The sequence below is a fragment of the Roseomonas sp. OT10 genome, from assembly GCF_020991085.1.
GTDB lineage: Bacteria > Pseudomonadota > Alphaproteobacteria > Acetobacterales > Acetobacteraceae > Roseomonas > Roseomonas cutis.
In genome coordinates this window covers 4,068,130-4,124,987 of record NZ_CP087719.1, presented here as the reverse complement: position 1 = coordinate 4,124,987, position 56,858 = coordinate 4,068,130, and the positions used below count along the sequence as shown (strand labels likewise).

Here is a 56,858-nt window from a genome sequence, read left to right as displayed (position 1 = left end):
GAAGCCGGCGGCGTGCTCGGCCGTTTCGAGCGCACGGCCATCCCCGGCTCGCCGCTCGATCCCCCGTCCCGGGAGCAGGTGGCTGCCAAGCTGGCGGACTGCTTCGACGGGTTCGAGGCGCGCTTCGGCCGCCTCTTCCCGATGCTCGATCGATTGGAAGCGATCCCGGAAGCGGCCTTCTGGCTGGCCGTTCCCGCGCCCAGCAGGGCCGAGCCGGCCATCGGCTGAGAATCGGGAGGCGGCGCCGGGAGGTGCTGCTGGCCGAGGAGGCCATTCCCGCCAGAGCCGCCGAACGGGCCGGCCCAACCCCGCATCGAACCAGCGACAGGACCCCTTCCTCATGTCACAGAAGATGATGGAGATCGCGCGTGCTTTTCAGAACAGCCTCCGGCTGAACGCGAAGGCGGGCGACAAGATCCTCGTGATCACGGACACGGGCATGGACCCGCTGCTGTGGCAGGGCCTCGCCACCGCCGCGACCTGCATGGACATGGAGCCGGTCGTCACCATCATGACGCCGCGGGCCCATCACTCCGCCAACCCGGCGACGCCCGTGGTGAAGGCCGCCCTGGACCCGGAGGTCGACCTGGTCTGCTATCTCACCAGCACGGCGATGGCCCATGCGCGCATCACGGACGACCTCGTGGAAGCGGGCAAGAAGTTCATCCTGATGGAGGAACTGACGGTCGACATGCTGAAGCAGGGCGGGCCGGCCTGGGCGGACTACCCGGCCATGGACAAGCTGGGGCGGAAGCTCGCCGCCCTCTACACGGCTGCCGACACCATCCGCGTCACCTGCCCGAACGGCACCGACCTGACGGCGAGCATCAAGGGCCGCGTGGGGCGTTCCATCACCGGCATTCCGCTCGCCCTGCACCCGGGCAAGGGCGGCGGCTGCGCCTTCCCGGATGGCGAGGCGCATGTCTGCCCGGTGGAGGGGACCGGCGAGGGCCGCGTGGTCTTCGACGTGACGGCGCATTCCGTTGGCGCGCTGAAGGATCACCTGATCCTGACGGTCGAGCAGGGAATGGTCACGCGGATCGAGGGCGGGCCACAGGCGGAGATCTGGCGCAGCATCCTGCAGAAGGCGAACGACCCGCCGAGCTACAACTGCCCCGCCGAAATCTCGGTCGGGCTGAATCGGAACGTCACGCCGACGGGCTGGATGCGGACCGACAAGAAGATGTACGCCACCGCGCATATCGGTGTCGGCGACACCATCGTGCTGGGCGGCACCTGCCACGCGAAGCTGCGGCTGGAGGGCGTGATCCGGCATCCCGAGATCTCGGTGGACGGCGAGGTCATCACCCGGGAGGGGAAGATCCTTGTTGATGGGTGAACGCACCCCCTGACGCTGGCCATGGCCTGCGGGGCGCGCCGCTGTCGCGGGGCGCCGCCATGGAGCGGGGGCCTGGCCGGATCTGGTGATCACGTGGCCAGCGGGAAGCGGCGTGCGAGCCGGCTCGAGACCCGCGCGGCCATGCATCCGGCGCCGGAGGGTCTCGGGCCGGCGCGTCCGCTCCTCGCGCGATCGTTGCGGAAGTCGAGCATCACGCGGCGCGGGCCGCATCGTCGCCCCGCAGGCGCGCGGCGAACCGGCGTCGCGCGGGGCCGGGTCCTGGTATGCGGTTTGCTAGAGTTTCCCCCAAGGGTGCGGGCCGTACGTTCTGTCGACGCCTCCCGCACGCGCTGGAACTGGAGGAGCCGCATGCCGACCCGTCGCGCCGTGATGTATGCCGCCGCAGGAAGCCTCGCCGCTCCGCTCATCCCCCGGCCCGCCGCCGCAGCCACCCGGGAGCTGCGCTACCGCCTGACGGAAGATCCCGAATCCCTCTACAGCGGCCAGAGCGTCTCCCTCACCGTCAGCACCTGCCTGAACTTCCTGCATGACCGCCTCGTCTACATCGACGAGGACGGAAAGGCTCAGCCCTGGCTGGCGGAATCCTGGTCCTTCAGCGACGACAACAAGCAGATCACCTTCAAGCTGCGTCCCGGAACGAAATTCCATGACGGCACCGACTTCGATGCCGCGGCGGTGAAGTTCCACTTCGACAACATTCTCGACCCCAAGCTGGCCTCCCCGGTGCGCGGGCAGATCGCGGCGCTCGACAGCTGCGACGTGCTGGACCCGCTGACCGTCCGCCTCAGCTTCAGCCGCCCCTTCGCCGCCGCCATGATCCTGCTGGCGAGCGCCAGCTACGGCTTCAACTCGCCGGCCGCGGTGCAGAAGGCCGGACGGCAGTACGGGCGCCGCCCGGTCGGCACCGGCCCCTTCATGTTCAAGTCGTGGTCGGCGGGGAGCGAGATCGTGCTGGTGCGCAACCCGCGCTACCGGCAGCTGCGCCCCGATGCGCTGAACAAGGGCCCCGCCTATGCCGAACAGGTGACGCTGAGCGTGCTGCCCGAGGAGGGGGTCGCCTTCTCAGCGCTGCAGACGGGCGAGCTGAGCGCCGCGGAGCTGCAGACGGACACGGTGGACCGGCTGCGCCAGGACCGCCGCTTCTCCGTCGTCATCGACGACAAGGCGAAGAACATCCTGTTCATGGAGTTCTCCTTCCGGCCGCCCTTCGACGACCGGGTGATGCGCGACGCGCTCAGCCATGCCATCGACCGCGAGGCGATCCTGCGCGCCTCCTACAGCGGCTATGGCGCCGTCAACCTCAGCCCGCTCTCCCGCGGCATCCCCGGCTACGACGCCGCCGTGGCCGAGGCCCATGGCACCCCGTACGATCCGGGGAAGGCCAGGGCCCTGCTCGATCAGGCCGGCTGGACGGTGGGGCCCGGGGGGCTGCGCGCGAAGGACGGCAAGGAGGCGAAGTTCGCCATCCGCTCCTACGCCAACCCGGTGACCGACCGGGCCCTGGCGGTGATCCAGAGCAACCTCGCCGCCCTGGGCATCCAGGTCAGCATCTCCACCGCGGACTGGGGCACCTTCTACCCCTCCCTGCTGCGCGACGGCTGGGACCTGGCGCTGAACCGCTGGACCTACAGCGACCCGCTGGTGCTGACCAACCTGTTCCGCCCGCCGGGCCATCGCCGCAACCTGCCGCCCGACGAGGCGCTGACGCGGCTCCTCACCGCCGTCGACTCCACCCTGGATCCGGCGGAGCGGCAGAAGGTGGTGTCCGAGGCGCAGAAGGCGATCCTGGACCGCCGCCTGATGATCCCGATCCTCACCAACCATCAGGTGACGATCACCCAGGCGGGGCTGCAGAACTACCGGTTCGACTACCTGAACCAGGTGCTGAACGGCGACGTGCGCATGAGCGACTGGTGAGCCGCTACGCCCTGCGCCGCCTGCTGATGGCGCTGCCGGTGGTGGCGGGCATCCTGCTGGTCACCTTCCTGATCCAGGCGGTGATCCCGACCGATGCCGTCACCGCCATGTATGAGGGGCAGGTCACGGAGGAGGAGGCCGCCGAGGCGATCGCCGCCATGCGGGAGCGCTACGGCCTCGACCAGCCCTGGTATGTCCAGTTCGTCCGCTACGGCGCCAACGTGCTGCAAGGCGACTTCGGCGAGTCCATCCGCCTGCGCAAGCCGGTGGTGGAGGAGATCGGCTACCGCTTCGCCAACACCCTGACCCTGACCGGCACGGCGCTGCTGATCGGCATCGCCATCGGCGTGCCCATGGGCATCCTCTCGGCGGCGAGGAAGGACACCTGGCTGGATGTCGGCGCCATGACGGTGGGGCTGCTCGGCATCTCCATGCCCGCCTTCTTCTTCGGCCTGCTGCTGATCCTGGTCTTCGCCGTCTGGCTGCAATGGATCCCCGTGGTGCCGCGCGGGGGCGCGGCGCTGCTGCTGCCCGCCCTGACGCTGGGGCTGATCGAGGCGGCGCCGCTGTCGCGCATCGCCCGCTCCGCCATGATCGAGATCCTGCGCCGCGACCATATCCGCGCCGCCCGTTCCCGCGGGATGGGCGAGCTGGCCGTCATCTGGCGCCACGCCCTGCCGGGCACGCTGCTGGCGGTGATGACGGTGATCGGCCTGCAGTTCGGCAACCTGCTGGGCGGTGCCTTCATCATCGAGGTGATCTTCGGCTGGCGCGGCATCGGCGAGCTGGGGGTGAAGGCGATCCAGTGGCGCGACTTCGCCCTGACCCAGGCCATCATCCTGATCAGCGCCGGGGCGCATATCGGGGCCAACCTGCTCGTCGACCTGCTCTATGCCTGGATCGACCCGCGCGTGGACTACGGCCAGTGAGCCTGACCGCGGAGGCGCCGACCGCCGCGGCCCCCCTGCCGGCACGGCGCCGCGGCGGGTGGCGCTGGGTGCTCGGCCGGCTGCTGCGCAACCCCTCGGCCCGGATCGGCGGCGGGGTGCTGCTCCTCATCCTGGTCTGCGCCGCCTTCGCGCCCTGGATCGCGCCCCACGATCCGCTGGCGGTGGACACGCTGGGCCGGCTGAAGCCGCCCAGCGCCGGGCACTGGCTGGGCACGGACGAGGTGGGGCGCGACCTGCTCAGCCGGCTGGTCTTCGGCACGCGCTACTTCCTGCTGATCTGCCTGATCGCGGCCTCCATCTCGGCGGGCTGCGGCATCCTGCTCGGCCTGCTGGCCGGGGCGGGCTCGCCGCTGGCGGATACGCTGATCATGCGCTTCACCGACATGCTGCTCGCCTTCCCCTACATCCTGCTGGTGCTCGCCATCGTCGCCATCCTGGGCCCCAGCCTTTGGACCGCGATGATGGCGGTGGGGATCGCGGGCATCCCCGGCTATGCCCGGCTGATCCGCTCCGTCGCCCTGACGGTGAAGCAGGAGGAGTACGTGGAAGCGGCCCGGGCGCTCGGCGCCAGCGAGGCGCAGATCATCTTCGGCACGGTGCTGCCCAACACCATCTCGCCCCTGATCGTCTACATGTCCTACGCCACGCCGATCGCGGCGCTCTCCGCGGCGGCGCTGTCCTTCCTCGGCCTGGGGGCGCAGCCGCCCGCGCCGGAATGGGGGGCGATGCTGGTGAACTCCCGCTCCTTCCTCTTCACCGCCTGGTGGGAGGTGGCCGCGCCGGGCCTGGCCATCTTCGTCGCCATCTTCGCGATGAACCTGCTCGGCAACGGGCTGCGCGACGTGCTGGACCCCCGCGATGTCTGAGGCGCCCCTGCTGGAGGTCCGCGGGCTGCGGACGCAGTTCGGCGAGGGACCCGCGGCGGTGCGCGCGGTGAACGGCGTGGATCTGGCCGTGCACCGCGGCGAGGTGCTCGGCCTGGTCGGTGAATCCGGCTGCGGCAAGACGGTGCTGGCGCTGTCCCTGCTGCGGCTGATCGAGCCGCCGGGGCGCATCGTGGAAGGGCAGGTGCTGTTCGACGGGCAGGACGTGCTGGCGATGCGCGCCCGCGCCCTGCGCGACCTGCGCGGCCGGGACATCGCCATGATCTTCCAGCAGCCCAAGGCCAGCCTGGACCCGCTGATGCGGATCGGGGCGCAGATCGCCGAGCCGCTACGTCTGCGCGGCGGCCGCAACCGCACCGATGCCTGGCGGGAGGCGGTGTCGCTGCTCGGCTCGGTCGGCATTCCCGCCCCCGAGCAGAAGGCGCGTGCCTATCCGCATGAGATCTCCGGCGGGCAGGCCCAGCGCGTGATGATCGCCGTGGCGCTCGCGCTGCGTCCGCGCCTGCTGCTCGCCGACGAGCCGACCACGGCCCTCGACGTCACGGTGCAGGCCCAGATCCTGGCCTTGCTGCGCGACCGCTGCCGCGCGCTCGGCACGGCGCTGATCCTGGTCACGCACGATATCGGGGTGATCGCGCAGATGGCCGACCGGGTGGCCGTAATGTACGCCGGCCGGGTGGTGGAGACCGCGCCGGTGGGCCCGCTGCTCCGCAGCCCCGCGCATCCCTACACGCGCGGGCTGCTCCGCTCCGCCCCGGTCATGGGCGCGGTGCAGCCGCGCCTGCGGGAGATTCCCGGCGGCATCCCCGACCTGTCGCGCCGCATCCCCGGCTGTGCCTTCGCCCCCCGCTGCGACGGGCGGGCACAGGCGGGGGCGGCCCGCTGCGACGGCATGGCCCCGCCCCGCTTCCTGGCGCAACCGGGGCACGAGGGGCGCTGCTGGCTGCAGGCCGGGGCGCCGGAGCTGGCCCCCGCCCCGGCGGGGTGGTCGTGATGCCGGACGCGCTGCCGGCGGCGGGGCTCGGCCGCGCCGCCACCCGCGTGCCGCTGCTGCGCGCCGCCGGGCTGGTCGTGCGCTTCCCGGTGCGGGCCGGGGTGATGGGCCGCCCGGTGGCCTGGGTGCATGCGGTGGACGGCGTGGACCTGACCCTGGCGGCGGGCGAGACGCTCGGCCTGGTGGGCGAGTCCGGCTGCGGCAAGTCCACTCTCGGCCGCACGCTCCTCGCGCTGCGCCGGCCCGACGAGGGGAGCGTGGAGATCGAGGGGAAGCGCATCCTCGACCTGCCGCCCGCCGGGCTGAAGGCGGTGCGCCGCCATGCGCAGCTGGTCTTCCAGGACCCGGTGGCCTCGCTGGACCCGCGCCGGACCGTGGGGGCCTCGGTGCGTCTCGGGCTCGACCTGCACGGCATCGGCACCCGGGCGGAGCGCGAGGCGGTGGTGGCGCGGATCCTCGGCCGGGTCGGGCTGCGGCCGGAATTCGCCGACCGCTTCCCGCACGAATTCTCCGGCGGGCAGCGCCAGCGCGTCGGCATCGCCCGCGCCCTGGTGCTGGAGCCGCGGCTGCTGGTCTGCGACGAGCCGGTCTCCGCGCTGGATGTCTCCGTGCAGGCGCAGATCCTCAACCTGCTGAAGGACGTCCAGGCGGAGCGCGGCCTGGGGATGGTCTTCATCTCCCACAACCTCGCCGTGGTCGAGCACATGGCCGACCGGGTGGCGGTGATGTACTACGGCCGCATCGTGGAGCTGGCGTCGCGCGCCGCCCTCTACGAGCGGCCGCAGCACCCCTATACCCGCGCGCTGCTCGACGCCGTGCCCTCGGCCGATCCGGCGCGCCGCGTGGCGCCGCCGCCGCTGGGCGAGCCGCCCGACCCCGCCGCCCTGCCCAGCGGCTGCCGCTTCCGCTCCCGCTGCCCCATCGCCATGCCGCGCTGCGCCGAGGCCGAGCCGACGCTGCTCGACCTCGGCGGGGGGCATGGTGCCGCCTGCTGGGCGGCGCAGGCCGCCTGAACCACCCGCACCGTCCTTTCGAAAGCCCTGGCCCCATGACCGGATTGGACCTGACCCTGATCGAGCGCCGCGTGGAGGCGCTGCTCGCCCCCTGGGCGACCCGGCCCGGTCCGGGCGCCACCCTGGGCATCGTGCTGGACGGGGAGCTGGCGGTGCGGCGGCATGCGGGGCTGGCCAGCGTCGAGCACGGCGTGCCGATCGGGCCGGGGACGTGCTTCCGCATCGCCTCCGTCTCCAAGCAGTTCACCTGCGCCGCCATCCTGATGCTAGCGGAGGAGGGGAAGCTCTCGCTGGAGGACGAGGCGCGGAGCCACCTGCCCGAGCTGCCGGAGCTGTCCGACCGGATCACCGTGGCGCAGCTGATGCACAACAGCTCCGGCATCCGCGACATGCTGGAGATCATGCGCCATGGCGGCGCCGATCTCGGCACGCCCGTCCGGCCCGAGGACCTGCTGGCCGGCATCTGCCGCCAGCGGACGCTGAACTTCACGCCCGGCACGCGCTTCCTCTACAGCAATTCGAACTTCCTGCTGCTCGGGCTGATCGTGGAGCGGGTGAGCGGCGAGAGCCTGCGCGGCTTCCTCGACCGGCGCATCTTCGCCCCGCTCGGCATGCGCGACACCCGCATGACGGAGAGCGTGCAGGAAGCCGTCCCCGGCCTCGCCACCGGCTATTTCGGCGAGGCCACGACCGGCTGGTCCCGCGCCCCCCACGCCTTCCCCCTGCATGGCGAGGGCGGGCTGGTCTCCTCCGTGCAGGATCTGGCGCTGTGGGACCGCAACTTCACCACCCGGCGCGTCGGCGGCACCTGGCTGGACGGGCTGGACCGGCAGACCCCCTTCGCCAACGGCACGGAGAACCGCTATGCCCGCGGCCTGGTGGTGCGGCCCTACCGGGGGCTGCGCACGGTCAGCCATGGCGGGCTCTGGCCGGGCTACCGCACCGAGTTCCTGCGCGTGCCGGAACAGGGGGTGACGGTGATCGCCATCGCCAACCTTGCCTCGATCGACCCGAACCTGCTGGCGCACCGCGCCCTGGATGCCGTGCTGGACGGACGGCCGGGCATCCACCCCGTGCCCGCCCTGCCGAAGCGCGCGGCGCTGGCGGGACTCGAGGGGCGCTACCGCGACCCGGAGACGGATACGACGCTGGAGATCGGCTTCACCGAGGCCGGGGCGCCGACGCTGACGCTGAACGGCATGATGGTGGTGGCGGAGGCGACGGAGGATGGCCGCCTCGCCTCGCCGCGCAGCAGCAGCGTCTTCACCCTGCGCGCCGCCGGCCCCGACGCGGTGGAGGTGGAACAGGATGCGGGGGTGAAGGGGCTCTGGCACCGCGTGCCGCCCGGCGCGGCGCTGCCCGAGGGGCTGGCCGGCACCTATCGCAGCGAGGAGACGGATGCCGTCTGGACGGTGCTGGAGAAGGACGGGAAAACCTGGGTGCAGTCCCGCGGGCCGGTCGCCGTCGGCCCGCTCTGGGAGGTGGAGGCGATCGAGGGCGACCTGATCCGCGTGCACACCCCCGGTACGCTCTGGCGCATCTGGCTCGACGTGCGGGTGCAGCGCGAGGGCGGCACCATCGCCGGACTGCTGGCCAGCGGCGGCCGCGTGAAGCGCATGCGCTACCGGCGGGAGTAGGGGGGACCGGCCTCCCCCGCCCCCGGCGGGCTCCGGTTCCGCAACTCGGCTGGAATGCCGGGCCGAGCCATGCGGACGACGGGATGACCTGACCCGTTGTGCTGTGGTGTTCGGGCGGGGGACCGGGAGGGGACGCCGGCCTGCGGCATCGACGCCGTGCGTCGATCCCCGTCCCAGACCCTCCCCTGCCGGGGCCACAAGCGGGCCCCGGTCCCCGCTGGGAGTTGGCTCTACGCGGCTGCCGTCAGCCTGCGGGCTGAACCCTGACGGACGCGGACAGGCGGGACGCTGAAAGAAACATCAACGGTGTCAGCGAGTGCGGAGGCCGGTCCCGCCGAGGAGCATGGCTCCTCGGCGCATCGACCCCGTCGCAGTCGTCTGCGCGGCAGCGCCCATCGGGTCCAGGGCCCACAGGGTCCTGGCGGAGTGGGGGTACGGGGGCGAGGCGGCGCCTTGCCCCCGGGGAACGGGTGCCACGCCCCCAATGGGGGATGCACCGCGCCGCCCGCATCATGCGGCCAGTCGACGCTCCAGGCTCTCCTGCGCCAGCGCGGCCGCGGCTTCGGCGAGGCGATCCGCGGCGTCCTCCGCGCCCATCTCCAGGCAGCAGCGCTCCAGATGCGCGATCATGCGCAGCAGCGCCTCCGGCTCCCGCCGTGCGTGATCGGCCCAGAGGAGGGGGGCGATGGGCGTATCCATGGGGGGGCTCCGGGGCTCGGCGGGATTCGGCGGGGCGGGGGATACACCGCCGGCGCGGCCGCCGTCACGCATTCCTTGCAGGGCGGCCCCGGCTTCCTGTCACGGGCGGCGCATGCGAAAGGCGGCGGGACCGGGGTCCCGCCGCCTCGCTGATCCTCGTGGAAGGGTTCAGTTCGCCTTGGTCATCGCCCCGCGCTCGGTGCAGGCCCAGGAATGCTCGTGGACCAGCCCGTCATCGTGGCTGTCGTCGCGGGCCGGCACGACGACCGGGGCGGGGCGGCCCAGCGTGCTGGTGGCGGAGATGACGGCGGGCGTCGGCTCCGAGGCCCAGGAGTGGCTGTGGACCAGGCCGTCGTCGTGATCGAGGTCGTTCATGGTGTCTGCTCCTTTCGTGGCTTCGGGGGGATTACTTGGCCAGCGCCGGCTCGGCCCGGGCGGCCGGGGCGTCGTCGTGGAACTGCGCGGCCTCGGTGGAATGGGCCAGCGCGGTGGTGGAGGAGTGGCCGCCGGCCGCCGCCGTGGCGACCGCGTCGAAGTAGCCCACGCCCACCTCGCGCTGGTGGCGGACGGCGGTGAAGCCCTCGGCCTCGGCGGCGAACTCGGCCTGCTGCAGCTCGCTGTAGGCGCCCATGCCGCGGTCCCTGTAGCCGCGGGCCAGCTTGAACATGGACAGGTTCAGGCTGTGGAAGCCGGCCAGGGTGACGAACTGGAACTTGTAGCCCATGGCCGCGATCTCGCGCTGGAAGGCGGTCGCCTGCTCGACGCCCATCTTCCGCTGCCAGTTGAAGCTGGGCGAGCAGTTATAGGCGAGCATCTTGCCCGGGAACTCCTTGTGGATCGCCTCCGCGAAGGCGCGGGCGTCGTCCAGGTCCGGGTCCGAGGTCTCCCACCACAGCAGGTCGGCATAGGGAGCGTAGGCGAGGGAACGCGCGATCGCGTAGTCCTTGCCGGCACCGGGCTTGATCCGGAAGAAGCCCTCGGCGGTGCGCTCGCCGGACAGGAAGGGCCGGTCGCGCTCGTCCACGTCGGAGGTGAGGAGCTGCGCGCTCTCCGCATCGGTGCGGCAGAGCAGCACGGTGGGCACGCCCTCCACATCGGCCGCGAGGCGGGCGGCGTTCAGGGTGCGGATGTGCTGGGAGATGGGCACCAGCACCTTGCCGCCCAGGTGGCCGCACTTCTTCTCGGAGGAGAGCTGGTCCTCGAAGTGCACGCCCGCCGCGCCCGCGTCGATCATGGCGCGCATCAGCTCGTAGGCGTTCAGCGCGCCGCCGAAGCCGGCCTCCGCATCCGCCACGATCGGCGCCATGTAGTGGGTCTGGTCGTCGGCCTTGCCGTCGAACTTCTCCATCGTCGCGATCTGGTCGGCGCGGCGCAGGCTGCTGTTGATGCGGCGCACCACGTTGGGCACGGAATCCACCGGATAGAGCGACTGGTCCGGGTACATCTGGCCGGAGGTGTTGGCATCCGCCGCCACCTGCCAGCCAGAGAGGTAGATCGCCTTCAGCCCCGCCTTCACCTGCTGCAACGCCTGCATGCCCGTCAGCGCGCCCAGCGTGTTCACATAGGGCTCCTCCTTGAGGAGCTTCCACAGCCGGCGCGCGCCCTGGTCGGCCAGGGTGTGCTTCACCCGGAAGGAGCCGGCGATGCGCTCCACGTCGGCGGGGGTGTAGTCGCGGCGGATGCCGTCGAAGCGGCCCGGCTCGCTACCCGGGCCGGTGCTGCCATCGGGGGCGTAACAGGGGCCGTTGTGGTTCGGGAAGTTCATGGCGTCGTCTCCAGCAGCGTCGTTCGCTGGGTCAATAATTCACATCGCACCGCAAAAGTTCAGCCCGCAAAGCCGGTGAAACCTCGCAAACCGGTAGCCCGATTGACGGTCGTTTCTGTAAAGCCGTAAATCCTGTAAATCATGGCCCGCACCCTCATCGGCCCCACCGTCCGCCGCCTGCGGCAGGAACGGTCCCGGACGCAGCAGGCCCTGGCCTCGCGGCTGGGCATCTCGGCCAGCTACCTGAACCTGATCGAGCACGACCAGCGGCCGGTCACCGCCTCCCTGCTGCTCAAGCTGGCGGAGGTGTTCCAGGTGGACCTCACCGCCCTCTCCGGCGCGCGGGAGCGACAGGTGGAGACGGGGCTGCGCGAGGTGCTGCGCGACCCCCTCCTCGGCCTCGACGCCGTGCCGGAGGCGGAGGTGGCGACGCTGGCCCAGGGCGCGCCGACGGCGGCCAAGGCGATGCTCGCGCTCTACCGCGCCTGGCGCGTGGCGCGGGAGGATGCGGGCGGGCTGGCGCTGCCCTCCGGGCGCAAGCTGCTGCTGCCGACGGAGGAGACGCGCGACTTCTTCCACGACCGCGCCAACCACTTCCCCGCGCTGGAGGAGGCGGCGGAGGCGATCGGGCGCGAGCTGCCCGACGCCCCGGCCGAGCTGAACCACGCCATCGCGGAGCGGCTGCGCGGCCGGCACGGCCTGTCCATCATGGTCGGCCCCACCGAGGGCACGCTGCGCCGCTACGACCCTGCCTCGCGCCGGCTGGACCTGTCGGAGGAGCTGCCGCGCGAAAGCCGCGGCTTCCACATGGCCTTCCAGCTCATGCTGATCGAGGCGCGCGACGCGGTGGAGGGCATCGTCGCCGCCGCGGCGCCCAGCACCCAGGAGGCGGGCAGCCTGATCCGCATCGGCCTGCTGAACTACGCCGCCGCCGCGCTGCTGATGCCCTATGAACGCTACCGCGAGGCGGCCGCCGCGCTGCGCCACGACCTCGACCGGCTGGCGGCGCGCTTCGGCGTCTCCTTCGAGCAGGCCTGCCAGCGCCTCACCACGCTGCAACGCGACGGCGCGCGCGGGGTGCCGTTCTTCTTCCTGCACGTCGATCCCGCCGGCAACGTCGGCAAGCGCTTCAGCGCGGCGGGCTTCCCCTTCGCGCGCTTCGGCGGCTCCTGCCCGCGCTGGATGGTGCACGGCGCCTTCTCGACGCCCGGCGTGCTGCGGGTGCAGCCGGTGGAGCTGCCGGACGGCGCCGCCTTCCTCACCATCGCCCGCACCGTGGAGGGCCGCGCTGCGCGCTGGGGCGAGCCGGTGCCCGTCCACGTCGTCGCCCTGGGCTGCGAGATCGGCCGCGCGGAGGAGGTGGTCTACGCCGACGGCCTCGACCTGGACCGGGCGCGGGTGGGGATCGGCCTGTCCTGCCGCCTCTGCGACCGCGCCGAATGCCGCAGCCGCGCCTTCCCGCCGCTGGAGCACCGACTCGCCCTCGATCCGGCCGTGGCAGGCTCGGCGCCCTACCGTTTCCGGACGCCGGAGCCGGGACGGGAACGCTGATCCCGCCGCACTCCGGATTGGCGGCCCGGGGTCGATGAGTGGCCTCGGCGCTCGTGGCCCGGGGGCAAGGCTCTGCCTCGCCCCCGATACCCCCACTCCGCCAGGACCCTGCGGGCCCTGGACCCGATCAGTGCTGCCGCGCGGATGACTGCGACGGGGTCGAGGCGCCGAGGAGCCATGCTCCTCGGCGGGTATGGCCGCAGCATTCGCTGACGTCTGCTGAGCTTTTACAGAGTCCCGCCTGTCCGCGCGCTGTCAGGGTTCAGCCCGGAGGCTGACACCCACCGCACAGAACCAACTCCCAGCGGGGACCGGGGCTCGCTTGTGGCCCCGGCGGGGGAGGGTCCGGGACGGGGATCGACGCACGGAGTCGATGCCGCAGGCCGGCGTTCCCTCCCGGTCCGCCGCCGGATCGGGAAGCATCGTTTCGGCGCTCCTCGCATCGGGTGCCGGCCCCGGCAGCCCGAATCTTGTTCGAAACGATAGGTGATGCCCGTTTTGCGGGCGAGGTACGCGCCATCTGCAACCGCTGGCCGGCGCCACCGGCGCCTGGCCCGGAAAGGAGAAGGGCACCGGCAGGTTCCCCCGCCGGTGCCCTTCCGGTTCCGCCCGCAGATGGCGGGCGGCTCAGGGGTGGGCGGTCAGCCCAGGCGCTCGCCGTGCAGGACGACGTCGAGGCCCTCGCGCTCCTCCTCCTCGCTGACGCGCAGGCCGACGATCACATCCACGATCTTGAGCAGGATCCAGCTCGCGATCGCGGTGTAGATGAAGGTGGCCGCCACCGCGTAGAACTGGGTGATCAGCTGCGCGACCGAGCCGACCGTGCCGTCCGGCGCGGCGGTGGTGGCCGAGAGCGGGCCGTAGGAGAAGACGCCCGTCAGCAGCGCGCCGACGATGCCGCACAGGCCGTGCACGCCGAAGGCGTCCAGGCTGTCGTCGTAGCCGCACCAGTGCTTCAGCGCGGTGGCGCCCCAGAAGCCGGTCAGGCCGGCGATCACGCCGATGACCAGGGCCGGGATCGGCAGGACGAAGCCGGCCGCCGGGGTGATGGCAACGAGGCCCGCGACGGCGCCGGAGATGGCGCCCAGCACCGAGGGCTTGCCCTTGAGGATCCACTCCGCGAAGACCCAGGCCAGGGTCGCGGCGGCCGCGGCCACCTGGGTCACCAGCATGGCCATGCCCGCGCGCCCGCCGGCGCCGCCGGCCGAGCCCGCGTTGAAGCCGAACCAGCCCACCCACAGCATGGAGGCGCCGATGACGGCGAAGGCCAGGTTGAAGGGGGAGAGGTTGTCGTGCCCCAGGCCCACGCGCTTGCCCAGCACCACGGCGCAGACCAGGCCGGCCACACCCGCGTTGATGTGCACCACCGTGCCGCCGGCGAAGTCCAGCGCGCCGAGGGCGAAGATCCAGCCGTTCGGGTGCCACACCCAGTGCGCGATCGGCGCGTAGATGACCAGCAGCCAGAGGATGGTGAAGAGCACCATCGCCGAGAACTTCATGCGCTCGGCATAGGCGCCGGTGATCAGCGCCGGCGTGATGATCGCGAAGGTCATCTGGAACATCACGAAGACGGTCTCGGGGATGGTGAAGGCCACCGCGCCGTCGCCCGTGCCCAGGCTGAAGGGGCTGTTCCAGTTCTCCGCCACGCCGTTCAGCAGCAGCTTGGACAGGTCGCCGACATAGGCGTTGCCCTCGCCGAAGGCGAGGCTGTAGCCGGCCACCATCCAGACGATCGTCGCGATCGCGGCGATCGCGAAGGACTGCATCAGCGTCGCCAGCACGTTCTTCTTGCGCACCATGCCGGCGTAGAACAGCGCCAGGCCCGGGATGGTCATCATCAGCACCAGCGCGGTGCTGGTCAGCATCCAGGCCGTGTCGCCCGTGTCGACCGTGGCCGCGGCGGCCGGCGCGGCCTCGGCCGCGGCCTCGGTTCCCGGGGTCACCTGCGCCAGGGCGGGAAGCGCCAGCAACAGGGCCGGGAGCGCCGCGGCCAGGCCACGGGCTGGAATTCGCATCGTTGTCTTGTCCTTCATGTCCGTCTGCCTCGCGGCTTCCCTCACAGCGCCGCGCTGTCGGTTTCGCCGGTGCGGATGCGCAGCGCCCGCTCCAGGTCCACGACGAAGATCTTGCCGTCGCCGATCTTGCCGGTCCGCGCCGTGTTGGCGATGGCCTCGACCACCGCGTCCACCATGTCGGACGCGACCGCGACCTCGATCTTCAGCTTCGGCAGGAAGCTCACATGGTACTCCGCGCCACGGTAGATCTCGGTCTGGCCCTTCTGCCGGCCGAAGCCCTTCACTTCCGTCACGGTCAGCCCCTGCACGCCGAGCGGAGTGAGCGCCTCGCGCACCTCGTCCAGCTTGAAGGGCTTGATGATCGCCATCACCAGCTTCATCACGCCGCGGCCCCCTTTCCTCCGCAGCCGCAACGGGATGCGAAGGGCGTGCCACGGTCGTTACAACCGGCGCGCCCGCACGGAATAAGCCGGGCCCGGCCCCTTGGCCTGCGAGGCAGACTGCTCAAATGCTGGGCAGCGGGGCAGGAAGGGGGCAAGCACGGCCATGCGGCAGGACAGCGCGGTTGAGGTCTGCGTGATCGGCGCGGGGCCGGTGGGCGCGACGCTCGCCGCGACGCTGGCCGCCGCCGGGGTGGCGACGGCGGTGGTCGATGCCGCGCCGCTGCCGCCGATGGAGCTGCCCGCCTTCGACGGCCGCGCCTATGCCATCGCCCGCAGCAGCCGCAACCTGCTGGAGGCCGCGGGGGTCTGGGCGGCGCTGCCGTCGGCGCCGGGCCCGATCCGGGAGATCCGGGTGACGGATGGCCGCCCGGGCGAGCCGCCCTCGCGCCTGCGGCTGCACTTCGATGCCCGGGAGGCCGGGGAAGGCGCCTTCGGGTGGATGGTCGAGGCGCGGGCGCTGCGGGTCGCGCTGAACCGGGTCCTCCATGCGCAGTCCGGGCCACGGGTCTTCGCGCCCGCCAGCCCGGCGGTGACGCGCGACGCGGCCGGGGCGCTGGTCCGCCTGCCGGATGGCACGCGAATCGCGGCGCGCCTGGTGGTGGGGGCGGAGGGGCGGGACAGCCCCCTCCGCCGGGCCGCGGGGATCGGCGCGGCGCGGCTGGACTACGGCCAGACCGGCCTGGTCCTGGCCATCGCGCACGAGCGGCCGCATGGCGGCGTGGCGCTGGAGCACTTCCTGCCGAACGGCCCCTTTGCCCAGCTCCCGCTGGCGCCCACGCCGGAGCATCCGCACCTCTCCTCCCTCGTCTGGTCCGAGCGCACGCCCCTCGCCCGGCACTTCCTGGCCCTGGACGACGACGCCCTGGAGCGGGAGGTGGCGCGGCGCCTGGGCGGCCATCTGGGGGCGGTGCGGGTGATCGGCCGGCGCTGGTCCTACCCGCTGGCGGCGATGCAGGCCGCGCGCTTCGTGGACACCCGGCTGGCCCTGGTCGGGGACGCCGCGCATGGCATCCATCCGATTGCCGGCCAGGGGCTGAACCTGGGCTTTCGCGATGCCGCCGCCCTGGCGGAGGCCACCATCGCCGCGCTCCATGCCGGCCAGGACCCCGGCGGCCCCGTGGCGCTCGCCCGCTACCAGGCGGCGCGGCGGCCGGACGCGCTGCTGATGCTCGGCGCCACCCATGCGCTGGAGCGGCTCTTCGGCAACGACCTGCCGCCCTTGCGCCTGGCCCGCCGCCTGGGCATCGCGGCGGTGGACCGGCTGCCGCCGGTCAAGCGGTTCTTCGCCCGCCGGGCCATGGGATTCGGCGGCGGGACGCTCGCCGGGCTGCTGGAGGGGCGGGGGCTGCTGCCGCCCGGATCCGTGGCGGCGGGGACGCGCTGACCGCTTTCCTGCCCACCTCCGCCCGATTCGGGTAAGCTTGCGGTTGTCGGCTTCGTGATTTCCGTTCACCAGACAGAACGGAGCGACGGGCGAGGCCGGGAGGCGGGTATGCTCGAGGTGACACTGGGGACGCGGGCGGGGGCCTGGGCGCTGCTGGACGACATCCTGGCCGGCAGCCGGGACCTCGTGGGCGTATGGGAGAACTGGCCCCGACTCTTCGAGCTGAGCCGCGACATCCTGCTCCGCCACGGCGAGGCCGGGGTGGCGCTGCTGCGCGAGCATCCCGTGGCGGCCTTCACCCGCGAATGCCCGCTGACCAACTGGTCCTGGCACCGGCCGCGCGGCTATCCCAACGATGCCCGCCTGTCGGACTTCTTCTACGGCCACGGCAGCATCGCCGAATCCGTCAGCGGAGCCTCGCCGCGCGGCCAGGACCTTCTGGCCTTCCACCAGCAGGGCGGGCTGGCCGAGGCGATCCGCGAGCGGCGCGCCCTGCTCGCACGCCTGGTGGACAGCACGGCGGAGCGGGTGGGCGAGGCGGAGGTGCTGACCCTCGGCGCCCAGCACCTGCGGGAAGCGGCGCTGGTAAGCCACGCCACGGAGCTGCGACGCTGGGTCGCGCTGGACCGCGACGCGGAGACGGCCGAGGAGATCGCGGACGCCTTCGCCGACCTGCCGGCGCTGACCGCGCTGCCGATCTCCCTGGAGCGCACGATGCTCCACCCGCTGGAGTTCGGGCGCTTCGACCTGGTCTATGCCGCCACGGGCTGCGAGTACCTCGCCGACCGGGAGGCGCGCCGGCTGGTGGAGGCGATGTTCGCGGTGCTCAAGCCCGGTGGCCAGGCCCTCCTCGCCAGCCTGCAGCCCGACCTGCCGGAGCTCGGCTACATGACCGCCTACATGGACTGGCGGCCGGCGCTGCGCGGCGAGGCGCAGCTCCGCAGCCTGCTGGACTGCATCCCGGACGCCGCCTGCACGCGCAAGTCGGTCTTCTCCGGCTGCAACGGGCGCATCGCCTATGCGCTGCTGGAGCGGGCGGGGGACCGGGGCCGCCGGCCCCGCGCCGTCCCCGGCGGGGCCCCGGCCCCGCCCTGGGACCGGCCGGCAGGCTGAGGCAGGGGCGGCTCGCCGCCCCGGTACCGGGACGGCGCGATCTGCCCTAGCCTCGCCGCATGCTGGAACTCGCCATCGTCCTTCTCCTGGTCATGCTCAACGGCGTCTTCGCGCTGTCCGAGCTCGCCGTGGTCTCGTCCCGGCCGCGGCGGCTGCAGGCCATGGAGGCGGAGGGGCGGCGCGGCGCGGCCTCCGCCCTGGCGCTGGCGCGCGATCCGGGGCGCTTCCTCTCCACCGTGCAGATCGGCATCACCCTGGTCGGCATTCTGGCCGGCGCCTATTCCGGCGAGGCGCTGGGCGGGCGCCTCGCCGCCTGGCTGCAGGCGCAGGGGCTCTCCGCCGCGGTGGCGCAGCCGCTGGGCTTCGGGCTGGTGGTGGCGCTGGTCACCTACCTCTCCATCGTCATCGGCGAGCTGGTCCCGAAGCGCTTCGCCCTGCGCAACCCGGAGGGCCTGGCCTGCACGGTGGCGCCGATCATGTCCGTCATCTCCCGCATCGCGGCGCCGCTGGTCTCCCTGCTGGACAGCTCGACCGGCCTGGTCTTCCGCCTGCTGGGCGTGGGCCCCGAGGAGGAGAGCAAGGTGACGGACGAGGAGATCCGCTCCCTCGTCGCCGAGGCCGAGGGCGCCGGCACCATCGAGCCGGCGGAGCGCCGCCTGATCAGCGGGGTGATGCGGCTGGGCGACCGGCCGGTCCGGGGGGTGATGACGCCGCGCACCGACATCGACTGGCTGGACGCCGATGCCGACGAGGCGAAGGTGCGCGAGGTGCTGACCACCACCCCGCATTCCCGCCTCCCCGTCTCCAGCGGCCCGGGCGGCGAGATGATCGGGGTGGTGCAGACCCGCGAGATGCTGGCCCGGGCCCTGGCCGGGGAGAGGCTGGACGTGCGCGCCCATGTCCGGCCCGCCCCGGTCATCCCCGACACCGCCGACGCGCTGGATGCGCTGGACGTGCTGCGCGAGGCGGAGGTGCCGATGGCGCTGGTCCATGACGAGTACGGCCATTTCGAGGGGGTCGTGGTCCCTGCCGACCTGCTGGAGGCCATCGCCGGCGTCTTCCGCGCCGACATGGAGCCGGAGGAGGAGGAAGGCGCGGTGCAGCGCGACGACGGATCCTGGCTGCTCGCCGGCTGGCTGCCCGCGGACGAGATGGCCGAGCACCTCGGCGTGCGGCTGCCGGAGAACCGCGACTACCAGACGGTGGCCGGCCATGTCCTGGCCGCCTTCGGCCGCCTGCCCGCCGTGGGCGAGCACGTCGAGGTGGGCGGCTGGCGCTTCGAGGTGGTGGACCTGGACGGCAACCGCATCGACAAGGTCCTGGCCAGCGAGGTCACAGCGTCGTCCGCGCCCCGGCTGCATCGCAAGGCAGGAGTCCTGCCGGCCGGCCGGAGTGGCTGATCCGGACGGCGGGATGCCGTGATCCGTGTCGGCACGGGGGCGCCCGTGGCCCGGGGGCAAGGCTCTGCCTCGCCCCCGTACCCCCACTCCGCCAGGACCCTGCGGGCCCTGGACCCATTTGGCGCTGCCGCGGGACAGCCTGATACGGGGTCGAGGCGCCGAGGAGCCATGCTCCTCGGCGGGACCGGCCTCCGCACTCGCTGACGCGCTCTGAAGCTTTATTCAGAGTCCCGCCTGTCCGCGCTCCGTCAGGGTTCAGCCTGCAGACTGATACCTACCGCACAGAACCAACTCCCAGCGGGGACCGGGGCCCGCTTGTGGCCCCGGCAGGGGAGGGTCTGGGAGGGGACGGCGTCCCCTCCCGGTCCGCCGCCGGAACACGACAGCACAACGGGTCAGATCATCCCGCCGCCGGTATGACCACCGGCAGGCTGACCTCCGGCGGGCGGGCCCTCGGGCGGCCGGCCGGGATGCGGCGGCGCACGCGATCCGGCAGGGCCGGTTCACGCGCCCGGACGAAGCCTGCCCTCGGCGCGCTGCTCCAGGGGCAGCCGCAGCACCAGAGCGTCCGAGCCGTCGGCGTAGTAGCGTCGGCGCCGTCCCACCTCGCCGCACCCCAGTGCCGCATAGAGCGCCCGTGCGGGGGCATTGGCCTCCGAGACTTCGAGGAACAGCGCCGCCGCCCCCCGCCGCGCCGCCTCGGCCGCGGCGGCCGCGACCAGCGCCCCGCCCAGACCGCGCCGACGGGCGGCGGGATGGACGGCCAGGGTCAGCACCTCCGCCTCGTCCGCCACGGCGCGGGCCATGACGAAGCCGCTCTCCAGGCGGAGGGCAAAGGCGCCGGGCATCTCCAGCATCAGCCGCAGCGCGTCCGGGCCCCAGGCCTCGCCCACCGGGAAGGCGGCGGCATGCAGCGGCGCCAGCGCCCCGGCCTCCTCCTGCCCCACCAGGCGCGGGACGGGGTCTGCGCCGCCCGCCTCGCCCCGTGCCGTCGCAGCCCCCGTCACCCGTCCCTCCGGTCCGCATCCCTTGCCGCATGCGCTCTAGCATGCGGCCTGGAGGCGGGGTCCATGCCCGTGGGCGGGGCCGTGCCGCGGCCACGCGGACCGGCGGCCCCCTCGCCCCGGACCCCGGGGAGGGCAGGGCGGCCATGCTGACGCGGTGCAGCGAACGGCTGGACTTCGGCCGCCCGCCCCGCCACGATCCGTCAGGCGGTGCGCCCCCGCCGCGATGCAACCGGTTTCCGCTAGGCGAGAGACGGCTTCGGACATGAATGATGGGATGGTCGCCGTCCCCGCCAGGAACGCGGAGGCCGGGCTGGACGGGCTCGAGGCGAGTCTCGGCCGCGCCGCCCGCGCCCTGCTCGACGTGCAGCGGCCGGACGGGCACTGGGTCTTCGAGCTGGAGGCGGACGCCACCATCCCGGCCGAGTACGTGCTGCTGCGCCACCACCTGGGCGAGCCGGACGACCTGGAGCTGGAGCGGCGGATCGGCAACTACCTCCGCCGCATCCAGGGCGGGCATGGCGGCTGGCCGCTGTTCCATGGCGGGGCCTTCGACCTCAGCGCGTCGGTGAAGGCCTATTTCTGCCTGAAGATGATCGGCGACGACCCGGCGGCGCCCCACATGGCGCGCGCCCGGGCGGCGATCCTGGCCCATGGTGGCGCGGCGCGGGCCAATGTCTTCACCCGCATCCTCCTCGCCCTGTACGGGGAGCTGCCCTGGACCCGCATCCCCACCATCCCGGTGGAGATGGTACTGCTGCCGCGCTGGTTCCCCGTCCACCTCTCCAAGATGTCCTACTGGGCGCGCACCGTGCTGGTGCCGCTGCTGGTGCTGCAGGCGAGGCGCGCCCGCGCCCGCAACCCGCGCGGCGTGCGCATCCCCGAGCTGTTCCGGTCCAGCCGCTTCCCGCTGCGGCGCGGGCGCCAGCATCACCACAGGGGCTGGGCGCTGTTCTTCAACGGTTGCGACGTGGCGCTGAAGGCGGCCGAGCCGCTCTGGCCGGAACGGCTGCGCGGGCGCGCCATCCGCCGCTGCGTGGAGTTCGTGACGGAGCGGCTGAACGGCGAGGACGGGCTCGGCGCGATCTATCCCGCCATGGCCAATGCGGTGATGATGTACGACGTGCTGGGCTATCCGCCCGAGCATCCGGACCGCGCCACCGCCCGCCGCGCCGTCGAGAGGCTGCTGGTGATCGGCGAGGACGAAGCCTATTGCCAGCCCTGCGTCTCGCCCGTCTGGGATACGGCGCTGGCCGCCCATGCGATGATGGAGGTCGGCGGCGCCCCCGCCGAGGCCGCCGCCCTGCGCGCCCTCGCCTGGCTCAAGCCCCTGCAGGAGCTGGAGGCGGTGGGCGACTGGGCCGTGCAGCGCCCCGGGCTGCGCCCCGGCGGCTGGGCCTTCCAGTACCGCAACGCGCACTATCCCGATCTCGACGACACCGCCGTGGTGGTGATGGCGATGGACCGCGCGCGTCACGGGCTGGACGCGAACGGCTACGACGAATCCATCGCCCGCGGCGCCGAATGGACCATGGGGCTGCAAAGCCGTGACGGCGGCTTCGGCGCCTTCGACGCCGACAACGACAACCACTACCTGAACAACATCCCCTTCGCCGACCACGGCGCGCTGCTGGACCCGCCCACGGCCGATGTCAGCGCCCGCGTCATCAGCATGATGGCGCAGCTCGGGGAGAAGCCGGACAGCCCGCGGATGCGGGACGCGCTGGCCTATCTGCTGCGCGAGCAGGAAGCGGATGGCAGCTGGTTCGGCCGCTGGGGGGTGAACTACATCTACGGCACCTGGTCCGCCCTCTGCGCGCTCAACGCGGCCGGGCTGGAACCGCAGCACGCGGCCATCGCCCGCGCGGCCGCCTGGCTCGCCGGCATCCAGAACGCGGATGGCGGCTGGGGGGAGGACTGCGCCAGCTATGGCCTCGACTACGCCGGCTACCGGCCCTACCCCTCCACCGCCTCGCAGACGGCCTGGGCGCTGCTGGGGCTGATGGCGGCGGGGGAGGTGGATTCGCCCGCCGTGCGGCGCGGCGTCGCCTGGCTGCAACAGCATCAGGACGCGGACGGGCTCTGGAGCCAGGAAGCCTATACGGGCGGCGGCTTCCCGCGCGTCTTCTACCTCCGCTACCACGGCTATCCGAAGTTCTTCCCGCTCTGGGCCCTCGCGCGCTACCGCAACCTCCGCCGTGGCAACGCCGCCCGGCCGGCCCACGGGATGTGAGAGGCAGCGTCGCTCCCCGGTCAAGGGGGGACGGCTCCTCCCTGCCCCTCCCAGACCCTCCCCTGTCGGGGCCACAAGTGGGCCCCGGTCCCCGCTGGGAGCCTGGTGCTGCGTGGCTGCCGTCAGCCTGCGGGCTGAACCCTGACGGTACGCGGACAGGCGGGACCCTGAAAAAGCTTCAAAGGCGTCCGCGAGTGCGGCGGCCGTACCCGCCGAGGAGCCAAGCTCCTCGGCGCTGTGACCCCGTCGCAGACTGTCCCGCGGCAGCACTGATCGGGTCCAGGGCCCGCAGGGTCCTGGCGGAGTGGGGGTATCGGGGGCGAGGCAGAGCCTTGCCCCCGGGCCACGGGTGCCCCGCCGGCCCGGATCAGGGCATCGCACCGCCCGTATCAGCGGGGTCCGGAGCCTTGCCCCGGGCCACGGGCGCGCCGTGAGGCTCCTCGTCGTCACCGGCCTGCGCCGCGAGGCCCGCATCCTGTCCGGCCCGGGCATCGAGACCGTTGCCGGCGGGGGCGATGCCGCCCGGCTGGAGGCGGTGCTGGGGGATGCCGTGCGGATCGCGCGGGGCGTGATCAGCCTGGGCATCGCGGGGGCGCTGGCGCCGGGGCTGGCACCGGGCGACTGGGTGGTGGCGGAGGCGGTGCTGGACGGGGCCGAGGCGATCCCGGCCGACGCGGCGTGGCGCGACCGGCTGGCGGCGGCGCTGCCCGGGGCGCGGACCGGGCTGCTGCTGGGCAGCGACACGATGGTGGCGGATGCGGCCGCGAAGGCCGCGCGGCATGCGGCGACGGGGGCCATCGCCGTGGACATGGAATCACACGTCGCGGCGCGGGTGGCGCGGCGGCACGGGGTGCCCTTCGCGGCCGCGCGGGTGGTGTCGGACGCGGCGGATCGCGACCTGCCGCCGGCCGCGCGGGTGGGAATGCGGCCGGATGGGGGAATGGACCTGCCGGCCGTGCTGCGCGCGCTGGCGGCACGGCCGGGGCAGTTGCCCGCCCTGCTGCGGACGGGGTGGGAGGCGGAGCGGGCCTTCTGCGCGCTACTCCGCGGCCGGAAGGCTCTCGGGCCGGGACTCGCCGCTGCCTGAGCGGGTGACGCGCACGCGCGGACCGTGCTTGGCCGCGCGGGGCTGGGCGCGGATTTCCGCCAGCTTCTTCTCCACATGGCCGGAGAAGACGAACTCCGCCGGGCGCTGGTCGTCGAGCGGGATGTCCTGTGCCATCGGCCCTTCCGTGCGCACGCCGCGCAGGGTGACGGCCAGGGCCTTGAGGGGGTTCCTCACCATGTCCTGCACCGCCGAGGCCTCGAAGCCGGAATGGACCATGCAGTCGGCGCACTTCTCATAGTGGCCGACGCCGTACTTGCCCCACTCCGTGTCGTCCATCAGCTCCCGGAAGGTCCTGGCGTAGCCCTCGCCCAGCAGGTAGCAGGGCTTCTGCCAGCCGAAGACGGTGCGGGTCGGGTTGCCCCAGGGCGTGCAGCGGTACGCCTCGTTGCCGGCCAGGAAGTTCAGGAACATGCGGCTCTGGGTGAAGGGCCAGGCCTTGCCGCCGCGCCCGCGCGACAGGATGCCGCGGAACAGCTCCTTGGTCTTCGTGCGGTTCAGGAAGTGCTGCTGGTCCGGCGCGCGCTCATAGGCATAGCCGGGCGAGACGGTGATGCCGTCCAGCCCGATCGCCTTCATCTCGTCGAAGAAGGCCGCCGTCTGCGCCGGGTCGGCGTCGTTGAACAGGGTGCAGTTGATGCTGACCTGGAAGCCCTTGGACTTCGCCAGCCGGATCGCCTCCACGGCCTTGTCGTAGACGCCCTCCTGGCACACCGACCTGTCGTGCATCGCCTGGTTGCCGTCGAGGTGGATGGACCAGGTGAAGGCGGGGCTGGGCGTGTAGTCGTCGATCTTCTTGGCCAGCAGCAGGGCGTTGGTGCAGAGGATGACGAACTTCTTCCGCGCCAGGAAGCCGCGCACGATCTCCGGCATGTCCCGGTGCAGCAGCGGCTCGCCGCCGGCGATGGAGACGACGGGCGCGCCGCACTCGTCGATCGCCGCCATGCAGTCCTCGACGGAGAGGCGCTGGTTCAGGATCTCGTTCGGGTAGTCGATCTTGCCGCAGCCGGCGCAGGCCAGGTTGCAGCGGAACAGCGGCTCCAGCATCAGCACCAGCGGGTAGCGCTTCCGTCCGGTGACCTGCTGCTTGAGCAGGTAGGCCCCGATCCGGGCCGCCTGCATCAGGGGAATGCCCAACGCGATCTATCCTTGCTGCGCGGCGCCGGCGGCCGCCGGCGTCCGGAGTTCGACGGGGAGGCGGAACTCGACCTCCTCCCGCAGCCCGCTCATCGGCTGCACCTCGATCTCGGCGTGGCGGCGGAGCGCCGCGATCACGTCGAGCACCAGCTCCTCGGGGGCCGAGGCGCCGGCGGTCAGCCCGACCGTGCCTACCCCATCCAGCCAGGCCGGGTCCAGTTCGCCGCCATCGGCGATGAGGTGGCTCGGCAGCCCGTACTCCGCCCCGATCTCCCGCAGGCGGTTGGAGTTGGAGCTGTTGCGGCCGCCCACCACCAGCAGCAGGTCCACCTGGGCACAGAGGTCTCGCACGGCGGACTGGCGATGCTGGGTGGCATAGCAGATGTCCGACACCTCCGGCCCCTCCAGGTCGCGGAAGCGTGCCTTCAGCGCCGCGATCACCCCGCGCGTGTCGTCCACGCTGAGCGTCGTCTGGGTGACGTAGGCGATGGGCGTGTCCATGGGCAGGTCGAGCGCCGCGACCTCCTCGACACTGGAGACGAGGTGAACCCGCGCGTCGATCTGGCCGATCGTGCCCTCCACCTCCGGATGGCCGGCATGGCCGATCAGCACCAGGGTCCGCCCGCGCGCGACGTAGCGCTTGCCCTGCATGTGCACCTTGGCCACCAGCGGGCAGGTGGCGTCCAGCACCGGCAGGCCGCGGCCTGCCGCGTCGTCGATGACCGACTGGGCGACGCCATGCGCGCTGAAGATGGTCACCGCCCCGTCCGGAATCTCGGACAGGTCTTCCACGAAGACGGCGCCCTTGCGGCGCAGCGCCTCCACCACGTGGCGGTTGTGCACGATTTCGTGACGGACATAGACCGGCGCCCCGAACCGCTCGAGCGAACGCTCCACGATCTCGATGGCACGGACGACCCCGGCGCAGAAGCCGCGAGGCTGGGCAAGGAGAACCCGCATGCAGGCCATTCCTCCGGTGGCGGAGACTGCGTTCGGATGCCCGGCGATGCTGGCGGTCCCGAAGCGAGGATAGGTCGGGGCCCCCCGGCCCGGAAGCCCGTTTCGCAGGGTCGAAGACGCGGGTGGGGCGGGCGCGCCGGATTCGGGCCGCCGCGACAGGCCAGGCCGGGCCGGGGTTGACGCCGGGCGGCAGGGCAGGGGAGTGGGCGGCCCCAGCCTGAGGGGAGCCTCGCCCTGCCTGTCCCGGACCCGCATTCCGCCCCCGCCTCGGACCCCCTGTCGGCTCCCGCATCGGCCGGCGCGCGGCTGCTCGGACGGATCGTCGCGGCCAGCGCGGCCCGCCCCTGGCTGGTCCTGCTGCTCGGCCTGCTGCTGGCCGCCGGGTCGCTGGCCTATGGCGCGCGGCACTTCGCCATGACCGCCGACACGGCGGAGCTGATCGACCCCGGCCTGGACTGGCGCCAGCGCGAGATCGCCTGGGACCAGGCCTTCCCGCAGCAGGTGGACGTCACCCTGGCGGTGATCGACGGCGCCACGCCGGAGCTGGCGGCCGCGGCGGCGGAGCGGCTGGCCACGGCGTTGCGGGCACAGCCGGGGATGTTCCGCAGCGTGCGGGAGCCGGGCGGCGGGCCCTTCTTCGCCCGCCACGGCCTGCTGCTGCTGCCGCTGGAGGAGGTCCGCGCGCGGATGGAGCAGCTGGTCCGGGCCCAGCCCTTCCTGGGGCCGCTGGCCGCCGATCCCAGCCTGCGCGGCGTCCTGGGGGCGGTGGGGCTGCTGCTGGAGGGGGTGGAGCGGGGGCAGGCGTCGCTGGGCGACGTCGCCCCGGCGCTGGACGGGCTGGCCGGGAGCTTCGCCGCGGCGGCCGAGGGCCGGCCGGCCTTCTTCTCCTGGCAGGCGCTGGTCGAGGGGCGCGCGCCCGGCCTGCGCGAGACGCGCCGCTTCGTGCTGGTGCAGCCGGTGATGGACTTCACGGCGCTGGAGCCGGGAGCGGCGGCGAGCGAGGCGATCCGTGCCACCGCCGCCTCGCTGGGCCTGGCGCCGGAGCAGGGCGTGACGGTCCGCCTGACCGGCCCGGTGCCGCTGGCGGACGAGGAGTTCGTCACCCTGGCCGAGAACTGGCAGCTGGTGACGGGTGCCATGCTGCTGGCCCTGGTTGGCATCCTGTGGCTGGCCGTCCGCTCCGGGCGCACCGTCGCGGCGATCCTGGCGACCACGCTGATCGGGCTGGCAGCCACCGCCGGCCTCGGCCTCTGGGCGGTCGGCCGCTTCAACCTGATCTCCGTCGCCTTCATCCCGCTCTTCGTCGGGCTGGGGGTGGATTTCAGCATCCAGCTCAGCGTCCGCACGCTGGCGGAGCGCCTCTCGCGCCCCGGGCTGCGGGAGGCGCTGGAGGCGGCGGGGCGGGGCGTCGGCGGCGGGCTGGCGCTGGCGGCGGCCGCCATCGCCCTGGGGTTCTTCGCCCTGCTGCCGACCAGCTTCGTGGGCGTGGCGGAGCTGGGCGCGATCGCCGGGCTGGGGATGGTGGTGGCCTTCCTGCTCTGCCTCACCCTGCTGCCCGCGCTGCTGGTGCTGCTGCGGCCCGCGCCGGACGCGCTGGCGGAGGCGGGCTTCCCCGCCCTGGCCCCGATGGAGGCGGCGCTGGCACGGCACCGGCGCGCGGTGCTGGCCGTCTCCGCCCTGGCCGCGCTCGGCTCGGCCGCGCTGCTGCCCTGGCTGCGCTTCGACTTCAACCCGATGCACCTGCGCAGCCCGCATGTGGAGTCGATGGCGACGCTGCACGACCTGATGCGCGACCCGGAGCGCACGCCCAACACCATCAACGTGCTGCTGCCCTCGCCGGCGGAGGCGGAGGCGATGGCCCGCCGGCTGGAGGCGCTGCCGGAGGTGGCGGGCACCCTCACCCTGGCCACCTTCGTGCCGGCGCAGCAGGAGGAGAAGCTGGCCGCCATCGCCGATGCCGCGATGCTGCTGGAGCCGGCGCTGGAAGCCGCCGCGCCGCCCGCGCCGCCCGACGACGCCGCCCTGGCGCGGCGGATGGCGGAGACCGCGGCGGCACTGCGCCGGGCGGCGGGGCAGGGGGACAGCGACCCGCCCGCCGCCGCGGCCCGGCGCCTGGCCGTGGCGCTGGAGCGTCTGGCGGGCGGCCCGCCGGAGGCGCGCGCCGCGGCCGCCCAGGCCGTCGTGGCGCCGCTGGAGGTGCTGCTCGGCCAGCTCCGGGCGCTGCTCCAGGCCGGGCCGGTGACGCGCGAGAGCCTGCCCCCCGACCTGGTGGCCGACTGGGTGGCGCGTGACGGGCGCTACCGGGTCGAGGCGCTGCCGCGCGGCGATTCCGCGGACAACGCGGTGCTGCTCCGCTTCTCCGACGCGATCCTGGCTCTCGCGCCCGAGGCGGTGGGGCCGCCCATCTCCATCCGCGAGGCCGGCGGCATGGTCGTCACCGCCTTCCTGCAGGCCGGGGCCCTGTCCGGCCTCGCCATCGTGCTGCTGCTGGCGCTGGTGCTGCGGCGCGCCCGCGACGTGGTGCTGACCATGCTGCCGGTGCTGCTCAGCGGCGTGCTGACCCTCGCCTCCTGCGCCCTGCTCGACTGGCCGCTGAACTTCGCCAACATCATCGCGCTGCCGCTGCTGTTCGGCATCGGCGTGGCCTTCAACATCTACTTCGTCATGGCTTGGCGCGCCGGCGAGGCGCACCTGCTGCAATCCAGCCTGACCCGCGCCATCGTCTTCAGCGCCCTGACCACAGCCACCGCCTTCGGCGCGCTGTGGCTGTCCAGCCACCCCGGCACCGCCAGCATGGGCCGCCTGCTGATGCTCTCCCTGGCCTGGGAACTGCTCGTCTCCCTGCTGGTCCGCCCCGCCCTGCTGGCCGTGCCGCCAAGCGAGCTGCGCCACGCCGGCGGCGGCTGACGCGGATCGCGGGCTGTCGCGCCGTCGTGTTCGGGCGTCGGACCGGGAGGGGACGCCGTCCCCTCCCAGACCCTCCCCTGCCGGGGCCACAAGCGGGCCCCGGACCCCGCTGGGAGTTGGCTCTTCGCGGCTGCCGTCAGCCTGCGGACTGAACCCTGACGGCGCGCGGACAGGCGGGACTCCAGAAGAAATCCAGAAGGCGTCAGCGAATGCTGCGGCCGTACCCGCCGAGGAGCATGGCTCCTCGGCGCTGTGACCCCGTGTCCGGCTGTCCCGCGGCAGCGCCAAATGGGTCCAGGGCCCGCAGGGTCCTGGCGGAGTGGGGGTATCGGGGGCGAGGCAGAGCCTTGCCCCCGGGCCACGGGCGCACCTGCCGCCGCAGGCCGACGAGCCGGGCTACCCGTGCGATGCCTATCCGGCGTTGCGGCCCTGCCCGCCCAGGATGGGGCGACGGGGGTGGCGTGGCTGGGTATAGAGGGTCGCGGCGGCCGTGCCGTCGGGCCATTGTCCGGAGGCGAGGCCGACGTTGCGCCGATGCGGGTGCGCGGCGACGAAGCCTTCGTCGATGTCCACGCCGAGGCCGGGCGCATCGGGCACCAGCAGGCAGCCGTCGCGCAGTTCCGGGCTGACCGTCACGGTGCGGGCGCGGCCTTCCCAGTCCGGGTCCATCTTCTCCAGGATCAGGGCGTTGGGGATGGCGGCCAGCAGGTGCAGCGTGGCGAACTCCGCGACCGGGCCGAGCGAGCCGGCATGGGGGGCCACGGTGGCGAAGCGCGCCTCTGCCACCGCCGCCACCTTGCGCAGCCCGGTCAGCCCGCCGGCGCGGCCGGTATCGGGCTGCACCACGTCCAGAAGCCCCTCGGCCAGCAGCGGCGCGATGCCCCAGAGCCCGGCATGGCGCTCGCCGCCCGCCAGGGGGACGGCGGTTTCGCCACGCAGGCGGCGATAGCCCTCGATGTTCTCGGGCGCCACCGGCTCCTCGACGAAGAGCGGGGCGAGGGGCTCCAGGGCCCGGCAGACGGCGATGGCGTCGGGCGCGGTCAGCCAGGGCGGGCCGTGCAGGTCGATCATCAGGTCGGCCCCGTCACCGATCGCGGCGCGGATCGCTTCCGCCTTCGCCACCGTCGCCGCCACGCCGCCGGTCTTGATGGCGGTATAGCCGCGGGCCAGCGCGTCGCGCGCCGCCTCGGGGGTCGAGGCATGGGCATAGGCGCGGATGCGGTCGCGGGTACGGCCGCCGAGCAGCTGCCAGACGGGCACGCCAAGCGCCTTCCCCTTGATGTCCCACAGCGCCATGTCGATGGCACCGATCGCGCCCTGGCCGACCACGCCGGTCATGCCGTGGCCCATGGTGGCGACCTGCATCCGCTGCCACAGCCGCTCGATGTCGAAGGGGTCCTCGCCGACCAGGACGTGCGACAGGTCGCGCACCCCCGCCTCGACCACCACGGGCCAGCCGCTGCCCTCGCCGATGCCGGTGATGCCGGCATCCGTGTCCACCTTCACGAAGAGCCAGTTGCGCGTGCCGGTGGTGACGGAGGTCCGCACGTCGCCCCAGCCGCTGGCGCCCAGCGGCCCGGCCTGCATCAGGAAGGTGCGGATGCCGGTGATGCGCAGCCCGGAGCGGGGGGACGGCGCGGCCTGCCCGGGGGTCATTGCGCGGTGATCCCGGCCTCGCGGATGACCTTGCCCCAGCGTTCCGTCTCGCTCTGGACGAAGGCCTTGAAGGCGGCGGGGGATTCGCTGACCGCCGGCTCGATCGCGGCGCGGCGCAGCCCCTGGACCATCTCCGGGCCGCGCACGGCGTCGGCGATCGCCGCGAACAGCCGCTCCCGCGCCGGCTGCGGCGTGCCGGCGCGCAGCATGACGCCGTGCCAGGAGCTGATGAAGACCTCGGGGCCATAGCCCGCCTCGGCGATGCTGGGCATGTCGGGCATCGCCGCCAGCCGCTCGCGCTGCATCACGGCCAGGCCCCGGATCTTGCCGGCGGCGACGTTCTCCGGGATCGCGGCCTCGGCCACGGTGAAGGAGAGCGCGGTCTGCCCCGCCAGCAGCGCCTGCATCGAGGGCCCGCCGCCACGGAAGGGGACGTGGGTGAAGGTGAATCCCGCCCGCCGCGCGAAGAGCTCCGCCGCGAGGTGGGAGGAGGTGCCGATGCCGCCGGAGGAGAAGGTGATGTCGCCCTTCGCCTCCTTCGCCGCCGCCACCGCCGCCGCCACGTCGCGCAGGCCGGAGGCGGTGCTGGCCAGGAACAGCACGGGCACGTCGCCGATCTGGGTCAGCGGGTCGATCTCCGCCGGATCGTAGCCCAGCGGCACCAGGAAGGGGTTGGTGGCGAGGTGGATCGCCGCGAAGCCGATGGTGTGCCCGTCGGCGGGGGCGCGCAGCATCGCCTGGGTGGCGAGGTTGCCCGATGCGCCGGTGCGGTTCTCCACCACCACGCTCTGCCCCAGGCGCGGCGTCAGCTCCTTGGCCAGCAGCCGCGCGACGTAGTCGATGTTGCCGCCGGGCGGGAAGCCGACCTGGAAGGAGATCGGCCGGTCCGGCGCCCAGGCGGCGCGGGCCAGGCGGGGCGCGGCAAGCGCCCCGGCGGTGAGGGCGAGCAGCCCCCGGCGATGCAGTGTCATGAACGTCTCCCTCGGATGAACCCGTCCGGTGCGCGGTTCAGCCCGCGCTCTGCTCCAGCCGGGCGATCAGGTCGCGTCGCGCCGCCTGGGCGTGCTCGAAGGCCAGGCGGGCGGCGGTCTCCGCCTGCCGTGCCGTGATGGCGGCGAGCAGGGCGCGGTGCTGCGTGTCCGCCTCGCCCATGCGGCCGGGCCCGTAGCCGAGGCGGCGGCGCGCGGTGTTCACGAAGGCGCTGCGCGCGCGGTAGACGGCGCTGGCCTGCGGGTTGCGCGCGGCGGCGTCGATCAGCGTGTGGAAGGCGTCGTTCTGCGCCAGAGCCTCGTCCACCGCCTTCCGGGCGGCGGCGGCAGCGAATCCCGCCACGTGCTCCGCCATGCGCGCCAGCTCCGCCGCCGTCGCCCGCTCGGCGGCGCGCCGGGCCTGGAGCGACTGCAGCGCGGCGCGCAGGTCGTAGAGGTCGGCCAGCAGCGCCGCGTCGAGCAGCGGCACGACGGCGCCGCGGTGCTGGCGCAGCTCCACCAGCCCCTCGCCCTGGAGGTGCAGCAGCGCCTCGCGGATCGGGCTGAGCGAGAGGCCATGCCGGGCGCCGAGCTGGGCGAGGGTGCGGTGCTCCCCGGCGGGCCAGTCGCCGGCCAGGATTTCCTCGCGGAGCCGTTCGCGCACCCGGGCATAGGCCGGGGTGGAGAGGGTCTCGGCCTCGTGGTGCGCGGCGGGTTTGGGCATGGTAGGGGAGAGCTTACGGAGGATTTTCGAAAATGCAAAATCGAATCGCGCGGGTGCTGGAGATCGCCCCGGCCCGGACGGTCGGCGAATGCCCCGTCTGGGATGCCGGGACCGAACGGCTGTGGTGGGTGGACATCAACCGCCCCGCCCTGCACCGCTCCGTCCCCGCGACCGGCGAGACCGAGACCTGGGAGATGCCGGAATCGATCGGTAGCTTCGCCCTCTGCCGCTCCGGCGCGCTGCTGGTGGCGCTGCGCTCCGGCGTCTATCGCTTCGACCCGCGCGACCGCGCGCTGGACCGCTACGCCGCGCCGGAGCCCGACCGGCCGGAGAACCGGCTGAACGACGGCAAGGCCAGCCCAGAGGGGCGCTTCGTCGTGGGCTCGATGGACGACCGGCCGGAGAAGGAGGCGATCGCCGGGCTCTATGCCATCTCGCCCGGTGGCGGGGTGTCGCGGCTGGCCTCGGGCCTCACCGTCTCCAACGGCCTCGCCTGGAGCCCGGACGGGCGGACCCTGTGGCATTCCGACAGCCGGCAGGAGAAGATCTGGTGCTGGGACTACGACCCGGTGACCGGGGAGGTCGCGCACCAGCGACTCGTCGCCTCGCCCGACACCCCGACCGGCCGCCCCGACGGCGCCGCCACGGATGCGGAGGGCGGCTACTGGTCCGCGGGCGTCTCCGCCGGGGTGCTGAACCGCTGGCTGCCGGACGGCACGCTCGACCGGGTGGTGACGCTGCCGGTGTCCAGCCCCACCATGCCCTGCTTCGGCGGGCCCGGCCTGCGCACCCTCTACGTCACCAGCCTGCGCCGCCCGGACGATCCGCCGGTGGAGGGCAGCATCCTCGAGCTGGACGTGGGCGTGGCGGGGGCGCCGGTGGGGCGGTTCGCGGACTGAGCGGAAGGGGGTGGCGCCCCCGCGGGAGGGGCGGAGCCACCGCCGGGACGCGGGGCGCCGCCCGCCGGCCCCCGGCCATGCTGCCGGATGGAGGCCGCCCGCCACCGGACGCAGCGTGGCGAAAGCGGTGCGCGCCAGCCACTTGCCATGCTAGGTTGCGATCCTGTCTGAGTTGAGTTGGGTCTACGCCGATGCCGCCGCGCTCCCTTGCCGACCGATCCGCCAACCCCCCGGGCCGCTGGGCCGCCGCCCTGGCGCGCTTCGCCTCCCCGGCGGTGCGGGCGACGATGCGGCGGCGCGGCGGCGAGTCCCTGGGCATGGTGCTGGGGCTGGTCGGGCTGGCCCTGGTCGTCGCCCTCTACAGCCACAACCCGGCCGATCCGTCCCTGTCCACCGCCACCAGCCGCGCGCCGACCAACCTGGCCGGCCCCTTCGGCGCGATGGCGTCGGACGTGCTGCTGCAGGGCTTCGGCTGGGCCGGCTGGCTGCCCGCCGCCTGCCTGCTCTGCTGGGCGCTGCGGCTGGGGATGCACCAGGGGCTGAAGCCCTTCGCCGGCCGTGTCGCCGCCCTGCTCGCCGCGCTGCCGCTGCTGGCCGCCGCGGCGGTGCAGCTGGGCCTGCCGGGGCTCAGCTACCTGCCGCCGGGCGGCGCCATCGGGCCGATCGTGCGCGGCGGCATCGACGGCATCGCCACCGGCTGGTTCGGGCCCTTCGGCGGCTTGGCGGGCGACATCGCCACCCTGGTGCTGGGCCTGCTGCTGGCGCTGCTGGCGCTGGGCATCCCGCTGGTGGTCTGGCGCCGCACCGGCATCGCCGCGGCGAAGCAGGGCGTGGCCGTGGGCGCCTCGCTCGGCTCCTCGCTGGGGGCGGGCATCTCCGCCCGCGCCGAGCGCCGGCGGGCGGAGCGGCGGCCCCTCTGGCTGCTGCGGCCCTTCCGGGCCCTGGGCGGGGCGCTGGGCGGGCTGCTCAGCCGGCGGCGCGAGCCCTCCGTGCAGTTGCGCACCCTGCTGGACAATGCCGAGGCCGCCGCGGCCCTGCCCGGGGAGGTCCGCGCCGCGCCGCGCGCGGCCCGGCCGCCCCGCCTCCGCACCCGCCCGCCGGAGCCGGCGGCCGAGTCGCCGGGCGAGGAGGAGGCGGAGGCGCCGGAGCTGGCCCCGCCGCCCCGCCCCAGCCGTGTCGTCGCCCCGCCACCGCCGCCCGTCCGGCCGGCTCCGGCGGTGCGCCAGGCCGAGCCGGAACCGCCGCGCGGCTTCCACCTGCCGCCGCTGGAGCTGCTGAACGCGCCCCCCGCGCGGAAGGCCACCGGCCCGACCGAGGAGGCGCTGCAGAACAACGCCCGGCTGCTGGAGAGCGTGCTGGAGGATTACGGCGTGCGCGGCCGGATCGGCGAGATCCGCCCCGGCCCGGTCGTCACCCTCTACGAGCTGGAGCCGGCGCCGGGCACCAAGTCGGCGCGGGTCATCGGCCTCGCGGACGACATCGCGCGGTCGATGTCGGTGACCGCGGTGCGCATCGCCACCGTGCCGGGCCGCAACGTCATCGGCATCGAGATGCCGAACACCAAGCGGGAGACGGTGTACCTCTCCGAGCTCTTCACCTCCGAGGCCTGGGATTCCACGCCGGGCCGGCTGAGCCTCGCGCTGGGCAAGGACATCGGCGGCGCGCCGGTGATCGCCGACCTCGCCACCATGCCGCACCTGCTGGTCGCGGGCACGACGGGTTCGGGCAAGTCGGTCGCGATCAACACCATGATCCTGTCGCTGCTCTACCGGCACGGGCCGGACGAGTGCCGCTTCATCATGATCGACCCGAAGATGCTGGAGCTGTCCGTCTACGACCGCATCCCGCACCTGCTCGCCCCTGTGGTGACGGAGGCGCCCAAGGCGATCGGCGCGCTGAAGTGGACGGTCCGCGAGATGGAGCGCCGCTACCGCGCCCTCTCCCAGCTCGGCGTGCGCAACATCGCCGGCTACAACAAGAAGGTGCGCGACGCGCGCGACCGCGGCGAGGCGCTGACCCGGCGCGTGCAGACCGGCTACGACCCCGACACCGGCAAGCCGGTCTTCGAGGACCTGCCGCTCTCGCTCGAGCCGCTGCCCATGATCGTCGTCGTCATCGACGAGATGGCGGACCTGATGGTGGTGGCAGGCAAGGAGATCGAGGCCTCCGTCCAGCGCCTGGCCCAGATGGCGCGCGCCGCCGGCATCCACGTCATCATGGCGACGCAGCGCCCCTCGGTGGACGTCATCACCGGCGTCATCAAGGCGAACTTCCCGGCGCGCATCAGCTTCCAGGTCTCGTCCAAGATCGACAGCCGCACCATCCTGGGCGAGATGGGCGCCGAGCAGCTCCTCGGCCAGGGCGACATGCTGTTCATGGCCGGCGTCGGCCGCATGAACCGCGTCCACGGCCCCTTCGTCTCCGACGCGGAGGTGGAGGCGATCGTCGAGTACCTGCGCGAGCAGGGCGAGCCCGCCTATGTCGAGGAGGTCACCGAGGTTCCCGACGAGGAGGAGGGCAGCCCCGCCAGCGGCAGCAGCAGCAGCGGGGGCGAGCAGGGCCTCTACGACCAAGCGGTGGACCTGGTGTCGCGCGAGGGCAAGGCCAGCACCTCCTTCGTCCAGCGCCACCTGAACATCGGCTACAACCGCGCCGCCAAGCTGATCGAGCAGATGGAGAAGGACGGCATCGTCGGCCCGGCCAACCATGTCGGCAAGCGCGAGGTCCTGGCCCGGCGCTCGGACGACTGATCCGGGCGGCGGGATGCCCCGATCCGTGCCGGCGCGGGGGGCGCCCGTGGCCCGGGGGCAAGGCTCTGCCTCGCCCCCGGTACCCCCACTCCGCCAGGACCCTGCGGGCCCTGGACCCGATCAGCGCTGCCGCGGGACAGCCTGATAAGGGGTCGAGGCGCCGAGGAGCATGGCTCCTCGGCGAGCACGGCCTCAGCCCGCTCTGACGCCTTCAAAGCTATTCTGGAGTCCCGCCTGTCCGCGTTCCGTCAGGGTTGAGCCCGGAGGCTGACACTACCGGAAGTACCAGACTCTCAGCGGGGTCCGGGGCCCGCTTGTGGCCCCGGCAGGGGAGGGTTTGGGAGGGGACGGCGTCCCCTCCCGGTCCGCCGCCCGAACACCACAGCACGACCGGTCAGGTCATCCCGCTGGCCGCATGATCGGCCGGCGCATCGCCGCGCTACCCGCCCAGTGCCGGCGCCTGTCGTGTGATGCGCGCGAGCATGGGCGTCAGCCGGTCGGCCCATTCCGCCACGCCGGCGTCGTCCGCGATCAGGTCCTGGCGGATTTCCAGCAGGGCGGCGGGGATGCTGCGGGCGTCGCCGTGGACGGGCACGGTGTGGTCGTGCTCCGGTTCGATGCGATAGGGCTCGTTGTCGCCCACGGTCAGGTCCGGCTGCGCCCGCAGCCCGTCGAGCAGGGCGGCGGCGAAGTCTTTTGCCCCGGCGTAGAGGATGCCGGCCTGCCAGGGGCGGACCTCGCCCAGGAAGACGGGGGTGAAGCTGTGCACGCCCAGCAGCAGGGTGGGGCGTCCCGCCGCCTGGCGGGCGTCGAGATGCGCCGCCACGGCGTCGCGGAAGGGGAGGAAGTAGGCCGCCTCGCGCGCTGCCCGCTCCTCCGGCGTGATGGCCGCATTGCCGGGGATGTCCGTCGCCTCGCTGCGGACGGGGATGGAGGTGGGGGCGCCGGGTGGGCGGTTGCAGTCGATCAGCAGGCGCGAATAGCCGGAGAGGAAGAGCGGCGCGTCCAGCCGCTCCGACAGCAGCCGGGCCAGCGGCGCCGCGCCGGGGTCCCAGGCGATGTGCCGGGTCAGGTCGCGCTCCATCAGCCCCAGCCCGGCGTAGCGGGCGGGGATGAAGTTGGATGCGTGCTCGCAGAGCAGCACCAGCGGCGATCCCCCGGCCGCGTTCACCGCGGTGACGGGCGGGGGCAGCTCCTCCTCCATGGCCCGCGCCGTCAGGCCGGGTTGTAGCGGGCGAGGGCCGCGGCCTCGTCCGTCACCTCGTCGGTGATGACGTTGAAGCCGGCCAGCTGCGCCCGGCCGAAGGCGGTGGAGATGGCGACGTCGGTGGCGTCGCGCCCGCGCGCCATCAGGATGCGGCCGATGCGCGGCGTGTTGTGGCGGGCGTCGAAGGTGTGCCAGCGGCCCCCGAGATAGACCTCGAACCAGGCGGAGAAGTCCATCGGGTAGTCCACCGGCGGCACGCCGATGTCGCCGAGATAGCCGGTGACGTAGCGCGCCGGGATGTTCATGCAGCGGCAGAAGGCGACGGCGAGGTGGGTGTAGTCGCGGCAGACGCCGCGCTGCTCCTGGTTCGCCTCGAAGGCGGTCTTGGTGGCGCGGGCGAACTCGTAGCCGAACCGGATCCGGTTGTGGACATGGTCGCAGATCGCCTGCACCCGCGCCCAGCCCAGGGGGGTATGGCCGAAGAGCGACCAAGCCTCGTCGGTCAGCTTGTCCGTCTCGCAGTAGCGGCTGCCGAGCAGGTAGACCATGACGTCGTCCGGCAGGTCGGCCACCTCGTGCTGCACGGCGTCGGCGGCGATCGGGTCGTGCAGCCCGCTGTCGTGCATCAGGAAGTCGGCGGAGACGGTGAAGCGGCCCGGCGGCGCCACCACGCGGGTGCAGAAGTTGCCGAAGCCGTCATAGTAGCTGTGCGCGCGGACCTCCTTGTTGAAGGTCATCTGCAGCGGCGAGCGCAGATCCGGCAGCCGGTCCTGGACGAGGCCGAGCATCAGGACCATCGGGACCTCCTGCCAGCAATCGTAGGAGATTTCGTAGCCGCAGCGGATGAGCATGGTGGGTGGTCCTTCGGGTCGTCCTGGCCTGGAGGGCCGTTCTGGGAGGGAAGCGAAACCTATGCCGCGGGCGAACGCGGCGGGGCGGAAGTGGCTGCGCCGGGGGAGTCCCGGCCGGGGGCGCGGGGCGCGGGCGGGGTCTCCTCGCGGACGGACACCTCGACCTCCATGCCGAGGTCGTCGTCGGGGAAGCCGATGAAGCTGCCGGAGAGCGGGATCGCCTGGTACGGCTCGCGCGCCACCGCGACGCGGATCAGGTCGTGGCTGCCGATGATCGCGTTGGTCGGGTCGTACTCCACCCAGCCGGCACCGGGCAGGTAGACCTGCACCCAGGCGTGGGTGGCGCCGCCGCCCTCGCGCGGGCCGTCCCGCCCGGGGCGGCGGGGGACGTGCAGGTAGCCGCTGACGAAGCGGGCGGCGAGGCCGAGGGAGCGCACCGCCTCCATCATCAGCACCGCGAAGTCGCGGCAGGTGCCGCTGTTCAGCTGCAGGGTGCGGGTCGCCTCCTGCACGCCGCGCTCCTCGCGACGCAGGTAGGTGAAGCCCTCGCGGATGGCGCGTGCCATGTCGGAGAGCAGGGCGGTGATCTCCGTCGGCCCGTCGTCGCGCACGAAGCGGCGGGCCCAGCGGTCCACCACGCGCCCCGGGTCGCGGACATGGCGCTCCATGCAGCGGGCGATGTCGGGGATTTCCTCCGCATCGTAGGCGAACGGCCAGCGGCGTGCCTCGGGCGGGATCAGCGCCTCGCGCGGCGGCACCGCGCGGTGCTCGACGCGCAGCCGGCTTTCCACCCGCAGCTCCCGCGCGCGCCCGGCGAAGCGGGCGACGGCCAGGTTGTTGCCGAAGCTGTCCAGCAGCCAGTGCAGCTCCGCGGGGGGAGGCGTGATCTCCAGCGACGCCTCCAGCAGCCGCTGGTCCTGGGCGTCGCGCGGGCGGCACAGGATGCGGTGCTCCCCCAGCTTCACCGGCTGGCGGTAGCGGTAGGTGGTGACGTGGCGGACGGCGAGGATCGGCATCGGGCGATGTCCGCGCGGGGGGCCGCGCGCCAGGGGGTGCCGGGCGGTTCCGGCCGTTCCGACGGGGTGGGGGAAGCCCGCCGGGGAGGGCGGGCAGGGCGGCGCTCCCTAGGCGTCCCGGGAAAGGGCGGCAACCCGAAATGAACGCAGCCCTGCCGCGCCACGGCTTCGTGAAGAGGGGCGGGGCGACGTCCGGCCCGACCGGCCGGGCCCGGCGATCCGGCCTGCCGGCCCAGGCTCCCCGGTCATGGGGCCGGGAGGGGAGGCCTACCGTGCCCCGCCGATCAGGCCCTGCGTCCGGCGGCCGCCCCGCGCGGGGTCGCCTCGGCCTCGCGGCCGCGCAGCGCCGCCCACATGCGCCGGGCGCCCACCACCTGCTGCCGCCACCAGCCGCCGGAGACCAGCGCCTCCGGGGCCTCCGGGTCTCCCGTCTCGGGGAAGGCGTCGCGCTTCCAGTCGGCGGTGCCGAAGATCCAGTCCCAGACCGGCAGCAGCACGGCGTAGTTGCGCCCCGTCTGCCCGGCCGAGAGCACGCCGTGGTGCAGCCGGTGGAAGCGCGGCGAGACCACCAGCCGTTCGCCGATCCGCCCGAAGGACAGGCGCAGGTTGGCGTGGGAGAGGGCTTCCGCCAGCCGCAGCAGCAGCACGATCAGCGGGAACTGCTCCGGCGGCACGCCGATCGCCAGGGCCAGGCCACCCAGCCAGAGCGCGCCGATCAGGTCGTCGATGACGTGGTTCCGGTCGTCCGTCCAGAAGGTCATCTGGGTCTGGGCGTGGTGGATGGAATGCAGCGCCCACCACCAGGGCAGGCTGTGCTGCAGGCGGTGGCGCCAGTACTCGCCCAGGTCGAGGATGGCGACGTAGAGGAGGAAGGCGACGAACTGGTGGTCGCGCAGCCAGGGAAGCGCGCTCTCCAGCGAGGGCGGCACCCAGCCGAGATCGGCCAGCGCGGCATTCAGCCAGATCCCCACCCCGGAGAGCAGCACGAAGGCGAGGAGAGGCAGCAGCCCCAGCCGGGCCAGCAGGGTATAGACGATGTCCGTGCGGATCTTGCCGCTCTCGGCCCGGGGCTCGACCGGCCGCCAGGCCTCGAGCGGCCGGCAGATGGCGTAGACCACGGCCACCTGCAGCAGGCCGAAGACCACGAAGCCCAGCCAGTTCAGCGCCTCCTCCTCCCAGGCCATCAGCCCCAGCTCGTAGAGCAGGGGCTGCAGGGCGGCGGTGAAGGCCCAGTTGGTGACCCCGTCCAGCAGGTCGCGCAGCGCGTCGAACATGGCCCGAGGTTTAGGCGCTTCGCTTCCCCGGGGGAACGCCGAAGGAGGGGGGCGGAGCCCTTGCCGGCCTCCGGCGAGCCATGCGCCCGGTGCAGGGACGTCCCGAGCGGCACCCTGCCCTCCCAGGGCAACCCCGGGCCCCACCGGCGCTTGAGTCCCGAGGCCCGGCCCCGGGGGAGGCAGGGGCGCAGGCCCGGCGCAGCCTTGTCACGAGGGGGACACAGCCCATGCGGATCATCACCACCGCCCTGCTCTGCCTCGCCACCCTGTCCACCCCGGCAGCGGCGCGGGAGACCCGGCGCGAGGCCGGGCTGCAGGCCCGACCGGAGGCGACGCGGCCCATCCGGCCGCAGCGCGGGCAGGCCTCCTTCTACAGCCCGCGCTTCCACGGCCGGCGCATGGCCAACGGCGAGCGGTTCGACCGGCACGGCGCAACGGCGGCCAGCAGGACCCTGCCGCTCGGCACCCGCGTGCGGGTGCGCAACCTGGCGAACGGGCGCACGGCCGTGGTCACCATCACCGACCGCGGCCCGCACGGGCGCGGCCGGGTGCTGGACGTCAGCCCGCGCACGGCGGCGCAGCTGGGCATGCGCGAGGCGGGCGTGGCGATGGTGGAGATCGTGCCCGTCCACGTCCCGCGCGGCTGAGGCAGGCGGCGCCGCCTCGCAAGGGCTGGGCGCGGCCGGCGGGCGCGCTATCCTGGGCGGACGACCCGGCACGAAGCCGGGCGGAGCGTCCGAGGGAGTGCGTCCGATGGGGCTGCGTCGCCGTTCGTTGCTGCGTGCCGCGGCGCTGCCGCCGCTGGCCGCCGCCATCCCCTTCGCCGGCCCGTCCCTCCGGCCCGCCGCCGCCCAGGCGCCGGAACCGCTGACCTATCTCGGCTGGAGCCAGGAGGAGGCGGCGAGCAAGCCCGTGCTGACCGGGCTGCTCGACGGCTTCGCCGCCGCCAACCCGGGCGTGAAGCTGGAGGTGATCGGCTTCCCCTGGGCGCAGATGCAGCAGAACACCATCCTGCGCATCCGCTCCGGCCAGCGGCTGGACGTGGTGCAGCTGCAGGAACGCTGGCTGCCCACCCTCGCCCCGCTGGGCAACCTGACCGACCTCGACGCGCTGCTCGGCCGCGCCTGGATGGAGGAGCGGATCGACCCCGGCCTGCTGCGCCTGGGCCAGATCGGGGGGAAGCAGCTCGCCCTGCCCTGGACCGCCGGCTCGCTGGGGATGGTGGCGAATGCGAAGGTGCTGGAGGCGGGCGGGCTGCACGAGCCGCCGGCGACGCTCGACGCCTTCGTCGAGGGGCTGCGGGCGATCAAGAAGGCCCAGCCGGAGTCCGTGCCCTTCGCGCTCTGCACCAAGAACAACGCCTCGATCCTGCCGGACTTCCAGATCGTGCTCTGGAGCCTGGGCGGCCGGCTGCTGGACGATGCGGGCAAGGTGACGGTGGCGAGCGAGGCGGGGGAGAAGACGCTGACCCTGCTCGCCATGCTGGTGAAGGAGGGGCTGGCGGCGCGCGACGTGGACCGGCCCGACAGCCGCCGCCTCTTCGCCCAGGACCGCGCGGGCTTCTACTTCGACGCGCCGCTGGCCCGCGGCTTCGCCCGCGACAACAGCGGCCGCGGCAAGGCGGTGGACGGGCAGGTGCTGGCGGTGGCGACCCCCGTGGCGAAGCCGGGCGATGCGCCGAAATCGGTGATGTGGGGCCACCTGCTGGCCCTGCCCGTGGTGGGCGGGCGGCGGCCCGCGCGGGACGGGGCGGCGCTGCGGCTGGTGCAGCACCTGGCGCTGAACGACGCGAGCCAGCTCCGCTACTTCGAGGCGGTGGGCCTCTTCCCGGTGACGAAGTCGGCGCTCGCGACCCTCTCGGGCGATGCCTACGTCACCAACTGGACGAAGCTCGCCGCCACGGCGGAACGCGACGAGCCGTCCAAATGGCCCAACGCCGCCGATATCGTGACGGTGGTGGGCGAGGAGGTGCAGGGCGCGCTGCTCGGCACCAAGCCGCCCCGCGCCGCGCTGGACGACATGGCGCGGCGGCTGGAGGCGCGGATGCGCGAGGTGCGTTGAGCGGGGCGGCTGCGGCGTCGGGCTCCGCCGCGCCGCCCCGGCCGCGCAACCGACGGCGCCGTGCCGGCGAGGGGGGCGGCGGCGAGGCGCGCTTCGGCGTGCTGCTGATGCTGCCGGCGCTGCTCGCCTATGGCGCGGTGATCCTGTTCCCCTTCCTGCGCTCGCTGTGGATGTCCACCCAGCGCTCGACGCTGCTGAGCCCGGAGCCGCGCTTCATCGGGCTGGGCAACTTCCGCTCGCTGTTCGAGGACGAGGCGGCGGGCGAGATCTGGCGCAACACGCTGGTCTTCGTGGGGGCCGCCACGGCGCTGACCTTCGCCCTCGGCCTCGCCTGGGCGCTGGTGCTGAACCACCCCTTCCGCGGCCGCGCGGCGGTGCGGGCGGCCTCCATGCTGCCCTGGGTGCTGCCCTCGACGGTGACGGCCTTCCTCTGGGCCTGGATCTTCAACGCCCAGTACGGGGTGCTGAACGCGGGGCTGCTCTCGGCCGGCGCCCTGGACGCCCCCGTCGCCTGGCTGGCCGATCCGGCGGGCGCGATGGCGGCGGTGGTGGCGGCCAAGACCTGGCTCTCCGTGCCGCTCTTCGCCGCCTTCTTCCTGGCCGGTCTCCAGAGCCTGCCGGGCGAGCTGGTCGAGGCGGCGCGCATCGACGGCGCGGGCAACCGCCGCGTGCTGCGCCACGTCGTGCTGCCGCACCTGCGGCCGACCATGGCGATCGTGCTGGTGCTGGGGGCGATGGGCAACCTCCAGCAGTTCGACGTGATCTACGCCATGACCGGCGGCGGGCCGGTGCGCGCCACCACCGTGCTGTCGGTGGAGGTGCAGCGCCAGGCCTTCGGCAACTGGAACACCGGCCTCGCCGCCGCGGTGGGCGTGGTGTGGTTCGCCACCATCGCCGTGCCGTCGGTGATCTACCTGCGCTCGATCCTGCGGGACGCCCGGTGAGGCTCCAGGCGAGGCCCCCGGCGAGGCCCCCGACGAGGAAGGCGGGATGACGACGCTCGACCTCTCCTCCCCCCGCGCGAAGCTGGGCTTCGCCCTGGTCGCGCTGGCGATCGGCGGCTTCCTGTTCCTGCCGATGCTGTGGCTGGTCCTCACCTCGCTCAAGCCCGAGGCGGAGATCTTCGTCCAGCGCCCCTCCCTCCTGCCGCAATCGCCCACCCTGCTGAACTATGCCCGCGCGCTGACGCGCAGCGAGCTGCCGCGGCAATTGTGGAACAGCCTGGTCACCGCCGGCGGCGGGGCGCTGCTGACGACGGCCCTGGCGGCGATGGCGGGCTACAGCTTCGCCAAGTTCCGCTACCGCGGCCGGCGGGCGCTGATGCTGCTGATGATCGCGGCGCAGATGTTCCCCTTCGCCGTGCTGCTGCTCAGCCTGCATCCGCTGCTGCAGCGGGCGGGGCTGCTCGACACGCGGCTGGGGCTGGTGCTGTCCTACGTGGTCTTCGCCCTGCCGCCGGGGATCTACATGCTCTACAGCAACTTCGCCGCCATCCCCGACGACATCCTGGAGGCCGCGCGGGCCGACGGGGCGGGGGAATGGCTGATCCTGCGGCGCATCGTCCTGCCGCTCTCCATCCCCGGGCTGGTGACGGTCGGGCTCTACGCCTTCATGTGGGCCTGGAACGACCTGCTCTACGCCCTGACCCTCATCACCGACCCGGCGCTGCGCACCGTGGGGCCGGGGCTGCTGCTGGGCTATCTGGGCGAGGCGCGGAGCGACTGGGGCGGGGCGATGGCGGCCTCGCTGCTCGCCTCCCTGCCGGTGGTGGTCGCCTTCGGCTTCGTGCAGCGCTTCTTCGTCCAGGGCCTGACGGCCGGGGCGGTGAAGGGATGAGCACGCCCGTCGCGCGCGGCCCCGTCGCCGGGCGGCTGGCCGGGCGCACCGCCCTGGTCACCGGCGCGGGCCAGGGGATCGGGCGCGGCATCGCGCGCCTCTTCACCGCGGCCGGCGCCGCCGTCCTCGCCTGCGATCGCACGGCGGAGGGGCTGGATGCGCTGGCGGCCGAGGTCGCGGCGGCGGGCGGTGTGCTGCGCCCCGTGGTAGCCGATGTGGCGGACCCCGCCGCCCCCGCCCGGCTGGTCGCGGCGGCGGAGGCGCTGGGGCCGCTGGACATCCTGGTGAACAACGCCGCCGCCTATGGCGCGACGTCGCTGCTCGACACCACCGACGAGGACTGGGCCTTCGCGCAGGAGAACTGCCTGGGCCAGGTGTTCCGGATGTGCCGCGCGGCGGTCGGCGCGATGGTCCCGCGCGGGCGCGGCAGCATCGTCAACCTCGCCTCGGTCAACCAGATCCACGGCAACCCGCGCCTGCCCGCCTACACCGCCGCCAAGGGCGGGGTGTGCGCGCTGACCTTGCAGATCGCCATCGAGTACGGGCCACGCGGCCTCCGCTGCAACGCCCTCTCGCCCGGGCTGGTGCTGACCGAACGCACCCGCGAGGGGCTGAGCGAGTCCGACCTGCGCACCACCCTCGAAGCCTATCCGGTGGGCCGCGCCGGGGAGCCGGAGGACGTGGCCTATGCCGCGCTGTTCCTCGCCTCCGACGAGGCGGGCTTCGTCAACGGCGTGGACCTGCCGGTGGATGGCGGGCTGACGGTGCTGGCCGCCTCGGCCATCGTCTCGCCCAAGATCCGCCGCTGGTACGGGCGGGAGCCCTGGCCCGCCGGCTGAGCCCCGGCGGTCCCGCCGTCCCGTCGCGCCGCCCCATCCGGTGCCCGGTCACGCATGCGCGCGCGGCGGCGGCGTGGCTGGACGGGATCGCCCGGGGGGTGCATCCGTCCCCCGCACCGATCGCCGTGAGCAGGATGGACGTCAACACCCCCGCCGAGCGCCTCGCCCCGCCCGCCCCGCCGCCCTCCCTCCCGGCCCGTCGCTTCCGCATCATCATGGGCGGCGCTCTGCTGGTGCTGGTGCTGGCGGCGCTGGACCAGAACATCGTCGCCACCGCCCTGCCGCGCATCGTGGCCGACCTGGGCGGCGCCTCCCACCTGTCCTGGGTGGTGACGGCCTTCATGCTCACCTCCACCGCCACCACGCCGCTCTACGGCAAGCTGAGCGACATGTACGGCCGGCGGCGCCTGTTCATGGTGGCGATCGGGCTGTTCCTGCTCGGCTCCGCGCTGTGCGGCCTGGCGCAGTCCATGACGCAGCTGATCGCCTTCCGCGCGCTCCAGGGGCTGGGCGCCGGCGGGCTCATCACCCTGGCGCAGACGGTGATCGGCGACGTGGTGCCGCCGCGCGAGCGCGGCCGCTACCAGGGCCTGTTCACCGGGGCCTTCGCCGTCAGCAGCGTGGCTGGGCCGCTGATCGGCGGCGCGCTGACCTCGGCGCTGTCCTGGCACTGGGTGTTCTACGTGAACCTGCCGCTGGGCGCGCTGGCGCTGGCCATGCTGGCCATGGGGCTGCGCTCGCCCCCGGCGCCGCTGGCCGCCCGGCGGATCGACTATGCCGGGGCGGCGCTCCTCGCCGCGGGGACCACGGCCCTGCTCCTGCTGCTGAGCTGGGGCGGGACGGAGCATGGCTGGGTCTCGCCCGTCATCCTGGGCCTGGGCGTGGCGGTGCTGGCGCTCTTCGCCCTGTTCCTGCGGCAGGAGCGCCGGGCGGCGGAGCCCATCGTCAACCTGCCGCTCTTCCGCATCCGCACCTTCACCCTGGGCGTCTCCACGGCGGGGCTGATGGTCTTCGCCATGCTCGGCGCCACGGTCTTCCTGCCGCTCTACTTCCAGCTGGTGCTGGGCATGACCCCGGTCAGGGCGGGGATGATGATGCTGCCGCAGGTCGGCGGCATGCTCTTCTCCTCCGTTCTCGGCGGCCGGATGGTCTCGGCCACCGGGCGCCTGAAGCCCTTCCTGCTGGCGGGCGTGGGGCTGGAGGCCTTCGCCCTGGCCGCCCTGGCCGTCATGGCGCGGCTCGACGCCAGCCCCTTCGCCTTCGGCTGCGTCCTGTTGGCGCTGGGCCTCGGCATGGGCGTCGGCATGCCCAACGTCACGGTCGCGGTGCAGAACGCCGTGCCGCAGGCCCAGATGGGCGTCGCCACCTCCTCGATGAACTTCATCCGCTCCCTCGGCGGCGCGCTGGGCGTCTCCCTCTCCGGGGCCCTGATGATCGCCTGGCTGAACAGCCGCCTGGCGGCGCAGGCCGTGGGGATCGACGTCCCGGCCCTGCTGGAACACGGCATCCGCGAGGTGGAAACCCTGGGCGGCCCCCAGCACGCCGCCGTGGTCGACGCCTATCGCGGCGCCATCGCCGCCTCCTTCACCCTCAGCGGCGTGATGATGTGCCTGGCCTTCGCCCTGGTGATGACCATCCCCGTCCAGGCCCTGCGCGGACGCATGCAGGCCGGAACAGGCTGACCGGACACGTCCGGCGGCCGGCCACGCGCGACGGGGATGGACCCGCCCTGCCCCTGCGGCCCCCTGTCCGGCAGGACCTGACACCGGCGGCTGAACGATCTGACCCGTTGTGCTGTGGCGTTCCGGCGGCGGACCGGGAGGGGACGCCGTCCCCTCCCAGACCCTCCCCTGCCGGGGCCACAAGCGGGCCCCGGACCCCGCTGGGAGTCTGGTGCTTCTTGGCCGCCGTCAGCCTGCGGGCTGAACCCTGACGGCGCGCGGACAGGTGGGACTCTGGAAAAACTTCAGAAGGCGTCCGCGAGCATGGAGGCCGTGCCCGCCGAGGAGCATGGCTCCTCGGCACTGTGACCCCGTGTCAGGCTGTCCTGCGGCAGCACCCATCGGGTCCAGGGCCCGCAGGGTCCTGGCGGAGTGGGGGTACGGGGGCGAGGCAGCGCCTTGCCCCCGGGCCACGGCTACCACGCCGGCACGGACCAAGGCATCCCGCCGTCCGGATGGGTTCCTGCGGCTGCCGGGGGAACGACGCAGTGGGTTGGCGAGCCCCGAGATGATCGGGGCGGCGCCTCGGTCAGTAGGCCCGGGCTGGCGCGGCGGGTTCCGGGGCGGGGTCCATCTTCTCTCCCACCCAGTTGCCGGCGCGGCCGAGGGCGTCGCCCGTGGCGCGGGCGCCGCGGCCCACGGCGGCGCCGGTGCGTTCGGCGGCGCGGTCCAGCGAGCGGCCGGTGCGCTCGGCGGGGCCGGCCTCTCCTCCGCCGCAGGCGGCGAGCAGCAGGGGCAGGGCCAGGGCGGGCATCAGACGGCGCATCGGCGACTCCTTCTCGCGGGGATCAGGGCACCGGAGGCGCCGGCCGGCAAGACGGTGCGCTCAGCGTCGCCCCAGGCGGCCGTCGATGCCCGGCAGTGGGCGCCCGGCGGTGAGGAAGTCGATCAGCGGGTCCTGCAAGGGCGTGCCGATATCCACCACCTCCTGGCCGCCGTCGCGCAGGCTGTCGTAGCCGTCCCCGCCGCGCGCCATGAAGTTGTTGGTCACCACGCGGTAGAGCGCGCCCGGGTCGAAGGGCTTGCCGGCGACCTCCAGCACCGTCACTCGCTTCCCCTCCGGGGCGTTCGGGTCCCAGGCGGCGCGGAGGCCGGCGAAGACGGGGAAGCGCCCGGCGGTGGCCGCGACCTGGGAGACGCCGTTCTCCAGCGCCAGGCGCAGGTCGTCGCCGCGCAGCCGCATGACGACGGCGGTGTTGTTGAAGGGCAGCATGGCCAGCACGTCGCCCATGGTGACGTTGCCGGCGACCAGCCCGGCGCGGATGCCGCCGGCATTGGACAGCGCGACCTCGGCCCGCGGCGTGGCGGCGAGGAGGGAGTCCGCCATCAGGTTGCCGATGGCGCATTCGCCGACGCGGCAGCCGTCGATCGAGAGGGTTTCGGGGATGCGCGCCACCACGCTGCGGCGCAGCTCCTCCAGGGGGGCCGCGAAGGTGGCGACGATGGCCGCCATCACCGGGTCGGGCGCGACATCGGCGCCCAGCTCCCGCACGAGCCCGGCATGGCCGGCGATGCGGCCGGACTCGGCGAGGTCCAGGTCCAGCCGGCCGAGGTAGCGGCCATAGGCCCCCGCCTGGACGATGCGCACGGGACGGTCCGGCCCGTCCTCCAGCACCGGGGCCGGCCCCTCCGCCTCGGCCAGCCCGTTGGCGAGCAGGGTGTGGGAATGGCCGCCCACGATCAGGTCGATCCCCGCCACCTGCCGCGCCAGCATCCGGTCCGCGAGCAGGCCGCAATGCGACAGCAGCATCACCGTCGCCCCAGGCTCCTTCGCGCGGATCTCGGCGATGGCGCGCTCCGTCGCCACGGCCGGGTCGCCGAAGCGCACGTTCGGGCCGGGCGAGGCGATGTTGGCCGTCTCCGGCGTGGTCAGCCCGATCACCGCGAAGCGCTGCCGCCCGGCGCGCAGCACGGTCCAGGGGATCACCTGCTCGCGCAGCGCCGGCTCGTCGGCCAGGTCGAGGTTGGCCGAGACGATGGGGAAGGGCAGGGTGGCCAGGTACGCGCCCAGCAGGGCCGGGCCGCGGTCGAACTCGTGGTTGCCCAGCGTCATGGCCTGCACGCCCAGCTCGCGCTGCATCGCCGCTTCGGCCATGCCGCGGTGCCTGGTGAAGAACAGCGTGCCCGTGAACTCGTCGCCCCCATCGAGCAGCAGGGGCGCGCGGCCTTCGGCCCGGGCGGCGGCGCGGCCCTGCGCCACGGCGGTCGCGAGTCGCGCGGCGCCGCCGAAGCAGGTGGCGTTGGCGCGGCAGGCGGCGCCGCCCGCGACGATCGGTTCCAGGTGCGAGTGGAAGTCGTTGAAGTGCAGGAGGGAGACCCGGGTGGCCGGATCGGCCGCGGCGCGCCGCAGCGCGGGGGCCGCCAGCGGCAGCGCCAGGGCGGCGCCCAGCAGGCCGCGGCGCGACAGGGGGCGGGCGGGGACGGGGGTGTTGCAGATCGGTCGCACGCGGATGGTCTCCGAGGGTCCACCGCCCTTTTCGCAACCGCGAAAGGGCATGGCTCGCTGCATAGCCTGAAACCCGCCATCTTCGCAGCGATGATGGCGGGCGGGGGCAGCCGCCCCCGAGTCCATGGTGTGCGGATGGCGGTGCGTCCCCTGCGGCGGGCGCGCCGTAGATACCTCTGTCCGGCGGTCGGCATGGCCGATCGGGCGGGGGAGGGCTGGAGGGGACGTCGCGATGCAGGTCTACCTGCCCATCGCCGAGATGTCGGTGGACGCGCTGGTGCTGCTGGGAATCGGCGCAGGGGTGGGGTTCCTGTCCGGGCTCTTCGGGGTGGGGGGCGGCTTCCTGCTGACCCCGGTGCTGCTGCTGATCGGTATCCCGGCGCCGGTTGCGGTGGCCTCGGGCGCCAACCAGACCCTGGGGGCCTCCGTCTCCGGCCTCATCGCGCAGTGGCGGCGCGGCAACGTGGATCCGCTGATGGGCGGGGTGCTGCTCGCCGGCGGCCTGGCCGGCTCCGCCTCGGGGACGCAGCTGTTCGTGCTGCTGCGGCGGCTGGGGCAGGTCGACCTCGCGGTCAGCCTCTTCTACGTGGTGGTGCTGGGCACGGTCGGCCTGCTGATGGTGCGGGAGAGCGTGCGCGCCATCCTGCGCCGCCGCCACGCCAAGCCCACGCGGCTGCACGAGCACGGCTGGGCGCACGGCCTGCCCTTCAAGGTGCGCTTCCGCAAGTCGCGCCTCTACATGTCCGTGCTGCCGCCGCTGGCGGTGGGCTTCGGCATCGGCATCCTCTCCGCCATCATGGGCGTCGGCGGCGGCTTCATGCTGGTGCCGGCGATGATCTACATCCTGGGCGTGCCGACCCAGGTGACGATCGGCACCTCGCTGTTCCAGGTCACCTTCGTGACCGCCAGCGTCACCCTGCTGCAGGCACTGCAGACCGGCGCGGTCGATATCGTGCTGACCATGCTGCTGCTCGCCGGGGGCGTGGCGGGGGCGCAGTTCGGCGCCGCCATGGGCGGCAAGCTGCGGGGCGAGGAGATGCGCGCGCTGCTGGGCGCGCTGGTGCTGAGCGTGGCGCTCAGCCTGCTGTGGAACCTGCTGAGCACGCCCCAAAGCCTCTACGCCATCGGTCCGGTGCGATGAGCCGCAGCCGGCGTCCCGTCGCCCGCGGCCTCTGCCTGGCGGCGCTGCTGCTGGGCGCCCTGTCGCCGGGCATCCCGGCCCTGGCACAGGCGCCCGGCGCGCCCATCCCCCTGCCGCCGCCGGCCGCGCCTGCCGCGCCGGGCGCCCCGGCCCTGGTGGCCGAGCTGGGCGCGGGCCGGATCGAGGTGACGACCGCCTTCGCGGGCACCGACCTGCTCGTCTTCGGCGCCACGGAGCGCCTGCTGGGCCCGGACGGGGACAACATCCTCGTGGTCGCCCAGGGCCCGGCGCAGGTCACGGTGGTGCGGCGCCGGGTGCGGGTTCTGGGGATCTGGCTCAACGGTCCCTCGGCGCAGTTCGAGGACGTGCCGTCCTGGTACGCGCTGACCGGCACCGCGCCGCTGCGCGCCCTGCTGGAGCAGCCGGAGCGGCGCGAGCTGCAGCTCGGCCTCAACGCCCTGGCGCGCCGCGCCATCGGCCGTCCCGACCCGGAGTTCCGCGAGGCGCTGGTCGAGCGCAAGCAGGCGGCCGAGCTGTGGAACGAGGACGAGGCCCCGGTCGAGGTGTCCGGCGGGCGGCTGTTCCACGTGCGGCTGCCGCTGCCCTCCACCGTGCCGACGGGCGACTACATCGTGCAGGTGCTGCTGATCCGCGGCGGCCGGGTGGCGGCGCGGCAGGAGCTGGCCTTCCGCGTCCAGCGAATCGGCACCGCGGCCCAGATCGCCGACGTGTCGCGCAGCGCGCCTCTGCTCTACGGCCTGGCCTGCGTCCTGCTGGCCGCCGGGGCCGGCTGGCTGGGCAGCGTGCTGTTCCGGCGCTGACGGCGGGCGGCCCCGGCCGGGGTGGCTCGGCGCGCCGCTTCGTCCGACAATGGCCGCATGAGCGACCAGGGATCGGACTTCTCCTTCGACGCCGCCAGCATCCGCGCCTGGATGGACCGCCGGCGGGCGGAGCAGGCGGAGGAGGCGCGCCGCGCCGCGCAGCAGCGCCGGCAGGAGCGCGGCGCGCTCCACCGCGCCTTCCGCGAGCGCCAGGTGCCGCCGGATGCGCTGGAGCGGCTGCAGACCCTGATCCGCCGGGCGGCGATGCGGGGCGAGCGGGAGGTGCTGGTGATGCGCTTCCCCTCGGACTGGATGACGGATAGCGGCCGCTCCGTCACCAGCGGCCAGCCGGACTGGCACACGCGGCTGGATGGCTTCGCCGCCCGCGCCTACGACTTCTACCGGCGCGAGCTGCAGCCGCGCGGCTTCGTGGTGCGCCCCGTCATCATGGACTACCCGGAGGGCAAGCCGGGCGACGTCGGCATCTACCTGAGCTGGAAGTCCGAGGATCCCTGAAGCGGACCTCCGTATCCCCGCGGCGGTGCCGGCCCCCGGGGAGGGGCCGCCGGCGCCGCGCGCCGGCTACCCCTCGCCGGCTACCCCTCCAGGTAGCGTCGCGCGCCCTCGGCCAGGACGCGCAGGCCCATGGCGAGGTCCTCGGGCTTCGTATCCTCCGCCCAGTGGTGGCTGATGCCGCCGATCGAGGGCACGAAGAGCATCGCCGCCGGCATCTTCCGCGCCAAATACTGGGCGTCGTGCCCGGCGCCGGAGGGCATGTGGCGCCACCGTCCCGGCGCCAGGGCCTCCGCGGCCCCGGCCAGAGCCGCCTGGAGCCCCGGGTCGCAGAGGGCGGGCTTCGACTGGCTCACCACCTCCAGCGTGGCGGTGCAGCGCTCGCGCCGGTTGCTCTCCCACACGGCGCGGCGCAGCACGCCGTCGAGGCGCTCCAGTACCTCCATGGAGATGTCGCGGAACTGGAACAGCACCTCGGCGCTGCCCGGGATGATCGAGGGCGCACCGGGCTCCAGGGCGATGCGGCCGCAGGTCCAGACGGTGCGCTCGCCGCAATGCTTCGGGAACTCCGCGTCCAGCCAGGCCAGCATCCGCACGGCGGCGAGGCCGGCATCCCGGCGCTCGATCATGGTGGTGCCGCCGGCATGGTCCTGCATGCCCTCGAACAGGATGCGGTACTGCCAGATCGCCACGATGCCGGTGACGACGCCCACCTGCTCGCCCGCATTCTCCAGCGTCGTGCCCTGCTCGATGTGCATCTCCAGGAAGCCCTTGTGGCGGCCTTCCTCCAGGGCGAGGCGCGGCTTGCCGGCCAGCCCCGCCTCGGCCAGCGCGTCGCGCAGCGGCTTGCCGTGGTAGCGGTTGGCGAGGCGGTCGATCTCCGCCTCCTCCAGCAGCCCGGTGAAGGAGCGCGAGCCGATGAAGGAGCCGTAGTGCCCCTCCTCGTCGGCGAAGGCGACCACGTCCACCGGCAGCCCGGCGCGGGCCAGGGCGAGCGCGGAGACGACGCCCAGCGCCCCGTCCAGCCAGCCCGCCTGGTTCTGCGATTCGATGTGGCTGCCGGCGAGCAGCTTCGGCCCCGGCCCGGGATGGCGGCCGTAGACGTTGCCGATGCCGTCGATGGTGGGCTCCAGCCCCGCCTCGGCCATGCGCTCCATCAGCCAGCGGCGGGACTCCATGTCCTCGGGCGAGAAGGTCGGGCGGTGGACGCCCGTCCTGTACGCCCCGATGCGGCGGAGCGCGTTCAGGTCGGCGAGGAAGCGGTCGGTGTCAGGCTGGATCGGCATGCCCGGCAGGGTGGCGGGCGCCCGCCGCCGGGACAAGAGCCTCGCGTCCGGCACTGGCGGCCGGCCGCGCCAGCCGCAACACTGCCGGGCATGACCGATGCCGCCGCCCTCGACCGCGCCCTCGCCGCCCTCCCGCGCGCCTATCCCGGACCGGGCGGCGCGGCCGCCATACTGCGCCGGGGCGAGGTGGTCGCCCGCCATGCCTGGGGCTGGGCCAATGCCGAGCGGCGGATCGCCTTCACGCCGCGGACGCTGTTCCGGATGTGCTCCCTCACCAAGCAGTTCACCTGCGCGACGCTGCTGGACGCCTTCCCGGACCCCACGGTGCTGGACGGCGACCTGCGCGCCCGGCTGCCGCGGCTGGAGCAACCGGCGCCGGGCATCCTGCACCTGTGCCACAACCAGTCCGGGCTGCGCGACTACTGGGCGGTGGCGATGCTGCACGGATCGCCGGCCGAGGCGCCCTTCGGCGATGCCGAGGCGGAGCGGGTCATCGCCGGCACCCGCACCCTGCATTTCGCGCCGGGCACGCGCTATTCCTACGTCAACCAGAACTTCCGCCTGCTCTCCGACATCCTGCAGGAGCGCACCGGCCGCGGCTTCGGGGAGCTGCTGCGGAGCCACGTCCTCGACCGTGCCGGCATGGGCGGCGCCCTCCTCGCCGCCGACACCCGCGCCATGCCCGACGGGACGGAGGGCTACGAGGGCAGCCAGGCCGGCGGTTTCCGGGCGGCGGAGAATCGCGTGCTGTGGACCGGCGATGCCGGGCTGGGCGCCAGCCTGGACGACATGATCGCCTGGGAGCGCTGGATCGACGCCACCCGCGACGATCCGGATTCGCTCTACCGGCGGCTCTCGGTGCCCGTCGCCTTCGCCGGCGGCGCGTCGGCGCCCTACGGCTTCGGGCTGGGCCGCGGGCAGGAGTTCGGACGGGCGCTGACCGGCCATGGCGGCGCCCTGCGCGGCTGGCGTAGCCACCGCTTCTACCTGCCGGCGGAGCGCGTCTCGGTGGTGGTGATGTTCAACCACCTCTCCGACGCCCACGCGGCCGCGCTGGATCTGCTCGCGGCCGTGCTGGGCGAGGCGCGGCCGGCCGCGCCGGAGCCCGTGCTGCCGCCCAGCTGGCTGGGCGCCTATCGCGAGCCGGAAAGCGGCCTCGCCGTCCGCATCGACGCCGCCGGCCCCGGTACGCTGCGCCTGCGCTACGGCCATTCGGCGGAACGGCTGGAGCTGCGCGAGGACGGCAGCGCCGACAACGGGCGCACCCGGCTGCGCCAGGCCGCGGACGGGCTGTGGATGGACCGGCCGCAAGAGAACCAGAGCACCCGCCTGCAACCCTGCGACGGCGCCGCCGCGACGGACATCGCCGGCCGCTACCGCTGCGCCGAGCTGGAGGCGGAGGTGACGGTCGTGGATGCCGGCGGCGTCCTCTATGGTGGCTTCTCCGGCTTCCTGGGCCAGGGCCGCATGGAACTGCTGGAGCCGATCGGGCCCGACCTCTGGGCGCTGCCCTGCCCGCGCGCCCTGGATCATACCCCGCCGGGCGACTGGACCCTCGCCTTCCGCCGCGACGCAACCGGCGGGATCGAGGGCCTCACCCTGGGCTGCTGGCTGGCCCGCGGGCTGGATTACCGCCGCATCGGCTGACAGGCACCGCGCGATTCGCCGGCCTGGCCCGTTGTGCTATGGTGTTCCGGCGTCGGACTGGGAGGGGACGCCGTCCCCTCCCAGACCCTCCCCTGCCGGGGCCACAAGCGGGCCCCGGTCCCCGCTGGGAGTTGGCTCTTCGCGGTGAACGTCAGCCTCCGGGCTGAACCCTGACGGAGCTCGGACAGGCGGGACTCCGAAAAAGCTTCAAAGGCGTCAGCGAGAACAGAGGCCGTACCTGCCGAGGAGCATGGCTCCTCGGCGCATCGACCCCGTCGCAGGCTATCCCGCGGCAGCGCTGATCGGGTCCAGGGCCCGCAGGGTCCTGGCGGAGTGGGGGTACGGGGGCGAGGCAGAGCCTTGCCCCCGGGCCACGGGCGCCCCCCCCCCCGCGCCGGCACGGACCAGGGCATCGCGTCGTTCGCTTCAGTCCGTCGTCCGACCCTTGTCGCGAGTGCCAGACTCCCGCAGGGGCCCGGGGTGCGGAAGGGGGGAGGGCGTCCCCGGCCTTGCGCCCGGACATCCGGGATCATGCGGCGGATCGCTGCTGCCGGAGGGACTCCTGCACCTCCGGGCGAAGCGGCCCGGCCAGGGCCCGGGTCAGCGACACGCCGCGCAGCCCGGCGGCGTCCAGCGCCGCGAGCAGGCGCGGCAGCACCGTCAGGATCACCGGCTGCCCGGCGGCGTCCTTCCGCCATGTCCCGTCGTGCAGCAGCAGGATGTCTCCTGCTGCCAGCCCTTGCAGCAGGCGGCGCAGCACGCGATCCGCATCCGCCAGCAGCGCGTCGGCCCCGCGCCGGGTCCAGGAGACGTAGCCCAGCCCGGCGCCCGCCAGCACCGGGTCCAGCAGCGGGTTGCGCAGCCCCGCCGGGGGGCGGAAGAAGCGCGGCGCCTCGGCGCCCGCCTGCATCAGCGCGGCCTGCGCGCGCAGGATCTCCCGCCGCTGGGCGAAGGGCCCGCGCAGGGCGAAGCTCAGCGGATGGGTCTGGGTGTGGTTCTGGACGTCGTGGCCGCGCCGCAGGATCTCCCGCACCAGTGCCGGATGCCGGGTGGCCCGCTCGCCGATCAGGAAGAAGGAGGCCGTGGCGCCCGCCGTCTCCAGCAGGTCGAGGACGCGTGGCGTCACCCCGGGGTGCGGACCGTCGTCGAAGGTCAGCGCCACCTCGCCGCGCGCCGCGCTGGCGGGCGGCAGGCGCGAGAGGTTGGGGCCCAGCAGCGTGCTGCGCGGCCGCATGCCGACCAGCCCCAGCACCGCATGGTCGGCCGCCAGCACGCCCAGCACCCAGGGCCAGACCCCCGGTGCAGCCCCCAGGGCCAGCAGCCCGGCGCCGTGCAGCCAGAGCGAGGCGCGCACCGCCGGGGTCGGCACCCAGCGGGGTGGCCCGGCCATCCCGGACGGGGGCTGCGGGGTGCTAGGCCGCGCCGGGAACACCAGCACGGCGCAGCGCCTCGGCCTGGCGGGCGGCGAGGGCCGCCTCGTCGTAGCCCTCGATCAGCTCGCGGAACATGCGCCGCCAGTTCACCCGCGCCTTGAGGCGTAGGAAGACGCTGCCCAGCCCGACGGTGGCGCGGTCCATCAGCACGAACTCGCGCGGCGGGCGGACGCCGCCGGTGCGCTTGAGGCCGGCATGCACCTCCTCGGCGACGCGGCGGCCGTACATCGGGTCGTCCGTCTCCTGGATCGGGCGGTCTCGGTCGTCGAGGAGGGGCTCGTGGACGAAGCGGGCCCATTTCATCAGGACCTCCATCGTCTCGCGCTTCAGGTCGGGGAAGCCCCATTTCTCGAAGGCGTGCGCGGCCTTGTCGTCGTCGCCCTCCTCGATCGCCTCGAACAGCATCAGCGTGCCCGTGACGAAGCGCGGCGCGAAGACGCGGATGGTGCCGAAGTCGAGCAGGTTGATGCCGTGATCCGCCTGCCGCACCTGGTAGTTGCCCAGGTGCGGGTCGCCGTGGATCACGCCGTAGTGGTAGAAGGGCACGTACCAGGCGCGGAACAGCGTGCGCGCGTAGTCGTCGCGCTCCTCCTGCGAGGGGTTCTCCTCCAGCCGCTGGAGGATGGAGCGCCCCTCCAGCCAGGTCATGGTGAGCAGGCGCTTCGTCGTCAGCTCCGGCACCGGCTCCGGCACCCGGACGCCCCGCACCCCGTCGAGCATGAGGCCATAGAGCCGCATCTGCGACGCCTCGCGCTCGTAGTCCAGCTCCTCGCGCAGGCGCTCCGACAGCTCCTCGTAGACGTCGCCGCTCTGGATCGCGGGGTCCATGCGGGCGTAGACGCCCATGGCGAGGCGGAGCTGGCGCAGGTCCGCCTCCACCACGCTGGGCATGTCCGGGTATTGCAGCTTGCAGGCGACCTCGCGCCCGTCGGGCAGGGTGGCGCGGTGGACCTGCCCCAGCGAGGCCGCGGCCGCCGCCTCCTGCCCGAAGCTCGCGAAGCGGGACTGCCAGCTTGGGCCGAGTTCGGTAGACATGCGTCGGCGCACGAAGGGCCAGCCCATCGGCGGCGCGTTGGATTGCAGCGTCGCCAGCTCGCGCGCGTATTCCTCGGGCAGCGCGTCGGGGATGGTGGAGAGGAGCTGGGCGACCTTCATCATCGGGCCCTTCAGCCCGCCCAGCACCGCCTTCAGATCCTCCGCATGGGCGGACTTGTCCGTCTTGATGCCGAGGTAGCGCTCCCCCGCGACGCGGGCGGCGATGCCGCCCACCGCGCCGGAGGTGCGGGCCATGCGGCGGA

General features: G+C 73.7%; 47 protein-coding genes (2 of these 47 only partly in view). 27 read left to right on the top strand and 20 right to left on the bottom strand.

Annotated features, from left to right (window positions below; translation table 11 throughout):
• The 8 genes from LPC08_RS18750 to LPC08_RS18715 all read left to right on the top strand — a co-directional run.
• Nucleotides 1-228 carry the end of an MmgE/PrpD family protein gene (locus tag LPC08_RS18750; RefSeq protein ID WP_230449753.1) on the top strand. It extends 1,080 nt beyond the left edge of the window, so the window shows 228 of its 1,308 coding nt (coding positions 1,081-1,308); its start codon lies off the left edge, out of view; its stop codon occupies nt 226-228.
• Between the two features lie 112 nt (nt 229-340).
• A complete protein-coding gene (locus LPC08_RS18745) occupies nt 341-1,339 on the top strand; it encodes an aminopeptidase (protein ID WP_230449752.1) in 999 nt (332 codons plus the stop codon).
• A gap of 369 nt (nt 1,340-1,708) precedes the next feature.
• Nucleotides 1,709-3,277: an ABC transporter substrate-binding protein gene (locus tag LPC08_RS18740; RefSeq protein WP_230449751.1), complete on the top strand. Its 1,569-nt coding sequence runs from the start codon at nt 1,709-1,711 to the stop codon at nt 3,275-3,277.
• Nucleotides 3,274-4,206 (top strand): ABC transporter permease, encoded by a 933-nt coding sequence (locus tag LPC08_RS18735; RefSeq protein WP_230449750.1) that lies wholly within the window; start codon nt 3,274-3,276, stop codon nt 4,204-4,206. Before LPC08_RS18740 ends, LPC08_RS18735 begins: the two co-directional genes overlap by 4 nt.
• Complete coding sequence (locus tag LPC08_RS18730; protein WP_230449749.1) at nt 4,203-5,093, top strand: ABC transporter permease; 891 nt, start codon at nt 4,203-4,205, stop codon at nt 5,091-5,093. The genes LPC08_RS18735 and LPC08_RS18730 overlap by 4 nt, the downstream gene beginning before the upstream one ends.
• Nucleotides 5,086-6,105 carry an ABC transporter ATP-binding protein gene (locus LPC08_RS18725; RefSeq protein ID WP_230449748.1) on the top strand — a complete coding sequence of 340 codons (1,020 nt, stop codon included), beginning with the start codon at nt 5,086-5,088 and terminating at the stop codon, nt 6,103-6,105. The genes LPC08_RS18730 and LPC08_RS18725 overlap by 8 nt, the downstream gene beginning before the upstream one ends.
• Nucleotides 6,105-7,118, top strand: coding sequence for an ABC transporter ATP-binding protein (locus tag LPC08_RS18720; protein WP_230449747.1), 1,014 nt, complete (start codon nt 6,105-6,107; stop codon nt 7,116-7,118). Before LPC08_RS18725 ends, LPC08_RS18720 begins: the two co-directional genes overlap by 1 nt.
• A 35-nt stretch (nt 7,119-7,153) precedes the next feature.
• The gene (locus tag LPC08_RS18715; RefSeq protein WP_230449746.1) at nt 7,154-8,755 is read left to right on the top strand and encodes a serine hydrolase domain-containing protein; all 1,602 of its coding nucleotides are present in this window, start codon (nt 7,154-7,156) and stop codon (nt 8,753-8,755) included.
• Between the two features lie 510 nt (nt 8,756-9,265).
• Here LPC08_RS18715 and LPC08_RS18710 read toward each other — a convergent pair.
• The 3 genes from LPC08_RS18710 to aceA form a co-directional block, all read right to left on the bottom strand.
• Complete coding sequence (locus LPC08_RS18710; protein ID WP_230449745.1) at nt 9,266-9,454, bottom strand: soj family protein; 189 nt, start codon at nt 9,452-9,454, stop codon at nt 9,266-9,268.
• A 168-nt stretch (nt 9,455-9,622) separates the two neighbouring features.
• Nucleotides 9,623-9,829: a hypothetical protein gene (locus tag LPC08_RS18705; protein WP_230449744.1), complete on the bottom strand. Its 207-nt coding sequence runs from the start codon at nt 9,827-9,829 to the stop codon at nt 9,623-9,625.
• Between the two features lie 31 nt (nt 9,830-9,860).
• Nucleotides 9,861-11,219, bottom strand: coding sequence for an isocitrate lyase (gene aceA / locus LPC08_RS18700; RefSeq protein WP_230449743.1), 1,359 nt, complete (start codon nt 11,217-11,219; stop codon nt 9,861-9,863).
• Nucleotides 11,220-11,360: 141 nt separating this feature from the next.
• Here aceA and LPC08_RS18695 point away from each other — a divergent pair, with 141 nt between their 5' ends.
• Nucleotides 11,361-12,770, top strand: coding sequence for a helix-turn-helix domain-containing protein (locus LPC08_RS18695; protein ID WP_230449742.1), 1,410 nt, complete (start codon nt 11,361-11,363; stop codon nt 12,768-12,770).
• 641 nt (nt 12,771-13,411) lie between these two features.
• Here LPC08_RS18695 and LPC08_RS18690 read toward each other — a convergent pair.
• Nucleotides 13,412-14,785: an ammonium transporter gene (locus tag LPC08_RS18690; RefSeq protein ID WP_304622033.1), complete on the bottom strand. Its 1,374-nt coding sequence runs from the start codon at nt 14,783-14,785 to the stop codon at nt 13,412-13,414.
• 41 nt (nt 14,786-14,826) lie between these two features.
• On the bottom strand, nt 14,827-15,165 hold the full coding sequence (locus LPC08_RS18685; protein ID WP_230453111.1) for a P-II family nitrogen regulator: 339 nt from the start codon (nt 15,163-15,165) through the stop codon (nt 14,827-14,829).
• 166 nt (nt 15,166-15,331) lie between these two features.
• Here LPC08_RS18685 and LPC08_RS18680 point away from each other — a divergent pair, with 166 nt between their 5' ends.
• From LPC08_RS18680 to LPC08_RS18670, 3 genes are all read left to right on the top strand, one after another.
• Nucleotides 15,332-16,612 (top strand): FAD-dependent monooxygenase, encoded by a 1,281-nt coding sequence (locus LPC08_RS18680; RefSeq protein WP_230449741.1) that lies wholly within the window; start codon nt 15,332-15,334, stop codon nt 16,610-16,612.
• A gap of 108 nt (nt 16,613-16,720) precedes the next feature.
• Nucleotides 16,721-17,725 (top strand): class I SAM-dependent methyltransferase, encoded by a 1,005-nt coding sequence (locus tag LPC08_RS18675; RefSeq protein ID WP_230449740.1) that lies wholly within the window; start codon nt 16,721-16,723, stop codon nt 17,723-17,725.
• Between the two features lie 59 nt (nt 17,726-17,784).
• Nucleotides 17,785-19,125, top strand: a complete 1,341-nt coding sequence (locus LPC08_RS18670) for a hemolysin family protein (protein WP_230449739.1) — start codon at nt 17,785-17,787, stop codon at nt 19,123-19,125.
• A gap of 503 nt (nt 19,126-19,628) precedes the next feature.
• On the opposite strand, the gene LPC08_RS18665 is transcribed toward LPC08_RS18670, so the two are convergent.
• Nucleotides 19,629-20,132, bottom strand: coding sequence for a GNAT family N-acetyltransferase (locus LPC08_RS18665; protein ID WP_230449738.1), 504 nt, complete (start codon nt 20,130-20,132; stop codon nt 19,629-19,631).
• Nucleotides 20,133-20,406: 274 nt separating this feature from the next.
• Between LPC08_RS18665 and shc the strand changes: the two genes are divergently transcribed.
• Together shc and LPC08_RS18655 are read left to right on the top strand one after the other, a co-directional pair.
• Nucleotides 20,407-22,362 carry a squalene--hopene cyclase gene (shc, locus tag LPC08_RS18660; protein WP_230449737.1) on the top strand — a complete coding sequence of 652 codons (1,956 nt, stop codon included), beginning with the start codon at nt 20,407-20,409 and terminating at the stop codon, nt 22,360-22,362.
• Between the two features lie 430 nt (nt 22,363-22,792).
• Nucleotides 22,793-23,449: a phosphorylase family protein gene (locus LPC08_RS18655; RefSeq protein WP_230449736.1), complete on the top strand. Its 657-nt coding sequence runs from the start codon at nt 22,793-22,795 to the stop codon at nt 23,447-23,449.
• On the opposite strand, the gene hpnH is transcribed toward LPC08_RS18655, so the two are convergent.
• Entirely contained in the window at nt 23,402-24,604 is a 1,203-nt protein-coding gene (gene hpnH, locus LPC08_RS18650; RefSeq protein ID WP_230449735.1) for an adenosyl-hopene transferase HpnH, read from the bottom strand. The genes LPC08_RS18655 and hpnH overlap by 48 nt on opposite strands.
• 6 nt (nt 24,605-24,610) lie before the next feature.
• Nucleotides 24,611-25,564 carry a 4-hydroxy-3-methylbut-2-enyl diphosphate reductase gene (gene ispH, locus LPC08_RS18645; RefSeq protein WP_230449734.1) on the bottom strand — a complete coding sequence of 318 codons (954 nt, stop codon included), beginning with the start codon at nt 25,562-25,564 and terminating at the stop codon, nt 24,611-24,613.
• A gap of 234 nt (nt 25,565-25,798) precedes the next feature.
• On the opposite strand from ispH, the gene LPC08_RS18640 reads away from it, so the two are divergent.
• On the top strand, nt 25,799-28,471 hold the full coding sequence (locus LPC08_RS18640; RefSeq protein ID WP_230453110.1) for an MMPL family transporter: 2,673 nt from the start codon (nt 25,799-25,801) through the stop codon (nt 28,469-28,471).
• Between the two features lie 411 nt (nt 28,472-28,882).
• Here the strand turns inward: LPC08_RS18640 and LPC08_RS18635 are convergent, their stop codons facing one another.
• Genes LPC08_RS18635 through LPC08_RS18625 form a run of 3 tightly spaced genes read right to left on the bottom strand, consistent with a single transcriptional unit; the run spans nt 28,883 to nt 31,819 of the window.
• Nucleotides 28,883-30,127 carry a mandelate racemase/muconate lactonizing enzyme family protein gene (locus LPC08_RS18635; RefSeq protein ID WP_230449733.1) on the bottom strand — a complete coding sequence of 415 codons (1,245 nt, stop codon included), beginning with the start codon at nt 30,125-30,127 and terminating at the stop codon, nt 28,883-28,885.
• Entirely contained in the window at nt 30,124-31,098 is a 975-nt protein-coding gene (locus tag LPC08_RS18630) for a tripartite tricarboxylate transporter substrate-binding protein (RefSeq protein ID WP_230449732.1), read from the bottom strand. The genes LPC08_RS18635 and LPC08_RS18630 overlap by 4 nt, the downstream gene beginning before the upstream one ends.
• Before the next feature lie 37 nt (nt 31,099-31,135).
• Nucleotides 31,136-31,819, bottom strand: coding sequence for a GntR family transcriptional regulator (locus tag LPC08_RS18625; protein WP_230449731.1), 684 nt, complete (start codon nt 31,817-31,819; stop codon nt 31,136-31,138).
• Nucleotides 31,820-31,851: 32 nt separating this feature from the next.
• On the opposite strand from LPC08_RS18625, the gene LPC08_RS18620 reads away from it, so the two are divergent.
• Together LPC08_RS18620 and LPC08_RS18615 are read left to right on the top strand one after the other, a co-directional pair.
• A complete protein-coding gene (locus LPC08_RS18620; protein ID WP_230449730.1) occupies nt 31,852-32,718 on the top strand; it encodes an SMP-30/gluconolactonase/LRE family protein in 867 nt (288 codons plus the stop codon).
• A 191-nt stretch (nt 32,719-32,909) separates the two neighbouring features.
• Complete coding sequence (locus LPC08_RS18615; protein ID WP_230449729.1) at nt 32,910-35,468, top strand: DNA translocase FtsK; 2,559 nt, start codon at nt 32,910-32,912, stop codon at nt 35,466-35,468.
• A 439-nt stretch (nt 35,469-35,907) separates the two neighbouring features.
• On the opposite strand, the gene LPC08_RS18610 is transcribed toward LPC08_RS18615, so the two are convergent.
• From LPC08_RS18610 to LPC08_RS18595, 4 genes are all read right to left on the bottom strand, one after another.
• The gene (locus LPC08_RS18610) at nt 35,908-36,672 is read right to left on the bottom strand and encodes an N-formylglutamate amidohydrolase (protein WP_230449728.1); all 765 of its coding nucleotides are present in this window, start codon (nt 36,670-36,672) and stop codon (nt 35,908-35,910) included.
• A gap of 11 nt (nt 36,673-36,683) precedes the next feature.
• Entirely contained in the window at nt 36,684-37,526 is an 843-nt protein-coding gene (locus tag LPC08_RS18605) for a transglutaminase-like domain-containing protein (protein WP_230449727.1), read from the bottom strand.
• 59 nt (nt 37,527-37,585) lie between these two features.
• Complete coding sequence (locus LPC08_RS18600; RefSeq protein ID WP_230449726.1) at nt 37,586-38,542, bottom strand: transglutaminase family protein; 957 nt, start codon at nt 38,540-38,542, stop codon at nt 37,586-37,588.
• Nucleotides 38,543-38,826: 284 nt separating this feature from the next.
• Complete coding sequence (locus tag LPC08_RS18595; RefSeq protein WP_230449725.1) at nt 38,827-39,816, bottom strand: sterol desaturase family protein; 990 nt, start codon at nt 39,814-39,816, stop codon at nt 38,827-38,829.
• Between the two features lie 227 nt (nt 39,817-40,043).
• Here LPC08_RS18595 and LPC08_RS18590 point away from each other — a divergent pair, with 227 nt between their 5' ends.
• The 6 genes from LPC08_RS18590 to LPC08_RS18565 all read left to right on the top strand — a co-directional run bounded on the left by LPC08_RS18590 (nt 40,044) and on the right by LPC08_RS18565 (nt 46,234).
• Nucleotides 40,044-40,463, top strand: a complete 420-nt coding sequence (locus tag LPC08_RS18590; RefSeq protein WP_230449724.1) for a septal ring lytic transglycosylase RlpA family protein — start codon at nt 40,044-40,046, stop codon at nt 40,461-40,463.
• Nucleotides 40,464-40,569: 106 nt separating this feature from the next.
• Nucleotides 40,570-41,877: an ABC transporter substrate-binding protein gene (locus tag LPC08_RS18585; RefSeq protein WP_230449723.1), complete on the top strand. Its 1,308-nt coding sequence runs from the start codon at nt 40,570-40,572 to the stop codon at nt 41,875-41,877.
• Nucleotides 41,874-42,821 (top strand): carbohydrate ABC transporter permease, encoded by a 948-nt coding sequence (locus LPC08_RS18580; protein WP_230449722.1) that lies wholly within the window; start codon nt 41,874-41,876, stop codon nt 42,819-42,821. Before LPC08_RS18585 ends, LPC08_RS18580 begins: the two co-directional genes overlap by 4 nt.
• Nucleotides 42,822-42,867: 46 nt before the next feature.
• The gene (locus LPC08_RS18575; RefSeq protein ID WP_230449721.1) at nt 42,868-43,713 is read left to right on the top strand and encodes a carbohydrate ABC transporter permease; all 846 of its coding nucleotides are present in this window, start codon (nt 42,868-42,870) and stop codon (nt 43,711-43,713) included.
• Entirely contained in the window at nt 43,710-44,552 is an 843-nt protein-coding gene (locus tag LPC08_RS18570) for an SDR family NAD(P)-dependent oxidoreductase (RefSeq protein WP_230449720.1), read from the top strand. The genes LPC08_RS18575 and LPC08_RS18570 overlap by 4 nt, the downstream gene beginning before the upstream one ends.
• Before the next feature lie 134 nt (nt 44,553-44,686).
• Nucleotides 44,687-46,234, top strand: a complete 1,548-nt coding sequence (locus LPC08_RS18565) for an MDR family MFS transporter (RefSeq protein ID WP_230449719.1) — start codon at nt 44,687-44,689, stop codon at nt 46,232-46,234.
• Between the two features lie 568 nt (nt 46,235-46,802).
• On the opposite strand, the gene LPC08_RS18560 is transcribed toward LPC08_RS18565, so the two are convergent.
• Together LPC08_RS18560 and LPC08_RS18555 are read right to left on the bottom strand one after the other, a co-directional pair.
• Nucleotides 46,803-47,039, bottom strand: a complete 237-nt coding sequence (locus tag LPC08_RS18560) for a hypothetical protein (protein ID WP_230449718.1) — start codon at nt 47,037-47,039, stop codon at nt 46,803-46,805.
• A gap of 60 nt (nt 47,040-47,099) precedes the next feature.
• Entirely contained in the window at nt 47,100-48,719 is a 1,620-nt protein-coding gene (locus LPC08_RS18555) for a bifunctional metallophosphatase/5'-nucleotidase (protein ID WP_230449717.1), read from the bottom strand.
• Nucleotides 48,720-48,951: 232 nt separating this feature from the next.
• Between LPC08_RS18555 and LPC08_RS18550 the strand changes: the two genes are divergently transcribed.
• Genes LPC08_RS18550 through LPC08_RS18540 form a run of 3 tightly spaced genes read left to right on the top strand, consistent with a single transcriptional unit; the run spans nt 48,952 to nt 51,197 of the window.
• A complete protein-coding gene (locus LPC08_RS18550; RefSeq protein ID WP_230449716.1) occupies nt 48,952-49,860 on the top strand; it encodes a sulfite exporter TauE/SafE family protein in 909 nt (302 codons plus the stop codon).
• On the top strand, nt 49,857-50,681 hold the full coding sequence (locus LPC08_RS18545; protein ID WP_230449715.1) for a TIGR02186 family protein: 825 nt from the start codon (nt 49,857-49,859) through the stop codon (nt 50,679-50,681). The genes LPC08_RS18550 and LPC08_RS18545 overlap by 4 nt, the downstream gene beginning before the upstream one ends.
• 57 nt (nt 50,682-50,738) lie before the next feature.
• Nucleotides 50,739-51,197, top strand: coding sequence for a hypothetical protein (locus tag LPC08_RS18540; RefSeq protein WP_230449714.1), 459 nt, complete (start codon nt 50,739-50,741; stop codon nt 51,195-51,197).
• A gap of 80 nt (nt 51,198-51,277) precedes the next feature.
• On the opposite strand, the gene LPC08_RS18535 is transcribed toward LPC08_RS18540, so the two are convergent.
• Nucleotides 51,278-52,516, bottom strand: coding sequence for a Zn-dependent hydrolase (locus LPC08_RS18535; RefSeq protein ID WP_230449713.1), 1,239 nt, complete (start codon nt 52,514-52,516; stop codon nt 51,278-51,280).
• 54 nt (nt 52,517-52,570) lie between these two features.
• Here LPC08_RS18535 and LPC08_RS18530 point away from each other — a divergent pair, with 54 nt between their 5' ends.
• Nucleotides 52,571-54,127, top strand: coding sequence for a D-aminopeptidase (locus LPC08_RS18530; protein ID WP_230449712.1), 1,557 nt, complete (start codon nt 52,571-52,573; stop codon nt 54,125-54,127).
• A gap of 529 nt (nt 54,128-54,656) precedes the next feature.
• Here LPC08_RS18530 and LPC08_RS18525 read toward each other — a convergent pair.
• Together LPC08_RS18525 and LPC08_RS18520 are read right to left on the bottom strand one after the other, a co-directional pair.
• Nucleotides 54,657-55,517, bottom strand: a complete 861-nt coding sequence (locus tag LPC08_RS18525; protein WP_230449711.1) for a polysaccharide deacetylase family protein — start codon at nt 55,515-55,517, stop codon at nt 54,657-54,659.
• Between the two features lie 22 nt (nt 55,518-55,539).
• Nucleotides 55,540-56,858: the 3' portion of an ABC1 kinase family protein gene (locus tag LPC08_RS18520; RefSeq protein WP_230449710.1), read on the bottom strand. It continues 49 nt past the right edge of the window; the window shows 1,319 of its 1,368 coding nt (coding positions 50-1,368); its start codon lies off the right edge, out of view; its stop codon occupies nt 55,540-55,542.

Coding starts and splice junctions, on each gene's coding strand:
- LPC08_RS18720 (WP_230449747.1), top strand. CDS start 6,105: ATGCCGGACGCGCTGCCGGCGGCGGGGCTCGGCCGCGCCGCCACCCGC.
- LPC08_RS18590 (WP_230449724.1), top strand. CDS start 40,044: ATGCGGATCATCACCACCGCCCTGCTCTGCCTCGCCACCCTGTCCACC.
- LPC08_RS18620 (WP_230449730.1), top strand. CDS start 31,852: ATGCAAAATCGAATCGCGCGGGTGCTGGAGATCGCCCCGGCCCGGACG.
- LPC08_RS18725 (WP_230449748.1), top strand. CDS start 5,086: ATGTCTGAGGCGCCCCTGCTGGAGGTCCGCGGGCTGCGGACGCAGTTC.
- LPC08_RS18600 (WP_230449726.1), bottom strand. CDS start 38,542: ATGCCGATCCTCGCCGTCCGCCACGTCACCACCTACCGCTACCGCCAG.
- LPC08_RS18625 (WP_230449731.1), bottom strand. CDS start 31,819: ATGCCCAAACCCGCCGCGCACCACGAGGCCGAGACCCTCTCCACCCCG.
- LPC08_RS18670 (WP_230449739.1), top strand. CDS start 17,785: ATGCTGGAACTCGCCATCGTCCTTCTCCTGGTCATGCTCAACGGCGTC.
- LPC08_RS18615 (WP_230449729.1), top strand. CDS start 32,910: ATGCCGCCGCGCTCCCTTGCCGACCGATCCGCCAACCCCCCGGGCCGC.
- LPC08_RS18740 (WP_230449751.1), top strand. CDS start 1,709: ATGCCGACCCGTCGCGCCGTGATGTATGCCGCCGCAGGAAGCCTCGCC.
- LPC08_RS18680 (WP_230449741.1), top strand. CDS start 15,332: ATGCGGCAGGACAGCGCGGTTGAGGTCTGCGTGATCGGCGCGGGGCCG.
- LPC08_RS18560 (WP_230449718.1), bottom strand. CDS start 47,039: ATGCGCCGTCTGATGCCCGCCCTGGCCCTGCCCCTGCTGCTCGCCGCC.
- ispH (WP_230449734.1), bottom strand. CDS start 25,564: ATGCGGGTTCTCCTTGCCCAGCCTCGCGGCTTCTGCGCCGGGGTCGTC.
- LPC08_RS18610 (WP_230449728.1), bottom strand. CDS start 36,672: ATGGAGGAGGAGCTGCCCCCGCCCGTCACCGCGGTGAACGCGGCCGGG.
- LPC08_RS18745 (WP_230449752.1), top strand. CDS start 341: ATGTCACAGAAGATGATGGAGATCGCGCGTGCTTTTCAGAACAGCCTC.
- LPC08_RS18695 (WP_230449742.1), top strand. CDS start 11,361: ATGGCCCGCACCCTCATCGGCCCCACCGTCCGCCGCCTGCGGCAGGAA.
- LPC08_RS18630 (WP_230449732.1), bottom strand. CDS start 31,098: ATGACACTGCATCGCCGGGGGCTGCTCGCCCTCACCGCCGGGGCGCTT.
- LPC08_RS18540 (WP_230449714.1), top strand. CDS start 50,739: ATGAGCGACCAGGGATCGGACTTCTCCTTCGACGCCGCCAGCATCCGC.
- LPC08_RS18710 (WP_230449745.1), bottom strand. CDS start 9,454: ATGGATACGCCCATCGCCCCCCTCCTCTGGGCCGATCACGCACGGCGG.
- LPC08_RS18715 (WP_230449746.1), top strand. CDS start 7,154: ATGACCGGATTGGACCTGACCCTGATCGAGCGCCGCGTGGAGGCGCTG.
- LPC08_RS18690 (WP_304622033.1), bottom strand. CDS start 14,785: ATGCGAATTCCAGCCCGTGGCCTGGCCGCGGCGCTCCCGGCCCTGTTG.
- LPC08_RS18525 (WP_230449711.1), bottom strand. CDS start 55,517: ATGGCCGGGCCACCCCGCTGGGTGCCGACCCCGGCGGTGCGCGCCTCG.
- LPC08_RS18550 (WP_230449716.1), top strand. CDS start 48,952: ATGCAGGTCTACCTGCCCATCGCCGAGATGTCGGTGGACGCGCTGGTG.
- LPC08_RS18675 (WP_230449740.1), top strand. CDS start 16,721: ATGCTCGAGGTGACACTGGGGACGCGGGCGGGGGCCTGGGCGCTGCTG.
- LPC08_RS18635 (WP_230449733.1), bottom strand. CDS start 30,127: ATGACCCCCGGGCAGGCCGCGCCGTCCCCCCGCTCCGGGCTGCGCATC.
- LPC08_RS18685 (WP_230453111.1), bottom strand. CDS start 15,165: ATGAAGCTGGTGATGGCGATCATCAAGCCCTTCAAGCTGGACGAGGTG.
- aceA (WP_230449743.1), bottom strand. CDS start 11,219: ATGAACTTCCCGAACCACAACGGCCCCTGTTACGCCCCCGATGGCAGC.
- LPC08_RS18575 (WP_230449721.1), top strand. CDS start 42,868: ATGACGACGCTCGACCTCTCCTCCCCCCGCGCGAAGCTGGGCTTCGCC.
- LPC08_RS18565 (WP_230449719.1), top strand. CDS start 44,687: ATGGACGTCAACACCCCCGCCGAGCGCCTCGCCCCGCCCGCCCCGCCG.
- LPC08_RS18705 (WP_230449744.1), bottom strand. CDS start 9,829: ATGAACGACCTCGATCACGACGACGGCCTGGTCCACAGCCACTCCTGG.
- LPC08_RS18585 (WP_230449723.1), top strand. CDS start 40,570: ATGGGGCTGCGTCGCCGTTCGTTGCTGCGTGCCGCGGCGCTGCCGCCG.
- LPC08_RS18605 (WP_230449727.1), bottom strand. CDS start 37,526: ATGCTCATCCGCTGCGGCTACGAAATCTCCTACGATTGCTGGCAGGAG.
- LPC08_RS18595 (WP_230449725.1), bottom strand. CDS start 39,816: ATGTTCGACGCGCTGCGCGACCTGCTGGACGGGGTCACCAACTGGGCC.
- LPC08_RS18530 (WP_230449712.1), top strand. CDS start 52,571: ATGACCGATGCCGCCGCCCTCGACCGCGCCCTCGCCGCCCTCCCGCGC.
- LPC08_RS18570 (WP_230449720.1), top strand. CDS start 43,710: ATGAGCACGCCCGTCGCGCGCGGCCCCGTCGCCGGGCGGCTGGCCGGG.
- LPC08_RS18545 (WP_230449715.1), top strand. CDS start 49,857: ATGAGCCGCAGCCGGCGTCCCGTCGCCCGCGGCCTCTGCCTGGCGGCG.
- shc (WP_230449737.1), top strand. CDS start 20,407: ATGGTCGCCGTCCCCGCCAGGAACGCGGAGGCCGGGCTGGACGGGCTC.